Source organism: Methylorubrum sp. Q1, assembly GCF_004683995.1.
Classification (GTDB): Bacteria; Pseudomonadota; Alphaproteobacteria; order Rhizobiales; family Beijerinckiaceae; genus Methylobacterium.
The window spans coordinates 170662-228332 of sequence record NZ_SRHQ01000004.1 but is presented as its reverse complement, the minus strand read 5'-3'; the positions used below and the strand labels follow the sequence as shown (position 1 = coordinate 228332).

The 57671-nt window shown below is 68.9% G+C and carries 50 protein-coding genes and 1 tRNA gene (2 of these 51 only partly in view); 27 read left to right on the top strand and 24 right to left on the bottom strand.

All coding sequences use genetic code 11. The annotated features are described in order from the left end of the window. A protein-coding gene (gene oxlT / locus E4V01_RS06270; protein ID WP_135297747.1) for an oxalate/formate MFS antiporter crosses the window boundary here: on the bottom strand, nt 1–857 show its 5' portion. The gene continues 454 nt to the left of window position 1, outside the view; 857 of the gene's 1311 nt are visible here — the first part of the coding sequence; the start codon lies at nt 855–857; its stop codon lies beyond the left edge, outside the window. A 303-nt stretch (nt 858–1160) separates the two neighbouring features. On the opposite strand from oxlT, the gene E4V01_RS06265 reads away from it, so the two are divergent. Both E4V01_RS06265 and E4V01_RS06260 read left to right on the top strand, forming a co-directional pair. Next, complete coding sequence (locus tag E4V01_RS06265; protein WP_003600046.1) at nt 1161–1364, top strand: CsbD family protein; 204 nt, start codon at nt 1161–1163, stop codon at nt 1362–1364. A 131-nt stretch (nt 1365–1495) separates the two neighbouring features. Next, nucleotides 1496–1912 carry an MYXO-CTERM sorting domain-containing protein gene (locus E4V01_RS06260; protein ID WP_135297746.1) on the top strand — a complete coding sequence of 139 codons (417 nt, stop codon included), beginning with the start codon at nt 1496–1498 and terminating at the stop codon, nt 1910–1912. Here E4V01_RS06260 and E4V01_RS06255 read toward each other — a convergent pair. Continuing rightward, the gene (locus tag E4V01_RS06255) at nt 1896–2837 is read right to left on the bottom strand and encodes a sensor domain-containing diguanylate cyclase (RefSeq protein ID WP_135297745.1); all 942 of its coding nucleotides are present in this window, start codon (nt 2835–2837) and stop codon (nt 1896–1898) included. The genes E4V01_RS06260 and E4V01_RS06255 overlap by 17 nt on opposite strands. 148 nt (nt 2838–2985) lie before the next feature. Between E4V01_RS06255 and E4V01_RS06250 the strand changes: the two genes are divergently transcribed. Beyond that, on the top strand, nt 2986–3762 hold the full coding sequence (locus E4V01_RS06250) for a creatininase family protein (RefSeq protein ID WP_135297744.1): 777 nt from the start codon (nt 2986–2988) through the stop codon (nt 3760–3762). A gap of 5 nt (nt 3763–3767) precedes the next feature. Here E4V01_RS06250 and E4V01_RS06245 read toward each other — a convergent pair whose 3' ends face one another. The 3 genes from E4V01_RS06245 to E4V01_RS06235 form a co-directional block, all read right to left on the bottom strand. Beyond that, the gene (locus E4V01_RS06245; protein WP_135297743.1) at nt 3768–5030 is read right to left on the bottom strand and encodes a nucleotide disphospho-sugar-binding domain-containing protein; all 1263 of its coding nucleotides are present in this window, start codon (nt 5028–5030) and stop codon (nt 3768–3770) included. A 36-nt stretch (nt 5031–5066) separates the two neighbouring features. Continuing rightward, a complete protein-coding gene (locus tag E4V01_RS06240; RefSeq protein WP_135297770.1) occupies nt 5067–6365 on the bottom strand; it encodes an alpha/beta hydrolase in 1299 nt (432 codons plus the stop codon). Nucleotides 6366–6615: 250 nt separating this feature from the next. Then, nucleotides 6616–6691, bottom strand: a tRNA-Thr gene (locus E4V01_RS06235). A 479-nt stretch (nt 6692–7170) separates the two neighbouring features. Between E4V01_RS06235 and E4V01_RS06230 the strand changes: the two genes are divergently transcribed. Next, nucleotides 7171–7506, top strand: coding sequence for a DUF167 family protein (locus E4V01_RS06230; protein ID WP_060769692.1), 336 nt, complete (start codon nt 7171–7173; stop codon nt 7504–7506). Between the two features lie 23 nt (nt 7507–7529). On the opposite strand, the gene cmk is transcribed toward E4V01_RS06230, so the two are convergent. Together cmk and aroA are read right to left on the bottom strand one after the other, a co-directional pair. After that, complete coding sequence (gene cmk, locus E4V01_RS06225) at nt 7530–8198, bottom strand: (d)CMP kinase (protein ID WP_060769691.1); 669 nt, start codon at nt 8196–8198, stop codon at nt 7530–7532. Beyond that, nucleotides 8195–9556 carry a 3-phosphoshikimate 1-carboxyvinyltransferase gene (gene aroA, locus E4V01_RS06220; protein WP_135297742.1) on the bottom strand — a complete coding sequence of 454 codons (1362 nt, stop codon included), beginning with the start codon at nt 9554–9556 and terminating at the stop codon, nt 8195–8197. Before aroA ends, cmk begins: the two co-directional genes overlap by 4 nt. 383 nt (nt 9557–9939) lie before the next feature. On the opposite strand from aroA, the gene E4V01_RS06215 reads away from it, so the two are divergent. Together E4V01_RS06215 and E4V01_RS06210 are read left to right on the top strand one after the other, a co-directional pair. Beyond that, nucleotides 9940–10206, top strand: a complete 267-nt coding sequence (locus E4V01_RS06215) for a hypothetical protein (protein WP_135297769.1) — start codon at nt 9940–9942, stop codon at nt 10204–10206. 179 nt (nt 10207–10385) lie between these two features. After that, nucleotides 10386–10763 carry a TIGR02300 family protein gene (locus E4V01_RS06210; RefSeq protein ID WP_135297741.1) on the top strand — a complete coding sequence of 126 codons (378 nt, stop codon included), beginning with the start codon at nt 10386–10388 and terminating at the stop codon, nt 10761–10763. Nucleotides 10764–10941: 178 nt separating this feature from the next. On the opposite strand, the gene E4V01_RS06205 is transcribed toward E4V01_RS06210, so the two are convergent. The 3 genes from E4V01_RS06205 to E4V01_RS06195 form a co-directional block, all read right to left on the bottom strand. Beyond that, the gene (locus E4V01_RS06205) at nt 10942–11673 is read right to left on the bottom strand and encodes a ferredoxin reductase (protein WP_135297740.1); all 732 of its coding nucleotides are present in this window, start codon (nt 11671–11673) and stop codon (nt 10942–10944) included. 13 nt (nt 11674–11686) lie between these two features. Continuing rightward, nucleotides 11687–12292, bottom strand: a complete 606-nt coding sequence (locus E4V01_RS06200) for a sulfite oxidase-like oxidoreductase (RefSeq protein ID WP_060769688.1) — start codon at nt 12290–12292, stop codon at nt 11687–11689. Nucleotides 12293–12439: 147 nt separating this feature from the next. Further along, a complete protein-coding gene (locus E4V01_RS06195; protein WP_060769687.1) occupies nt 12440–12940 on the bottom strand; it encodes a hypothetical protein in 501 nt (166 codons plus the stop codon). 344 nt (nt 12941–13284) lie between these two features. On the opposite strand from E4V01_RS06195, the gene E4V01_RS06190 reads away from it, so the two are divergent. The 7 genes from E4V01_RS06190 to E4V01_RS06160 all read left to right on the top strand — a co-directional run bounded on the left by E4V01_RS06190 (nt 13285) and on the right by E4V01_RS06160 (nt 21566). Next, nucleotides 13285–15468 carry a TonB-dependent siderophore receptor gene (locus tag E4V01_RS06190; protein WP_135297739.1) on the top strand — a complete coding sequence of 728 codons (2184 nt, stop codon included), beginning with the start codon at nt 13285–13287 and terminating at the stop codon, nt 15466–15468. Between the two features lie 47 nt (nt 15469–15515). Next, nucleotides 15516–16712 carry a PepSY domain-containing protein gene (locus E4V01_RS06185; protein ID WP_135297738.1) on the top strand — a complete coding sequence of 399 codons (1197 nt, stop codon included), beginning with the start codon at nt 15516–15518 and terminating at the stop codon, nt 16710–16712. Between the two features lie 251 nt (nt 16713–16963). After that, nucleotides 16964–17671, top strand: a complete 708-nt coding sequence (locus E4V01_RS06180; RefSeq protein ID WP_060769684.1) for a Crp/Fnr family transcriptional regulator — start codon at nt 16964–16966, stop codon at nt 17669–17671. A 176-nt stretch (nt 17672–17847) separates the two neighbouring features. Next, nucleotides 17848–18729: a polysaccharide deacetylase gene (locus E4V01_RS06175; protein ID WP_135297737.1), complete on the top strand. Its 882-nt coding sequence runs from the start codon at nt 17848–17850 to the stop codon at nt 18727–18729. Nucleotides 18730–18751: 22 nt separating this feature from the next. Next, nucleotides 18752–19078 (top strand): hypothetical protein, encoded by a 327-nt coding sequence (locus E4V01_RS06170; protein WP_135297736.1) that lies wholly within the window; start codon nt 18752–18754, stop codon nt 19076–19078. Continuing rightward, nucleotides 19075–20091 (top strand): GTP-binding protein, encoded by a 1017-nt coding sequence (locus tag E4V01_RS06165; protein ID WP_135297735.1) that lies wholly within the window; start codon nt 19075–19077, stop codon nt 20089–20091. The genes E4V01_RS06170 and E4V01_RS06165 overlap by 4 nt, the downstream gene beginning before the upstream one ends. A gap of 470 nt (nt 20092–20561) precedes the next feature. Next, nucleotides 20562–21566: a PAS domain-containing protein gene (locus E4V01_RS06160; protein ID WP_158509745.1), complete on the top strand. Its 1005-nt coding sequence runs from the start codon at nt 20562–20564 to the stop codon at nt 21564–21566. A 287-nt stretch (nt 21567–21853) separates the two neighbouring features. On the opposite strand, the gene E4V01_RS06155 is transcribed toward E4V01_RS06160, so the two are convergent. Beyond that, on the bottom strand, nt 21854–23674 hold the full coding sequence (locus tag E4V01_RS06155) for a DUF3369 domain-containing protein (protein ID WP_193763149.1): 1821 nt from the start codon (nt 23672–23674) through the stop codon (nt 21854–21856). Nucleotides 23675–24049: 375 nt separating this feature from the next. On the opposite strand from E4V01_RS06155, the gene E4V01_RS06150 reads away from it, so the two are divergent. The 7 genes from E4V01_RS06150 (at nt 24050) to cysE (ending at nt 31770) form a co-directional block, all read left to right on the top strand. After that, nucleotides 24050–24781, top strand: a complete 732-nt coding sequence (locus tag E4V01_RS06150) for a response regulator (protein WP_135297733.1) — start codon at nt 24050–24052, stop codon at nt 24779–24781. A gap of 154 nt (nt 24782–24935) precedes the next feature. Beyond that, nucleotides 24936–25220, top strand: a complete 285-nt coding sequence (locus E4V01_RS06145) for a hypothetical protein (protein ID WP_245517436.1) — start codon at nt 24936–24938, stop codon at nt 25218–25220. A 10-nt stretch (nt 25221–25230) separates the two neighbouring features. Next, nucleotides 25231–25434, top strand: a complete 204-nt coding sequence (locus E4V01_RS06140; RefSeq protein ID WP_060769677.1) for a hypothetical protein — start codon at nt 25231–25233, stop codon at nt 25432–25434. A gap of 121 nt (nt 25435–25555) precedes the next feature. Beyond that, nucleotides 25556–27829 (top strand): sensor histidine kinase, encoded by a 2274-nt coding sequence (locus E4V01_RS06135; protein ID WP_135297732.1) that lies wholly within the window; start codon nt 25556–25558, stop codon nt 27827–27829. Continuing rightward, nucleotides 27826–29433 (top strand): ABC transporter substrate-binding protein, encoded by a 1608-nt coding sequence (locus E4V01_RS06130; RefSeq protein ID WP_135297731.1) that lies wholly within the window; start codon nt 27826–27828, stop codon nt 29431–29433. The genes E4V01_RS06135 and E4V01_RS06130 overlap by 4 nt, the downstream gene beginning before the upstream one ends. Nucleotides 29434–29680: 247 nt before the next feature. Beyond that, the gene (locus E4V01_RS06125) at nt 29681–30628 is read left to right on the top strand and encodes a helix-turn-helix transcriptional regulator (protein WP_256371242.1); all 948 of its coding nucleotides are present in this window, start codon (nt 29681–29683) and stop codon (nt 30626–30628) included. 281 nt (nt 30629–30909) lie between these two features. Then, complete coding sequence (gene cysE, locus E4V01_RS06120; protein ID WP_060769674.1) at nt 30910–31770, top strand: serine O-acetyltransferase; 861 nt, start codon at nt 30910–30912, stop codon at nt 31768–31770. 140 nt (nt 31771–31910) lie between these two features. On the opposite strand, the gene prfH is transcribed toward cysE, so the two are convergent. Together prfH and E4V01_RS06110 are read right to left on the bottom strand one after the other, a co-directional pair. Further along, nucleotides 31911–32513, bottom strand: a complete 603-nt coding sequence (gene prfH, locus E4V01_RS06115; protein ID WP_060769673.1) for a peptide chain release factor H — start codon at nt 32511–32513, stop codon at nt 31911–31913. Then, a complete protein-coding gene (locus E4V01_RS06110; RefSeq protein WP_135297729.1) occupies nt 32510–33667 on the bottom strand; it encodes an RNA ligase RtcB family protein in 1158 nt (385 codons plus the stop codon). Before E4V01_RS06110 ends, prfH begins: the two co-directional genes overlap by 4 nt. Nucleotides 33668–33973: 306 nt before the next feature. Here E4V01_RS06110 and E4V01_RS06105 point away from each other — a divergent pair, with 306 nt between their 5' ends. Continuing rightward, on the top strand, nt 33974–34189 hold the full coding sequence (locus E4V01_RS06105) for a DUF3126 family protein (protein ID WP_003604163.1): 216 nt from the start codon (nt 33974–33976) through the stop codon (nt 34187–34189). 170 nt (nt 34190–34359) lie between these two features. Continuing rightward, entirely contained in the window at nt 34360–34689 is a 330-nt protein-coding gene (locus E4V01_RS06100) for a hypothetical protein (RefSeq protein ID WP_060769672.1), read from the top strand. Between the two features lie 10 nt (nt 34690–34699). Here the strand turns inward: E4V01_RS06100 and E4V01_RS06095 are convergent, their stop codons facing one another. Continuing rightward, nucleotides 34700–35332, bottom strand: coding sequence for a helix-turn-helix transcriptional regulator (locus E4V01_RS06095; RefSeq protein ID WP_003604161.1), 633 nt, complete (start codon nt 35330–35332; stop codon nt 34700–34702). A gap of 349 nt (nt 35333–35681) precedes the next feature. Between E4V01_RS06095 and E4V01_RS06090 the strand changes: the two genes are divergently transcribed. The 4 genes from E4V01_RS06090 to E4V01_RS06075 all read left to right on the top strand — a co-directional run bounded on the left by E4V01_RS06090 (nt 35682) and on the right by E4V01_RS06075 (nt 40203). Then, entirely contained in the window at nt 35682–36032 is a 351-nt protein-coding gene (locus E4V01_RS06090; RefSeq protein WP_060769671.1) for a DUF952 domain-containing protein, read from the top strand. Next, nucleotides 36029–37105: a quinone-dependent dihydroorotate dehydrogenase gene (locus E4V01_RS06085; RefSeq protein WP_135297728.1), complete on the top strand. Its 1077-nt coding sequence runs from the start codon at nt 36029–36031 to the stop codon at nt 37103–37105. The genes E4V01_RS06090 and E4V01_RS06085 overlap by 4 nt, the downstream gene beginning before the upstream one ends. A gap of 459 nt (nt 37106–37564) precedes the next feature. Next, complete coding sequence (locus tag E4V01_RS06080) at nt 37565–39883, top strand: FdhF/YdeP family oxidoreductase (protein WP_135297727.1); 2319 nt, start codon at nt 37565–37567, stop codon at nt 39881–39883. Between the two features lie 17 nt (nt 39884–39900). Then, complete coding sequence (locus E4V01_RS06075; RefSeq protein WP_135297726.1) at nt 39901–40203, top strand: hypothetical protein; 303 nt, start codon at nt 39901–39903, stop codon at nt 40201–40203. Nucleotides 40204–40327: 124 nt separating this feature from the next. Here the strand turns inward: E4V01_RS06075 and E4V01_RS06070 are convergent, their stop codons facing one another. The 7 genes from E4V01_RS06070 to E4V01_RS06040 form a co-directional block, all read right to left on the bottom strand. Then, on the bottom strand, nt 40328–42295 hold the full coding sequence (locus tag E4V01_RS06070) for a PAS domain-containing sensor histidine kinase (RefSeq protein ID WP_135297725.1): 1968 nt from the start codon (nt 42293–42295) through the stop codon (nt 40328–40330). Between the two features lie 382 nt (nt 42296–42677). After that, the gene (locus E4V01_RS06065; protein ID WP_135297724.1) at nt 42678–44792 is read right to left on the bottom strand and encodes a TonB-dependent receptor; all 2115 of its coding nucleotides are present in this window, start codon (nt 44790–44792) and stop codon (nt 42678–42680) included. A 150-nt stretch (nt 44793–44942) separates the two neighbouring features. Then, nucleotides 44943–47555: a DNA translocase FtsK gene (locus E4V01_RS06060; RefSeq protein WP_135297723.1), complete on the bottom strand. Its 2613-nt coding sequence runs from the start codon at nt 47553–47555 to the stop codon at nt 44943–44945. 199 nt (nt 47556–47754) lie between these two features. Then, nucleotides 47755–49011 (bottom strand): outer membrane beta-barrel protein, encoded by a 1257-nt coding sequence (locus E4V01_RS06055; protein ID WP_060772227.1) that lies wholly within the window; start codon nt 49009–49011, stop codon nt 47755–47757. Nucleotides 49012–49351: 340 nt separating this feature from the next. After that, on the bottom strand, nt 49352–50851 hold the full coding sequence (locus E4V01_RS06050; RefSeq protein ID WP_060769664.1) for an ammonium transporter: 1500 nt from the start codon (nt 50849–50851) through the stop codon (nt 49352–49354). 132 nt (nt 50852–50983) lie between these two features. Continuing rightward, nucleotides 50984–51322: a P-II family nitrogen regulator gene (locus E4V01_RS06045; protein ID WP_135297722.1), complete on the bottom strand. Its 339-nt coding sequence runs from the start codon at nt 51320–51322 to the stop codon at nt 50984–50986. 262 nt (nt 51323–51584) lie between these two features. Further along, a complete protein-coding gene (locus tag E4V01_RS06040) occupies nt 51585–52448 on the bottom strand; it encodes an acyl-CoA thioesterase II (protein WP_135297721.1) in 864 nt (287 codons plus the stop codon). A 367-nt stretch (nt 52449–52815) separates the two neighbouring features. Between E4V01_RS06040 and E4V01_RS06035 the strand changes: the two genes are divergently transcribed. Continuing rightward, the gene (locus E4V01_RS06035; protein WP_245517435.1) at nt 52816–53376 is read left to right on the top strand and encodes a hypothetical protein; all 561 of its coding nucleotides are present in this window, start codon (nt 52816–52818) and stop codon (nt 53374–53376) included. Between the two features lie 317 nt (nt 53377–53693). Here E4V01_RS06035 and E4V01_RS06030 read toward each other — a convergent pair whose 3' ends face one another. The 3 genes from E4V01_RS06030 to E4V01_RS06020 form a co-directional block, all read right to left on the bottom strand. Further along, a complete protein-coding gene (locus E4V01_RS06030; protein WP_135297768.1) occupies nt 53694–54608 on the bottom strand; it encodes a transporter in 915 nt (304 codons plus the stop codon). A 659-nt stretch (nt 54609–55267) separates the two neighbouring features. After that, on the bottom strand, nt 55268–57154 hold the full coding sequence (locus tag E4V01_RS06025) for a TRAP transporter large permease subunit (protein WP_135297720.1): 1887 nt from the start codon (nt 57152–57154) through the stop codon (nt 55268–55270). Nucleotides 57155–57165: 11 nt separating this feature from the next. Continuing rightward, nucleotides 57166–57671: the 3' portion of a TRAP transporter substrate-binding protein gene (locus E4V01_RS06020; protein WP_060769660.1), read on the bottom strand. 511 nt of this gene lie beyond the right edge of the window; the window shows 506 of its 1017 coding nt (coding positions 512–1017); the start codon falls outside the window, past its right edge; it ends in the stop codon at nt 57166–57168.

Genomic DNA, 57671 nt, shown 5'->3' with positions numbered 1-57671 from the left:
GTCAGCGCCGGCAGGGTCAGGCCCATGAGCGAGACCGGGATCGAATCGACCTGGAAGTCCCTGGCGATGGGCGCGAGCGAGGCCGTCGCCATCAGGCCGCCGGCGGCCATCATCACGAACATCGCGTACATCAGCCAGAAGACCGGGGTGCGGACCATCTCGGCCGACGAGTACTGGCGGCGGCTCGTCGCGTTGGGGGACACGCGGCCGGCCAGCATCCGCTCCTTGTAGGCGGCGCTCGGCGAGGAGAGCAGCAGAGCGGCGACCATCACGACGATGCCCTGGCCGAGGCCGAAGGCGAGGAAGGTCTGCTCGTAGCCACTGTCGCGGATCATCGCGGCGATCGGGATGACGGTGAGGGCCGAGCCCGCGCCGAAGCCCGCGGCGGTGAGGCCGGCGGCCAGACCGCGGCGGTCGGGAAACCACTTGAGGGCGTTGCCGACGCAGGTGCCGTAGACCGCGCCCGCACCGATGCCGCTGATGGCGGCGGCCAGATACAGGAACAACAGCGAGTCGGCGACCGAGTTCATCGCCCAGCCGATGGCGCAGAGCACGCCGCCGAACAGGGTGACGACCTTCGGGCCGTACTTGTCGACGAACCAGCCCTCGATCGGCACGAGCCAGGTCTCGGTGAGGACGAAGATCGTGAAGGCGACCTGGATCGCCGGCTTGCCCCACTGGTACTTGTCGTTGATCGGATTGACGAACAGCGTCCAGCCGTACTGCAGGTTGGCGATCATCGACATGCACAGCACGCCGAGGATGAGCTGTCCCCAGCGCCCGCCCAGAGGCGAATCGGCGCGCGAGGCGGAATAAGCGCTAGCGCCGGGTAATGGATCGGCGGCTTGAACGGCCATGGAGCGGTCCCTCGAACTCACGTCTTCTTGGCGGACCGGAACGGGTGCCCGGCTTAGCCATATTGGAATTTTGGATACCGCATACGTAACCGCTCGTGACCCAAGCGCTGACAGGAAAATATTTGGCCGCCGCGCAGATATTTTTTGAACGCTGCCACCGCGTTGGCCGCCATGAATGCCACGGCCAGCGTGTGTGCGCCGATGCACGCCGCATCATAGGAGTGGAACCAAGCGATCGAAGCTGCCGTTCAGTGTGCCGAGAGCGTCGCGACGCGGCGTAAGACCCATGAACGGAGAAACGCGATGAGCAGCACGACCGACAAGATCAAGGGCGCTGCCAACGAAGTCGCCGGCAACGTCAAGCAGGGCGTCGGCAATGTGACCGGCAACGACAAGCTGCAGGCCGAAGGCAAGGCGCAGGAGCTCGAGGGCAAGACCCAGCGCACCGTCGGCGAGGCCAAGGAGGGCGTGAAGAACGCCGCCGATGCGGTGAAGAGCAAGCTCTAAGGCACGAGGCCGGCGGGACTTTCCGATCCAAGATCCGACGGCCGGAGCCGCACCCGACCGGGTGCGGCTTCTTCGTTTCGGGCCCCGTCATTGGGTGGGCTCGGCAGTCATTTGATCAAAAGGAATTTATCATGAACAGGGACCAGATCGAGGGCCGCTTCCGCAATCTCAAGGGCCGCGGTCGCACCGTGCTCGGCGCCGTGGCAGGCCAGGCCCGTCCGCAGGTCGAGGGTGCCTACGAACAGGTCGCGGGCGTGGCGCAGGCGGCCTATGGCCGGACCCGCGAGCGGGCCGAGGACATCTACGAGGACGGCTACCGTCTCGCCGACGAAGCGGTCTCCCGCGGCCGGCACCTGCGTGACGAGGCCGCGCAACGGGGTCGCCACCTCCACGACGAGGCCCATGCCCGCGGGCGGCATCTGCGCGACGAGGCGAACCGGCGCGGTCGCGCCCTCGCATCGCAGGTAGAAGAGAACCGCGGCACGACCCTGGCACTGGTCGCCGCGGCGGCCTTCGGCCTCGGCTGGCTCCTCAGCCGCCGTCGCTGACGCCAGCCCGTCTGACCGCTTCCTTGGCCTCGTAGAGGACACGGTCGGCCCGCGCGAGCAGGGCATCGACCGTGTCCTCAGGGCCCTGTGCCGAAGCGAGGCCGAGACTGGCGCCGATCCGCACCGTCTCGGCGTGGATGGCGATGGGCGCGGCGATGACCGCACGAACGGCCTCGGGCGACACGTCCACGCCGTCCGGCACGATCAGAACGAATTCGTCGCCGCCGGGCCGCGCCGCGAACAGGCCCCGCGAAGCCGCCAGTTCGGCGAGGCGGCGGCCGATCTCCGTCAGAACGCGATCGCCCGCGGCGTGGCCGAGGCGATCGTTGACGGGCTTGAAGCCGTCGAGATCGAGGCAGAGCACGCCGGGGCGCTGTCCGGCGGCCAGTTGCTTCGCGAGATGCCCACGCAGATACATCCGGTTCGGCAGGCCCGTGAGGTCGTCGTGTCGGGCGAGGTGGCGGAGCCGCTCGTTCGCCGCCTCCCGCTCGGTCACATCCCGGTCGATGCCGCGGTAACCGCGCAACGCGCCGTCGGGACCGAGCAGCGGCACGCCGCTGGTTTCCAGCACGACGAGGCTGCCATCCTTGCGCAGGTTGCGGTTGAGAAGCTGGGTGAAGGGCCGCCGCTCGGCGGCAATGGCGCCGAAGATCCGGCCCACCCGCTCGGCCTCGTCCGGCGGCATGAAGTCGAAGGGTGTGCGACCCAACACCTCCTCCGGCTCGCGGCCGAGCAGAGCGACGCACTGGCGCGAGGCGTAGGTGTAGCGCCCCTGCGCATCGACCTCCCAGATCCAGTCCGAGTTCTGCTCCAGCATCTCCCGCAGGCGGGCCAATTCCCGGCGCATCGCCTCGGACGAGTCGTCATTCGCCGCACCGGGGTCGGAGGGCATCACGCCAAGCCTGTTATAAGGAAAAGTGTTCATGGCAATTCGGCAATGGCGACGGACGCAATCCGGCGACCGTTAAGCCAGCTTGACTAACGCGTGGTTGATGCGGTCTCCGCTCGATGGAAGCCGGGAGCGCATGAACGAGCCGGCGCGGCGCTCGACCCGCGACAACGGAGATGACAGCATGCCGGCGCGATCCTGGCTCGACCTCACGACGGCGGAGATCCGTGCCCGCGACATGAGCCGAACCATCGCGGTCCTGCCGGTCGCCGCGGTGGAGCAGCACGGGCCGCACCTGCCGCTCGGCACCGACACCCTGATCGCGGAAGGCTATCTCGCGCGGGTCGCACCGCAGGTGCCGGAGGCGCTCGACGTGCTGCTCCTGCCGGTCCAGGCCGTTGGCAAGTCGGATGAGCACGATTCCTTCCCCGGCACGCTGACCCTGACCGCGCCGACCGCGCTTGCGGCCTGGACCGAGATCGGCGCGAGTCTGCACCGGGCGGGCTGCACGAAGCTCGTGATCGTCTCCTCCCACGGCGGCAACAGCGCGCTCATCGACCTCGTCGCGGGCGAGCTGCGCAGCCGACTCGGGATGGTCGCGGTCACAACCTCGTGGAGCCGGCTCGGCCTGCCCGAGGGGCTGTTTCCGCCCGGTGAGATCCGCCACGGCATCCATGCCGGCGGCATCGAGACCGCCTTGATGCTGGCGCTGCGGCCCGACCTCGTGCGGCAGGAACACATCCAGGATTTCGAGCCCCGCACGGTGGCGATGGAGCGCGACTTCGCGCTGCTGCGCGCCGGCCGCCCGGCGGCCTTCGCCTGGAAGACGGAAGACCTCCACCCGTCCGGGGCTCTCGGGGACGCCCGCCTCGGCACGGCGGAAGCGGGGGAGGCCGCCCTCGCTTACGGCGCGCAGGCCTTCGTGCGGCTGCTGGAGGAGGTCGATCGGTTTTCGCTGTAGCGGCATCAGGCAGCGGACGATCGGACCGTTCGAGCGAAGGCTTCGACCGCATCGCAGGCCTCCCCGACGCCATCCTCCTGCGCCATCCGTGCCTTGGCCGCCGCGCAGGCCTGGGCGACGTGCGGATCGGTCAGCAGCCGGCGCAAAGTGGACGTTGCGCGGGCCGGCGTGAAGCGGCGGCGGCTCAAGGAAGTGCCGACACCGAGACGTTGCAGCCAGCGCGCCTCGTCGAAGTGATCGAAGGCGACGGGCACCACCAGTTGGGGGATTCCGGCCGCGAGCGCCTGTGCGACGGTACCGATGCCACCATGGTGGATCAGCGCCGCGCAGCGCGGTAGCACGCGGCTGAACGGAGCGTAGGGGACGTGCAGCACGCCCGCAGGCAGGTCCGTCGGCACCTGCCCGCCCTGCGGCGCCAGGAGGAGGCCGCGCCGTCCGAGCCTTTCGCAGATCCGCAGCGCCGTGCGGAAGAAGCCCTGGCTCCCCGACATCGCCGATCCGTAGGTGAAGGCCAGCGGTGGCCCCTCGTCCAGGAAGCGCGCGACGGCGGGCTCCGGCTCGGCGACATCGCCGAAACGATCCGCGAGCGGGAAGCCGACCTGCAGCGATTGGGGCATCCGGTGCGGCTGCGGCGCGGCGTACCATCGCGGAAAGGCGAACAGGACGCGCTGCGGGCTGCTCCACCAGCGGCGGAGCCGGAGCACCGGCGGCAGATCCAGCCTCGCGCGAAATTCGTTCAGGGCCGGCAGGGCGGCGGGCCCGATCACGAAACGGTCGGCCCCGCGTCCGATCCAATGCCGGAAGCGCGCCGGCAGCCGCTCGGAGAGCGGGAGGCCGGGCAGGATCGGCGGATCGGTGCGGCTCCGGGCGAGCAACGGCATGAGATGCACCGTGACAACGTCCAGCCCGCGCTTTTCCTGCGCCACCCGTGCCCCGAGCGCCAGCGTCGAGGCGAGTACGATGCTCTCGCCGGGCCGTGCCTCCCTGGCGAGCCACTCATAGACCGGCTCGGTCGCCGCCGAGACATGGCGGAACATCGCTCCAACGCCGCGCCAGGGTCGCCAGAGTTCGGTCTCGGTCGCGGCGAGCCGGTAGTCGTCCTCCGTCCCGAGGGCGAAGAACGGCAGATTCGCCCGGGCGGCCATGGCCGCGAACGGAGCGGGCGCCGCCAGCGTGATCGCATGCCCCCGCCGTCGCAGCTCGGCCGCGATCGCAAGGAGTGGCAGGACATCGCCGTGACTGCCGACGGCAACGATGAAAGCCTGCATCGACCTCAGTGCCGGCTGGCGTCCGGACGGACCGGATCAGAGCGGAAGGGCGGGCTCACGTTCGGGGCATGCAGCGGGGGCGAGCACCTGCTCGCGCAGCCGCTGCGGGCCCAAGGTCATCGCGAAGAAATCGTAGGCGCCGGGCCGCTCGTTCGCGAGAAGGAACTGGAAGTGCATCCGGAAGGGACGGAAGCGTACCCGCCGGTAGGTCTCCGGGCAGATCAGCTCGCGAAAGCGCGCCGAGCGCACGAGGGGATTGGCGACCGGTTGCCCGTGCAGGTCGAGGCCGAGGTGGAGCAGCGGATTGAAGCCGGGGAAGTTCATCCAATCCTGGGGCGCGTGGAAGTCGCACCAGACGATGCGCCGCTCCGTGACGAGGCCCGCGATCTCCGCCCGCAGGCGAGTGGCCGCCGGCTGCATCGCCACGAGCGGCAGACCGGATCCGAGCGTCACGAGGGACAGGTTGGCGCCGGAGATGCCGATCGTCCCGTCACGGGCGAGCACGCGGGCCGCAACCTCGACCGCCGTCAGCCCACCGGAGGAATGGCCGACGATCATCACCTCGTCGGTCGCCTCCCCCGCCGCGGCCCGCGCCGCGAGGGCGGACAGGATATGCGCAGCGAAGGCATCGAGGCGGCGCTCGTAATCGGGCCGCCAGCCCTGGCCGTGCTGCCAGTTGAACACCCAGTCGTTCAGGAGTTGCCAGAAGAAGACGCGGTTCAGGAAGGCTTCGATCGCCTTGATCCAGACGATGCCCGCGACCACTGCCAGGGGCAGCGAGACCCAGAGCGGCCATCGGAGGCTGTGACCGAATCCGTCGCCGAGATGGGCATGCACCGCCCCCCCGATGACGAGGGACAGGGCGGTGAGCAGGATCACCATCACGAAGGGGTAGAGGATGACGTTGCCGTATTTCCAGTGCAGCCGGTAGAAGCGGAACAGCAGGCCGATCAGGATCATGTGCAGGGTGCCGGCGACGAGAAGCGCCACGCTGAGAAAGCGGGAACGGGCGAAGTCGGCGGCGACGATGTCGTCCCACAAAAGCACGTCGTAGCGGGTCTCCGCTCCGTCGCCCTGCTCGGGCGCACTGACGGTCCAGCTCTGGACCAGCCCGTCCTCGCTCGACTGCGCGCGGGAGATCTCCCGCCTGCCGCCGAACCGCTTGGTGTAGCGGGCCCATTCCCGCACGAAGAGCAGCCGGTAGCGGGTCTTCGCCTCCGGATCATAGCCGGGAATGTAGAAGACGTAGCGGCGGCGCACCGGCTCCGGCCGGGCCTCCTGCAGATCCGGCGGCGTGAAACTCAGCGATTTCCGCATACGTCCGAACGCCCCCATCCGGATGACGGCCCTCACGCCGTGGCCGAACACGTCAGCCGCCTGCGGAAAGAGCCTCAAACCTTTTCCAAATGCACCATCATCCGTTACAACTCTGAAAGTTGCGGAAAGGGCGCAAATGCTGCGCTCTTGGTCTCGGACTCACGCGAAGGTAAAGATTTTTGTCCTGCGCCGCATCTTGGACAGGCCAGCCGCCGACGGGGACAGTTCTCGCGCGCTGCCCGACATGTCTGCAAGATCGCGGGCGGAATGGTGCCGGTTGCGGGACTCGAACTCGCGACCTACCGCTTACAAGGCGGTTGCTCTACCAACTGAGCTAAACCGGCAGCGTACAACCCGCTATCAGCCCGCCCCGAACGGCGCAAGCGCATCCCCAGCCGCCAACTCCACTTGTTCAATCCCCAATCTGTATATTGTGCACAACTGAACTTGTCTCGGTGACAAGCTCAAGCATTGAGGTCAAGCCGGCGTAGAGCCCATCCGCACGGGATCCGATCGAACGCCCGGTTCAGGCCTGGACACGGGCGAAGCAGCGGTGGGCCCGCGTCGGAGGCGAGGCGGCCTGCGGACGGGTGTTCTCAGGCTGCTTGCGGGTGCCCCTGGACCCCGGCCCCACTGACCTTCGAGGCTGCCGCGCGCCGCGCAGGCCCGAGGATCACCGCGAACTCGCCGCCGGGGCGCGCATGAGCGCAAGCCGAACCGATGGTCCGCTGATTGTCCCGATGACAATCCTCTCGGCAGGACGGATACGCGTCGGCACGGGAGCATATCCGCCCGATCGAGCAGCGGAGCCCGCGAGACCTTCATGACGCAAAGCCCCTTCACCCTCGAGGCGAACGGCCTTGTCCTGGCGGTGCGGTTGACACCGCGAGCCAGCCGAACCGGACTCGACGGCGTCCGCACGGAGGCGAGCGGACGGCCGGTCCTGTCCCTGCGGGTCGCGGCTCCACCGGTCGAGGGCGCCGCCAACGCGGCGCTGACCGCCTTCGTCGCCAAGAGCCTGGGGCTGCGGAAGGCGGAGGTCACGCTGATCTCCGGGGAGGCCTCCCGCACCAAGCGCCTGCATCTCTCAGGCGATCCGCAGATCCTCGCGGCGCGGGTGGAGGCTTGGCTCCACGGAGAAACTTGGCTCGGCGGGTAAACTCGGCGAGACGGGCGGACCTCTCAGGCAGCCTTGAGCCGCTCGACGATGGCGACCGCCTCGGCGAAGGCGGCCTCGGCGTCGAGTTCGGTCGTGTCGAGCACCACCGCATCCTCGGCGGCTTTCAGCGGGGCGGCAGCGCGGCTCGAATCGCGGGCGTCGCGGGCGCGGATGTCGGCGAGGATCGCGGCGAGGGTGGTTTCCTCGCCGCGGCCGAGCAACTCGCGATGGCGGCGGCGCGCCCGCTCCTCCGGAGCGGCGGTGATGAACAGCTTCACCCGCGCATCCGGACAGACGACGGTACCGATGTCGCGTCCGTCGAGCACCGCTCCCTCCGCCGCTTCGGCGAAGCGCCGCTGCCAGGACAGCAGGGCGGCGCGGACCTCCGGCACCGAGGAGACCCGCGAGGCCGCCTCGCCCATCGCCCGCTCTCGCAGGCGCGGGTCGGACAGCCGCTCCGCCGACAGGTCGGAGGCCGCCCGCGCCGCCGCTCCCGTGTCGTCGAGGTCGGCCCCCGCGTCGAGCAGGGTCAGCGCGACCGCGCGGTAGAGCAGGCCGGTATCGAGATGGGGCAGGCCGTAATGGAGGGCGAGCCGCTTGGCGAGCGTGCCCTTGCCGGAGGCGGCCGGGCCGTCGATGGCGATGACAAGGCGCGCGTTGTCCCGGTGCACGGCGATCTCATCCGGGATCATGCCGCGGCCCCGTCCTCGATCCGGGCGCCGAGCGCCAGCATGGTCGGGCGGAAGCTCGGGAAGCTCGTGGCGATCATCGCGCCGTCGTCCACGGTGACGGGGCTCCTGGCGGCGAGCCCCAGGACGAGGAAGGCCATGGCGATGCGGTGATCGAGATGGGTTGCGACCGTGCCGCCGCCCGCGGGCGCCTGCCCTTCGCCGGTCACGATCAGGTCATCGCCCTCGATGGCGTGGGTGACGCCGTTGGCGGCAAGCCCGGCGGCGACCGCCGCGAGCCGATCGGATTCCTTGACCCGCAATTCGTGCAGGCCGTTCATCCGGGTCGTGCCTTCGGCGAACGCGGCGGCGACCGCCAGGATCGGATATTCGTCGATCATCGAGGGCGCCCGCTCGGCCGGCACATCGACGCCTTTCAGGCGGCTCGCGCGCACCCGCAGGTCGGCCACCGTCTCGCCCCCCTCCTCGCGCTCGTCGAGGCGCTCGATCTCGGCGCCCATCTCGATCAGCGTCGTGATGAGGCCGGTGCGCAGCGGGTTCATCATCACGCCGCGCAGAATCACCTCGGAGCCCGGCACGACCAGCGCCGCCACCAGCGGGAAAGCGGCCGAGGACGGATCGGCCGGCACGACCACATCGGTGCCGCGCAGGGTCGGCTGGCCGGTCAGCGTGACGGTGCGGCCATGGCCGCCCTCGCCCGACGGCGTGACGGTCACTTCCGCGCCGAACAGGCGCAGCATCCGCTCGGTATGGTCGCGGGACGCCGCTTTCTCGATGACGGTGGTGGTGCCCGGCGCGTTGAGCCCGGCGAGCAGCACCGCCGACTTGATCTGCGCCGAAGCCACCGGAAGTTCGTAGTGGATCGGAATCGCCTCGCGCGGCCCCCTCAGGGTCAGCGGCACGCGCCCGCCCTCGGCCTCGGACACGATCTCGGCGCCCATCTTCAGGATCGGATCGAGGATGCGCCGCATCGGCCGCTTGCGAAGGCTCGCATCGCCGTCGAAGGTTGCGGTCACGGGCTGGCCGCCGACGACGCCCATCATCAGCCGCGAGCCGGTGCCGGCATTTCCGAAATCGAGCACGCCGTCCGGATCCTGCATCCCACCGATGCCGACGCCGACGATCCGCCAGCGCCCCTCGCCCTCGCGGGTGATCTGCGCCCCGAGCGCCTTGGCAGCGGAGGCCGTGCGCAGCACGTCGTCGCCCTCCAAAAGCCCTTCGACCCGCGTCTCGCCGATGGCGAGCAGCCCGAGGATCATCGCCCGGTGGGAGATCGACTTGTCGCCCGGCGGCTTCAGGGCCCCGTTCAAGGGGCCTCCGGGATACGCGGTGACAGCCTGCGGTTCGGAATCGTGCGACACGGGAATCTGCGTCTTGCTCAAGCGCTGCGCTGAGGCGTGTCGGCACCGCCAGGGCACCGAGAGCCGCCCGCCGGACGGGTCCGGCGTGACGGGCGCCCGTTACCATGCGGACCGGCTCGCGTCATCCGGAAGGCCGGCGACGGCCTCATATGGTGCCGCTGGAACCCGCGCCACGGCTCGCTCGACCGCTTCGCCGTTAGCGTACGATCCTGCCGGAGCACCCCAGCCTCCAGCGATAAACCGCCGTCTGCGGACAATGCTGCCACGGCCGATCAGGCACCGCGCGGCACTCCACTGAATTTCGTTCATACGATTCTGTGCAAAGGAGGGGCGGTGCAGGCTTGGCGCAGCATCGAGCGTTCGACAACGCCTGGCATGTGTTTATGGTGCTGCCGATGACGCCCGTGCGCCAATGCCTCCGCAAGGTTGATCATGCTTCGGCCATCGCCGATTCGGCGGCTGGAACATGCATTCTCGAAGCCTTGAACGAACTCGAGAGCGCCTATCGCCACCCCAGCGAACGCATCGTCGCCCTTGAAGCCGTCCTTCATGAGTTCGTCCGCGACGGACGGGTGGGCGATACGCCGTTCGGCCGGCTCCTGCGGGTCACCGTCGAGCGGCGGCAGAACAAGTGGGCGCGTCGCGCCTGACACCGCCCCATCCTTCGTCGCAACCGTTCTCGCCAGCGCCCGGCTTCGCCCTTCGACAAGCCGCTCGGCGCACAACGCGGCATGACACGCGACACGGCGTTTGACATGGACGGAGGCTGCGACTAACGGGGCCCCTCCCCCGGATCCTTTCCGTTATCCGTCCCCAGAGGTGCGCAGCCGTGGCTAGACCGGAACTCGGCGTCAAACGCCAGTGCATGAATTGCGGTGCCAAGTTCTACGATCTCGACCGTGATCCGGCGACCTGTCCGAAATGCGGCACGATCTACCAAGTCGCGACGTCCCGCGTCGCCCCGCCCGTCGCCAGCCGCGCCACGGATGAGGACGAGGACGAGGACGAGAAGAGCGGCCCGGAGATCGTCTCCCTCGACGAGGCCGAGGCCAGCGAGGACGATGCCGATATCGCCGTGGACGACGAAGAGGGTGGCGACAACGCCGCCGGGGGAACGGACGACGACACCTTCCTCGAGGAAGAGGATGGCGACGACGACGTCTCCGATCTGATCGACAACGATACGGATGGCGACGAGGAAGGCTGAGTGCGCCGCCGGACCGGGAGACCGGTTCGGCGAAACGGGCGCGTTCGCGTGAGTGGACAGAGCCGGTTCCGATCCGGGCCGGCTCCCTCGCAGGCCTGCCTCGGACAGGCAGGCAACCGTGCTTCGGAGGGGCGATCTCTGCGCCCTTCCCTCTCCGGACACCCGAACCGGAACGACGTCAGCCGCCGAACCGCTCCGTGCGGATCAGGCCCGGCTTCACGCCCGCATCCACCAGCAGATCGGCGACCGCGCCGACGAAGCCGTTGCCGCCGCAGACGAAGACGTGGCGCGGCATGCCGAGGCACTCGATCGCTGTGTCGATCATCACGCGGTCGATGCGCCGGCCCGCGGTCGGCCCCTCGCGGGTCAGGAGCAGGGTCAGGTCGAAGCCGGTCTCGTCGCGGGAGAGCGCGGCGAGTTCCGCCCGGGCGATGGCCTCGGCGGCATTGCGCACGGAGTAGATCAGCAGCATCGGCACCTCGGGCGCGTGCCGGGTCCGCTCGCGCACCATCGCCAGCAGCGGCACGATGCCGGAGCCGCCGCCGATCAGCAGCACCGGCCCGCCATCCGCCGGACTCCACGAGAACGCGCCGAGGGGACCGCGCAGCTCGATCGTGTCGCCGACCTCGGCCACGGTGTCGAAGAAGCCCGAAACCTCGCCCGCCTCCAACCCCTCGATCATCAGTTCGATGCCGGCGGGATCATCCGGCGCCGAGGCGATGGAGTAGCTGCGCTGCGCCCGGTAGCCGTCGGGCGCGGTGAGGCGCACATCGACGTGCTGGCCGGCCCGGTGCGGGCGATCCAGAGGGTCGAAGCGGAAGCTTTTCACCCGCGGCGTCACGGGCCTGATCGCCCGGATCGTCACTTCCCGCCAGGGTGACGGCGAGGGCGAGGGCGCGATGCCGTTCACGTCGGGCAATCCTTCAGTCGCCGCTGAAACGCTGCTCACGCCAGGGGTCGCCGTACATGTGGTAGCCGCGCAGTTCCCAGAACCCGGCCTCGTCGCGTTCGGTAAAGCGCAGACCCTTCACCCATTTGGCGCTCTTCCAGAAATAGAGATGCGGTACGAGGAGACGGGCGGGGCCACCGTGGTCGGGCGGGATCGGCTTGCCGTCGTAATGGGTCGCCACCATCGCCTTGCCGCCGGTCAGATCCGCCACCGGCAGGTTGGTGGTGTAGTCGTCGTGGCTTTCGGCCAGAAGGAAGCCCGTCGGCGCCTCGAGACCGGCCGCCGCCAGGATGTCGTCGAAGCTCACGCCCTCCCAGGCGGTATCGAACTTCGACCACTTGGTCACACAGTGGATATCGCCGCTCCAACGGGTGCGGGGCAGTTGCGCGAACTCCTCCCAAGTCCAGCTCGCCAGCGGTCGCGGGCCCTGGCGCAGGGTGAAGCGCCAGCCCTCGGTCGAAACCCGCGGCGTGGGCCCAAGCTGGAGCACGGGGAAATCGTCGGTGAGGTACTGACCCGGCGGGAGCCGTTCGCGGATCGCCGCGGCGGGGGGCCGCCCGGTAAAGCCTCGCGTCGCCATCACGCTCCTCCGCCGTCCCATCTGCCGGGAGCCGTGCCGGCGCACCGCCTCCCTCGATCCGATACGAACCCCAGGAGCGGCAACGGAGCTTCGCCCGAAAGCGTTCCGCGCCGACCCATGTTCCCAAGGCGCCTTGCCGAAACGCCGTCAGGCCGGCCGTGACACGTCGGGGCGCGGAAGCCGCAGGATGCGCGGCCGCCAGATGCCGAGCACGACGTTGACGACCGCGACGGCGAGGATCACCCAAAGGGTGTTGCTCTCGGCCGCCAGCGCGCCCGTGAGGGTGGCGGGATCGATCTCGCCCCGGAGCGCGGCGGCGCTGCGCCGGGCCTCCTCCTGCATCGGCCCCTGGATGCCGACGAAGCCGCCCTCGAACACCAGCACGCCGGTGGCGAGCTTGACCCAGGCCCACCCCGCCTCGCGAAAGCCCGGATGCAGCGCGACCGCCAGCAGCCCGGAGATCAGCGTCAGGCCGAGCGAGGGCAGGAAGATCCATGTCGCGACGGAGCCCATCGCCCCGCGCATCAGGGCGTAGCCGGCGAGCGAGGCGGGAGGCGGGGTGTGGCTCAGGAGGATGACGAGGCAGGCCATCGCCCCCATCAGCCCGACCGCCCCCATCGTGTGCAGGAACTTGAGAAGGCGTCGCATGTCGGTGCGCCCCGGCCGTGGCAATCGCGCGAGGATCGTAGTGGCGATTGTAGACACGAAAGCGCAAGCGAGGCGAGCGGCGCTCCATCGGGGCGACGCCGCCGCCGAACGGCCCGGACATCGGCGGCGCAGAATCCCGTTCGAACGATGACTTCCAAGCCATGCGGCCGGCGCAGATTCGTTTCTACTTTAGACTTGGAATAAATTGTTGTTCCGCCGCAACGACATGATCTCCATCGAAATAATCCTGCAAAATAGACAATCATACGCTTGCGGACTGCAAAGCCACATATGTAAACGCGCCGTGTTGGTTCCGTGGAGCCGGCTCTCGCATCGGAACGACTATGAGCAACGCAGCGCAGGAAAGAGTGCATCCCGTCACTCCGGGGTCGGCTGCGATCGTCACCGGCTCGCGCGCCCTGCTCGGCCTCGCCCTTCTCTGGCCGTTGAGCGTCCATGCGCAAACCGTCCCCCCGGAGGGCGCCGAGGCCGTTTTGTCCGAACTCTCGGTCACGGGCAGCGGCGAGCGGGCGAGCGGTCCCGTCGTCGGATACCGCGCCGCGCGCTCGGCCACCGCGACGCGGACGGACACGGCGTTGCGCGACACGCCGCAATCGATCCAGGTCGTCCCGCGCGAGGTTCTGGTCGATCAGCAGGCCGTGCGCCTGACCGACGCGCTCACCAACGTCAGCAACGTCCAGCCGGGGGGCACGATCCAGGGCCGCTCCGACACCTACATCCTGCGCGGCTTCCGCACCCAGACCTACGCCATCGACGGGCTGGTGCTGAACCCGGCCAACACGTTTCAGCCGACGCAGCGCGATCTGGCCAACGTCGAGCGGATTGAGGTGCTCAAAGGCCCGGCCTCGGTGCTCTACGGCCAGGGCGATCCCGGCGGCCTCATCAACATCGTCACCCGCCAGCCGACCCTCACGCCGTCCGCCGACCTGACGGTCCAGGGCGGCTCGTTCGGCTTCCGCCGGGTGCAGGGCTCGGTCTCGGGCGCGATCCCGAGCGTGGAGGGGCTCGCCGCACGCTTCAGCTTCGGCACGCAGAACGAGGCGACCTTCCGCGATTTCGGCGGCCCGGAAAACTCCCGGCACTTCTTCGCGCCGGCCTTCGTCTGGACGCCCGACGCCTCGACGCGGGTCTACCTCAACGCCGAGTTCACCCGCCAGCACAGCCAGTACGACGAGGGCCTGATCGCGTTGCGCGGCCGGGTGCCGCTCGACAACGTCCGCCGCTTCTACGGCGAGCCGTGGTCGCGCTACTACGGCGAGGCGAACGCGATCACCCTGCTGGCGGAGCACGACGTCAACGAGAACCTGACCCTGCGGCAGGCGATCAACGGCCAGTGGGGCTCGTTCAATCTCCTGGCGACCCGGGCGACGGGCGTGAACGCCGCCGGGACCACGGTGACGCGGCGCCTCACCGAGGGCGAATCGATCTATCACTCCATCGACAGCCGGACCGAGGCCGTCGGGCGCTTCATCGATCCCCTCGGCTTCCGCCACACCGCCCTGGCCGGTTTCGAGATCGTGGACGGCTTCCGCCATCCGTTCACGACGCAGGGGGCCGCGACCTCGGTCTCCTTCCTCAACCCGATCCGGGGCTCGGTGCCGCAAATCGGCACGCTCACCCTGCAGAGCGACCTGCGGCAGAAGCTCAGCCTGTTCGGCCTCTACCTGCAGGACCAGATCGAGTTCTTTCCCGGCCTGCAGCTCGTGCTCGGCGTGCGTTTCGATACGGCCGACCAGCTCTATTTCCAGCGCACCCCGACCACGCGGACGATCCCGCCGGAGCAGAACCTCACCGGGGTCTCACCGCGGGTCGGCCTCGTCTGGCGGCCGGTGGAGCCGCTCACGCTCTATGGCAGCTACACCACCTCCTTCGTGCCGCAGACCGCCAACGTCCTCAACGTCGCGAGCCCGCCCCCGGAGACCGGCGAGCAGGTGGAGGTCGGCGCCCGCTTCGACCTGATCCCCGACCGGCTCACGGTGAGTGCCGCCGCCTTCCGCATCCTGCGGGCGAACGTCGCCGCGTCCGATCCGGTCAATACCGGCTTCTCGATCATCACCGGCGAGCAGCGCTCGCAGGGGTTCGAAGGCGACATCGCCGGCGAGATCCTGCCGGGCTGGAAGATCATCGGCGGCATCGGCTATCTCGATGCGGAGGTCACGAAGGATGCGACCGTCGCCATCGGCAACCGCCTGCCGGCGGCGCCGGTCTTCAGCGCCAGCGTCTGGTCGACCTACCAGTTCCAGGGCGGCCCCCTGCACGGTTGGGGCTTCGGCGGCGGCCTGACCTATGTCGGCGAGCGCTTCGGCGACATCACCAACACCTACAAGGTCGGCGCCTATGCCCGCCTCGACGCGACCGTGTTCTACGAGATCGACCCGACTTGGCGCTTCGCCGTGAACGGCCGCAACCTCACCGACCGGCGCTACATCGAGCAGCCGTTCAACGCGTTCAACAATCAGCCCGGTGCGCCCCTGACGGTGCTTGCCAGCCTGACGGCGCGCTACTGAGGCGCCGGCCTCACCGGATCATCGGACGAGTCCATTCTCGGAGCGTCATGCCGTCAGCCTTCTCTCCCGCCCGCACCGTTCTGTTTCGCCTGCACTGGGCGCTCGGCCTCACCGCCGGGCTCGTGCTCGCGCTGACGGGCCTCACGGGCGCGCTGATGAGCTACGAAGAGGCGATCACCGCCTTCGCCAATCGCGACCGGATGCAGGTTTCGGCGGCGCAGGACCGGCCGCCGCTCACGCCCTCGGCCCTGGCGGCACGGATCGAGGCGCAGCTTCCGGGACGGCGCGTCTCCGCACTGACCCTTTCGGGCGATCCCGTTCAAAGCGCCGTGGCGCGTTTTGCCCGCGACCGGGCGGGCGGGCGGCCCTCGCCCGTCTACGCCGACCCCGCCGACGGGTCCGTGCTCGGCCCCGTGCGGCTCGAGGCGTTCTTCGCCACCGTGCGGGCGTTGCACCGCTGGCTGCTGCTTCCCGGCGAGGGCAAGGGCTGGGGCCGCACGATCACCGGCGCCTGCACCCTCGCTCTGCTCCTCTTCCTCGGCAGCGGGCTGTATCTGCGCTGGCCCGGCCGGCACGGCTGGCGGGTCTGGCTCCGGCCGAACCTCGCCCGGCCCGGCCGGGCCCGTTGGTGGTCCCTGCATGCGGTCGCCGGGACATGGCTCTTGCCGGTCTACGCGGTGAGCGCCCTGTCGGGCCTGTGGTGGTCCTATGAATGGTACCGCGCGGGCGCGACATGGCTTCTGACCGGCCCGGCCCCCCCGGCGCGGGCCGCAGAGCGCGCCCCCGGCGGCAAGCCCCCCGATGGCAACATCGCGGATGGCAAGATGCCGGATGGGACATCGGCCATCGACACCGCCTGGGCGGAGTTTAGGGCCACGCGCACGGCCTCCCTCGCGACCCTGACCCTGCCGGGGCCGGACGCCGCAGCGATCCGCATCCGCTGGTACGCCCCGGATTCGAACCTGCGCAACGAGACCACCTACGACGCCCGCACCGGCGTCCGGCTCTCCGACAAGCGCGCCGCCGACTCGGCCCTCGGCGCGCGTATCGCCGACAACATGCTGGAAGTGCATCGCGGGCGCTTCTTCGGCGCGCCCGTCGCCCTCTTGTTCTGCCTCGCGGCGCTCGCGCTCCCCGGCTTCTTCGCGACCGGGCTGACGCTCTATGTGCTGCGCCGCCGGGCCGGACGGCGAAGGGTTACCGGCCGGGCGTCCCGGCCGGCCGAGGCCTCGGCGCGGGGATGACGGCACGGCTTCGCGGGTCGAAGTCGGCCTGAAGAACGCCGAATCGTCGCCTGGAGAGCCACCGCCCCAACGCGGATTCCGCGAGAGCATCATCCCGAAAGGTGGTTGCCGGCCTTCGGAAAAGGATAATGCAAAAACAAGGGGAGCGAGCATCGTCCGGTCGCGCCGGCCCGTGCGCCGTCCGGGAACATCGAACGCAACGTTCAAGGGCCTGCGTTTCCGCAGGAACGCGAGAGGGGCTGGAACCAGCGATGGGTGTATCATCACCACGAAATCGCCTACTTCAGGCGTTGCCACCCAGCGAGCTGGAACAGCTCCTGCCGCAGTTCGAGCGTGTCCAGGTTCAAAGAGGCGACATCCTCTGGTCCGTCGGGGACCCGCTGGACTTCGTCTACTTTCCGGAAGCCGGATTGTCGTCGAACGTCGCCGTCACCGGTGAGGGGCGGCGGATCGAGGTCGGCTGCTTCGGCTCCGAGGGCATGGTCAGCACGGCTAGCGTGTTGAAGGTAGATCACGCCACGCACGAGCTTCTGGTCCAGGTCGGCGGCCCCTGGCTGCGGATCGGGGCCGAGGCGTTCCGCGACGCCCTCCGGAGCAGCCCCGCCCTGCACGACCTGCTGCTGCGCTACACTCACACGGTGATGATGACGATAAGCCAGACGGCGATGTCGAACGGCGCCTACTCCGTCGAGGAGCGGCTGGCCCGCTGGATCCTGATGGCGCATGACCGGCTGGTGGGCAACGATCTCTCGCTCACCCACGATTTCCTGTCGATCATGCTGGCGACGCAGCGATCGACCGTGACGCTGGCGATCCAGGCGCTCGAAGGCTACGGCGCGATCCAGGCCAAGCGTGCTCTGATCACCGTCCGCGACCGCGGGCTGCTGTGCGACCTCGCGGGAAGCAGCTACGGTCCCGCCGAAGCCGCGTACGAGCGCCTGATCGGTCCGTTCCGGTAAAGTCCGAGTGAGGACGCCGGACGAAACGCCACCGTCATCGCCGTTCGATCCCGACGCCTTGGAGTGAATCACAAAACTCCCGGTCTCTTTGCGTTCTCGCTCGGGCGATGACAGCGCGGCGGGAGTTTTGTGAGAGACATTTATCTCGCCCGGAACGGCATAGGGAAACGCGACCGATGGCAAAGGACATTCTCTGCGGCTTCGGCATCGACGTCGATGCGGTCGCGGGCTGGCTCGGCTCCTACGGCGGCGAGGATTCGCCGGACGACATCTCGCGCGGGCTCTTTGCCGGCGAAGTGGGCGCACCGCGCCTCGTGAAGCTGTTCAAGCGCCTCGACATCCGCACGACGTGGTTCATCCCCGGCCACTCGATCGAGACCTTCCCCGAGCAGATGAAGGCGGTCGCCGATGCCGGGCATGAGATCGGCATCCACGGCTACAGCCACGAGAACCCGATCGCGATGACGCGCGAGCAGGAGACCGAGGTTCTCGATAAGTGCATCGAACTCGTCGAACGGCTCTCCGGCCGGCGTCCGACGGGCTACGTCGCGCCCTGGTGGGAGTTCTCCAACGTCACCAACGAACTCCTGCTCGAACGCGGCATCAAATACGATCACTCGCTGATGCACGACGACTTCACACCCTACTACGTGCGGGTCGGCGACCAGTGGACGAAGATCGATTACGCCGGAAAGCCGGCCGACTGGATGGTACCGCTGAAGCGCGGACACGAGACCGGCCTCATCGAGATCCCGGCCAACTGGTATCTCGACGACCTGCCGCCGATGATGTTCATCAAGAAGGCGCCCAACAGCCACGGCTTCGTCAACCCGCGCGACATCGAGCAGATGTGGCGCGACCAGTTCGACTGGGTCTACCGCGAGATGGACTACGCCGTCTTCCCGATGACGATCCATCCGGACGTCGCCGGCCGGCCCCAGGTGCTGCTGATGCTGGAGCGCCTGTTCGCGTACATGAAGGGCCACGAGGGCGTGCGGTTCGTGACCATGAACGAGATGGCCGACGATTTCGCCCGGCGTTTCCCGCGTCAGGCCTGACCGGAGCCGAAAGGGAAAGCCCATGTGCTCGCTCTGCGGCGTGCTCGGCATCGAGACGCACTGGACGGATGCCGTCTCACGCCCCGGCACCTACTCGCGCAACGATACGGCCCGCGAGCGCCGGCTGGAAAGAACGCGGCGGATCCGCCTCGCGAACCGGATCCTGTCCGCCTACCGGCTGACCCTCTCCGACTTCCAGGGGCGTGCCTACGTGCTCGCCACGGCGACCGGCAAGGTCGAGATGATCGACACCCTCGCCCATCTCTGGCCGACGGCGGAAAAACTCTCCGGGCGAGCCTTCGACCCGCTCGACGAGGGGCTTCTCGCTCACATGCACCGCACGGCATGACGGCGCCCGCCCTCCTGCCGGTGAATCTGCTGACCGGCTTTCTCGGCTCGGGCAAGACCACGCTGCTGCGCCGGCTCCTGTCCGATCCCGCGCTTTCGGGCGCCGCCGTCCTCATCAACGAGTTCGGCGAAGTCGGCCTCGACCACCACCTCGTCGAGCGGATCGACGAGACGATGGTGCTGCTGCAATCGGGCTGCGTCTGCTGCACCATCCGGGGCGAGCTGTCGGAGGCTCTGCGCGATCTCCTGTCGAAGCGAGCGCGCGGCCTCGTGCCGGCCTTCGACCGGCTCGTGATCGAATCGACCGGGCTCGCCGACCCGTTCCCGATTCTCTCGACCCTCCGGGCCGATCCCGTGCTGTCCCATCACCTCGCCCCCGGCAGCATCGTGGCGACGGTCGATGCGGTCAATGCCGACGACCAGATCGCGCGCCGGCCGGAAATGACCAAGCAGATCTCGGCCGCCGACCGGATCGTGGTGACAAAGGGTGACCTTACTGGGCCGGCGGCGCGGGACGCGCTCATCCGCCGCCTCGCCGCGCTGAACCCGGCCGCGGCAGTCGTGGACGTTCACGGCGCGGCGTGGGACGCGGCCTGGCTGATGGCCGATGCGACCGGGCTCGCTCCGACTCAAGAGCCGGAAGGGGACCACAGCCACTCGCATCCTGACGGCCACCACGGGCATCACCGGCACGATCCGAATCGCCACGGCGAGACGATCCGTTCCTTTTCCGTGACGCTCGACCGGCCGATCGACTGGACCGGCTTCGGGATCTGGCTGTCGATGCTGCTCAACCGTCACGGCCACCGCATCCTGCGGGTCAAGGGCATCCTCGACCTCGCCGGCGAGGCGCGCCCTGTGGCCGTCCACGGCGTGCAGCACCTCGTCCATCCGCCGACGCATATGGCGGCGTGGCCGGACGGCCCGCGCACGTCCCGCCTCGTCTTCATCGTGGACGGGATCGAAGAGGCCCGCATCCGCGCCTCGTTCGAGGTCTTTGCAGGGCTTCGCTGAGGCGGGGCACGAACATCCCGGTCGTCCCATGCGGGAAGGGCGCGGCGCCTCCGCTGAGATCGAAGCGCAAACAGCTTGACCGCTCAAAGGCTGCTGAGGGTGGGAAACAGGCTTCCGCACTGCGGCCGGAAGCATTTGCCCGTAGGCGGGATGTTACGTAGTCGGGACCGGATTCGGGCGGACGCCGCCAAGGGCATCGAGCGCTTTTACAACCCGGCGCAGCGGCACTCGACTTAGGGCTATCTCATCTTGATAAAGATCGAGAACCGAATCCATTTTGCCTGGGCTTGTATCCACCAAACCGTCAGCAAACCATAAGTCACAACGTAAGACCACCCCCAATTTCGGCGCAACAGGTAGGACGATCCTCCCGGCGCGTAGCATAATCTTTATTGCCGTCGTAGTACTATCCAGCAAGGCGCGCGTGCGTCGCAGACTGCCTACACCGGGACTTTATGCATCCACTCAATTTGTCCTTCGCTCCGGCAGAATTCCTTCGGCTGATCGAGGATGACGGGCTGACGGGAAGTTGGGCCTGGATCTTCGCCTCCGGGCAGCAGACTTGGTCGCCCGGCCTCTTCCGCCTGCTCGGGCTCGATCCCACGCAGACCCGCGCGAGCTACAGCCTGCTCACTGATCTCGTCCATCCCGCAGACCGGTTCTACTTGGCGAGCACCGCCGATCTCCTGCAGGGCCACGTCCTGCCAAAGCGCGAGATCCGGATCGCGCGACCGGACGGAACGCTGCGCACGATCACGATGCGCACCGAATTGCATCTGACGCCGGAGGGCCGACCGCGGGCCGCCGCCGGCATCGTCCTGGACGTAACCGATGCAGCCGCCCTGTTACGGCTGCGCCAGACCGATCAGCGTCGGCGCAGCGCTTTGCTGGCTGCGTCCCGCATCCTGTTCATCCCCGTCGATCTCGACGGGACCTATCACTTTCCGCCCGAGGCGGCGCAGTTTTCCGGGCGCCCGATGGAAGATATCATCGCCGATCCCTATGCCGACGTGGCGCCGGCCGAGCGCGCGGCGTTTATCGACAGCATCGCACAGCGCCAAGCCGAGCAGATGTTCCAAGCGGCGCCGCTGCATCACCTTCGCAACCGCGAACCTGAGCGCTATCGGGTGCTTTCAGTCCCAGTCTTTGACGAGCGCGGGCGCTTGATCGAGCGCAACGGGATCCTCTATCCCGCTGCGCTCGGCGCTCCGCCGCTGGTGGCGGACCTGATGCGCATAGGCCTGGAACAGCTAGTGGAGGGTCACCACCTGCGCGCCGCTCGAGCCCTGCTCGACTGGTCGATGACGATGCTGGCGCAGGCAAGCGGCTTGTCGCTCTCGACGGTGCGGCGCCTTGAGGAGGATGCCGATAGCCGGGGCTCCCACTCTCGCCGGAAAGCCATTGCGGCCCTGCGTCGTGCCGGCATCCGCTTCATGATCCTGGATGACAACAGGGTCGCCATTGCCCGCAGTTGAGGCCGCCTGAAGGCACCGCTGGCGCCCCCTGTCCGGACGCATGCCAACGCCGGCTTGACCGTCATCACTTCCACCCCACGCGGCCGCCGACGCCAGTCCGTTTGGGTGTGCCCTGGCACACCATAGGCTGCGGTCTGCTCTGGATGATCGGCAAGGACCATCCAAAAAGAACGTTATCAAGCGCCATCCCTGGAGAACCGGTGCGGTGGAATGGCCGGAATTGGATATCGTGACGGCCCAGACCGGATCGGAAGCCGTCCTGCATGGTCAGGCCGTTGGGTCCGCCCCTACGGCACCCCCACCGCCTCCTTCGGGAACCGCATCGAGAACACGGCGCCCTGCCCCGGTCCGTCGGAGAACGCCTCGGCGCGGCCACCGTGGAGTTCGGCGATGCGCTTGACGATGGAGAGGCCCAGCCCCGTCGAGCCCTCGCCGCCGGTGGGCTTGGCCGAGAGGCGCTGGTAGCGGCCGAACAGGCGGCCGGCATCCTCCGGGGACAGGCCGGGGCCCTGGTCGGCCACCGCGCAGACGAGGTCGCCCCCCTCCTCCCGCACGCTCACCGTGATCGCGCCGCCGGGATAGGAATACTTGATCGCGTTCGAGACGAGGTTGTCGAGCGCTTCGCGCAGCCGTTCGGCGTCGCCGCAGAGCGAGAGCGGGGCGGACAGATCCGTGTTCAGGCTCTGGCCCTTCGATTCGGCCAGCGGACGGTTGGCCTCGCAGACCTCGCGGGCGAGGCCGGCGAGATCGACGGGCTCGCGCCGCAGGGTGATGTCGAGAGCGTCGTTCATGGCGTCGGCCATGAGGCTGTCGATCATGTCGATCAGGCGGGTCGCCGAGGTGCGGATGTGCTCGACCTGGGTCAGCATCGCCGCCCGCGCCTTCTCCGCGCCGGACGCCTCCCCCTGATCGAGGCCGATCAGGTCGGTCAGCATCTCGGAGCGGCCCAGGATCACCGAGAGCGGATTCTTCAGGTCATGGGCGATGGTGCCCAGAATCTCGGTCTTGAGGCTATTGGCCCGGCGCAGGTCCGAGCGCTGCATATCGAGGCGGCGGTTGGCGCGGATCAGTTCGGCAGTGCGCTCGACCACCCGCTGCTCCAGGGTGACGTTGGCGCGCTGCAGCCGCTCGTAGAGAATCACGTTGTCGAAGGCGACCGAGAGGCGCCCCGCCAGCAGGGTGATGAGCGCCCGGTCGGTATCGGAGAGCGGGCGGTCGGTGTCGATCAGCGCGACGATCTCGCTGCCGCTCGCGGTCTGGACGTAGAGCGTGGAGAGGCCGTCGCCGAAGCTGTGGCGGCGCGCCGCGAAAGCTTGCTCGACCAGGGGCTGGATGCCGGGATCGAGCGGCCAGCCGGGATCGCGCCCGACATAGCCGCCATAGAGCCCGGAGCCCGCCAGCACGCAGAAGCCGCCCTCCCGCCGGTCGGCGGCATCCTCATCCTCGCGCAGAACCAGGATGCCGGCGCAATCGACGTTGAGGAGCGAGGCGACCTGGGTCAGCACCCCTTCGGCGAGCCGCTGCATCGACTTGTGGTCGAGCAGCATCGGCGCGGCGTCGATGATGATTTCCAGGCCGCGCCGGGTCTCGTCGAGCCGCCGGAGCTGCTGGTAGGCCCGGAGCGCCGCGGTGAGGCTGGTGAAGAGCTTGTCGGCGGTGAGTTCGGTCTTCGCCTTGTAGTCGTTGATGTCGTAATCGACGATGACGCGCCGCTCCGGCGCCTGCCCCGGCTGGCCGGTGCGCAGGATGATGCGGACGGTCTCCTCCTTCAGCTCCCGGCGGATGTAGTCAACGAGCCTCAGTCCGGCGTCGTCGGTCTCCATCACCACGTCGAGCAGCACGATGGCGACGTCGCGCCGCTCGGCGAGCAGCGCCCGCGCCTCCTGCGCCGAATAGGCGGAGAGGATGTCGAGGCCCCGCCCGTCGAGGCTGTAGCCGGCGAGCGCGTAGCGGGTGCCCTCGTGGACGGCCGGATCGTCGTCGACCACCGCGATGGTCCAGGTTCCGGCTCGGGTCGGCGCTTCCGCGGCCTCGTCGGGGATGAGTTCGAGCCAGTCGTCGTCGTTCATCGCGTGAAGGCCTTCCGAGCTCATCGAGGTCGCCCGCATGCATCCGCCGACCGAATCAGCGTAACGCATGCGCACCCGCCGCCCTTTGTGCTGCGGCGCGAGCGGTTGCACCGTTCGAAAGCACACACCGCGATGCTGACCGAAAGCTTGCGACGAAATCTTATCGAAAGGCGAGTGGCCTCAACACATGCCCCGCCGCTCACCCTTGGGCGGCTTCAATCATCGTACACAAGTTCGGCGCGGCCCGTCCGCCAAGATCCGTTGATCGCCCTCCCGGTGGCGTCGCCAAGCGCGGCCGGATCGGGCATGGTGAGGGCGAAAGCTGTCGAGTCCAGCCGAAAGTGCCTTTTCGATTCGAGGGACGATCGAGGTGACCATCCGATTCTCTTCGCCGGACTGGACAGGCGCGGACCTATGACGGCGACCGGCCCCCACATCGCCGTCGTGGACGACGAGGCCGATGCCCGCGCCATGGTCGGCGACTACCTGCGCCTGCACGGCTTCGACGTGGCCCTGTGCGAGGGCGGGCGGGCACTGCGGGCCCATCTCCAGATCCGGACGCCGGACCTGATCGTGCTCGACCTCAACATGCCCGAGGAGGACGGCCTCTCCATCGTGCGGGATCTGAAGGCGCGAAGCCCGATTCCGATCATCATGCTGACGGCGACCGCCAGTCCGATCGACCGGGTGGTGGGGCTCGAACTCGGGGCGGACGATTACCTGCCCAAGCCCTGCGAGTTGCGCGAACTCGTCGCCCGGGTGCGCTCGGTGCTGCGGCGGGCCCAGGTCGCGCCGCCATCGCCGCAGGCGGCGCCCGACGCCGCGGCACCGGCGCGAACCGTTCGGTTCGGCACGAAGTGGCTCGAACTCGATGCCCTGCGCCTGCGCGACGATGCGGGCGTGGAGCAGCCGCTCACCCGCTCGGAATTCGATCTCCTCAAAGCCTTCGCCGACCATCCGAAGCGGGCCTTGTCGCGCGAGCGGCTGCTCGATCTCGCCGACGCCCGCGATCCGGACGCATTCGACCGGGCGATCGACGTGCGAATCAACCGCATCCGCAAGAAGGTGGAGCCGGACCCGGCCAACCCGCGCTACATCCGCACCGTGCGCGGCCTCGGCTACATCTTCCGCCCCGAAGGCGACTGAAGGTGCATTCGCCGCCGAATGTTTCGTCGGCGGCTGCGAGACGCAACAATCGCCCCCTGATCCGGTGATCCTGTGACGGGCGACGCAAAACGCCGGACACGCCCCCTGCCTACAAGCACTCCCATCGACGACGGCAAAGCCGCGGGAGGATGTCATGCAGGGATTGGTCTCAATGATCGCCGCGAGCGCGGTTTTGTCCGCCGGCCTCGTTGCCGGCTTGGCCGCGACGGATGCCGCCGCCGGCCCGAAGCCGGCGCTGTCCGCGGCGCCCATCGAGGCGCCCGCCGCCATGGCTCCCAAGGTCACGGAGTCCGAGGCGCCGGCGCTCAAGGGTGAAACATCGACGACAGCCCCCTGTGCCGCCGCGTGGCCCTACCAACCGGCGGCCTGCGCCGCCGACGGGCGCAAGGTCCGCATCATCGCTCTCACCGCGCGTTGAGGAGGGCGCCATGCCGCATTTCTCAACGGAGGATCTGGAGGCCTCGGCGGAGACGCTGGCCCATCTGCGGGAGATCCTGCACGGGCGCCAGCAGGGCGGGCGCGACGGCCGGCCCGTCCCGACGACGCCGACCAAGGAAGGACGCTTCGGCACCTCCGGCGGCCGGGGGACACCGGTGCGCAAACGGCGCCACACGGTCCCGGCGGGCGCATGAGGGCGGCGCGGTTCGCCGTCCCCATCCAGACCGGCGCGACGCCCTTGTCCGGCGACGCGTTTCCGGCGACGATCCCGCCCCGACGAAGGACGCTCCCGAGGGAGCCCGCCACGGGGCGAGGATGCGGGTCGGCCGGAAGATTGCCCTGGTCGGCGGTGTCCCGATCCTCGTCGCCGCGGCCATCGCGGCGGCGGGCTGGTTCCTTCTCGCCCAAGGCGAGCGAGCCCGGGCCGGCGCCCTGCTCGCCACCCGCGCCTATCACGACCTCACCCTGGCGCGGATGGTCCGCGACGATTCCGTCTCCGCCCGCGCCGACGCACGCGCGGCGATCGAGACGCGGTTCTTCGACCTGACCGCCAGGGCCGGACAGGGTCTGGAGGCGCTTCAGAATCAGGCCCGCATCCGGAGCCAAGCCGAGCGGGCCGCCGCGGCGCGCCAATCCCTCGACCGCTACGTGGCGCGGATGCGGGATTTCTCGGCGGTCGCCCGCGAGAACGACGGCCTCATCGCCGAGATGGGACAGCGCGCGAACCGCCTCACCGACCTTGCCGAGCAGGCGCGCCAGCGCCAGCAAGCCTCCAATGTCGATCTCGCCTGGACGATGACGGGGAAGGTGAACCGGCTGCGCGCGACCCGCGACGTCGTGGCGGGGCTCAACGCCGTGCTGGCCGCCGCGTGGCAAGGCGCCCTCGCCCGGCAACGCGGCGAGGAGACCGCGCAGTCCGGGCGCACCCGCCTCGTCCATGCCGGCCGCGACCTCGCGGCGGCCCTGCGCGCCACCTCCCGCGAGACCGAAGCGATGGAGGCCGAGGGGCTGACCGCCTCCGAGCCGCCGGCCGGCGACCGGCTGACCGAGTGGGGCGAGCGCTGGCTCAAGATCGTGACCTCCGAGCAGCGGACGCTCGACGACGCGGTGGCGCAGCTCCTAACCTATGCAGGCGAGGCCAACGCGACCGAGCAGGCGACGCAGAATATCGGCATCGCCACGCTCAAGCTCGGCCAGCGCACCGCCGAGGCGCTGGCGCGGCGGGACCCGGAGGCCATCTCCACGATGCTCAGCGAGGGCGAGCGGCTCTCGGCAAGCGCCTCCGCCCTGCCGATCTCGCCGCTGATTCAATCCGACATGATCGAGGCCATCGACGGCTGGCGCGCGCGGCTCGCCACCACGATCGACGGGCTCAAGCGCCAGAACGCGATGATCGCCGAGATGGACGGCCTCGCCGCCGGCCTGAGCGAGGCCTCCCGCGACCTCAACGACGACGCGGTCGAGGATGCCGACCGGTTCGGCACCTTCCTCGGCCGGCTCCTCCTCGCCGGGGCGGCCATCGGCCTGCTGCTCGGAGCCCTCGCCGCCCTGGCGGTGGCCCGCTCGATTCTCGTGCCGCTGCGCCAGCTTCAGGGCGACATGATCGCGCTCGCTGCCGACCCGAAGGCGGAGGGACTCTCCGGCACGCAGCGCACGGACGAACTCGGCGACATCGCCCGCGCGACGAACTTCTTCGTGACCGAGATCGGCCGGCGCGAACGGGCGCTGCGGCGGGCCAAGGATCAGGCGGACACCGCCCTGCACGATCTCCGCCATGCCCAGGACGACCTGATCCGCGCGGAAAAACTCGCCTCGCTGGGGCAGCTCGTGGCCGGCGTCGCCCACGAGATCAACACGCCGCTCGGCATCGCGCTGACCACCGCGACGCTGGTGCGCGACGAGACGCAGACCTTCCAGGGCTTGGTCGCGGCGGGCGCGCTCTCGCGCTCGCGCCTGATCCATTTCGTCGATCGGGTCGGCGAGGGAACGCAACTGCTCTGCGCGAACCTGGCCCGCGCCGCCGACCTCGTCCACGGCTTCAAGCAGGTGGCGGTGGACCGGGCGAGCGACGAGCGCCGGAGCTTCGACCTCGATGTCTGGCTCGGCGAACTGCTCGCGAGCCTGCAGCCGATGCTGCGCAAGGGCGGCCACAGAATTCGGCGCGAGGTCCCGCCCGGAATCGTCCTCGATACCTATCCCGGCGTGCTCGCGCAGGTCGTCACCAACCTCGTCGCCAACGCCGTCGTGCACGGATTCGCCGGCGCCGAGCGGCCGGGAACCATCACGGTGCAGGTCTCGGCGCCCGGAGCGCTCGTGCGATTGGAGGTGATCGACGACGGCGGCGGCATCGCGCCGGACCATCTCCGGCGGATCTTCGACCCGTTCTTCACCACCGCCCGCTCCCGCGGCAGCACCGGGCTCGGCATGCACATCGTGCACAACCTCGTCACGGCCAAGCTCCAGGGCCGCATCGCCGTCGAGAGCGAGCCGGGCCGGGGCACCCTCGTGCGCCTGGAATTCCCGCGGGCGCCCGGCGGCACCGAACGGCCGGGCACGGCGCGCCGGCCGACCGGGATGGAGGCGCGATGAGACGCCTCGTCCGCGCCGCGCTGCTGGCCCTCGCCGTCCTGACGGGAGCGGCGCCGGGGCAGGCGCGCACCTTGGTCTACTGCTCCGAGGGCAACCCGGAAGCCCTCGATCCCGGCCTCGTCACCACGACCACGGCGATGAGTGCGACGTGGCAGATGTTCAACAGCCTCGTCGAGTTCGCCCCCGGCACCACAGACCTGCGGCCGGCGCTCGCCGAATCGTGGGAGGTCTCCGACGGGGGGCGGACCTACGACTTCACCCTGCGGGCGGGCGTGCGCTTCCACGCCAATGCCGGGTTCACGCCGAGCCGACCGCTCAACGCCGACGACGTGCTCTTCAGCTTCCTCCGCCAGTGGAAGCCGGACCATCCCTATCACCGCGTCGGCGGCGACTTCGCCTATTTCCGCGACCTCGGCCTCGCCAGCCAGATCGAGGGAATCGAACGGCTCGACGAGCGCCGGGTCCGCTTCCGCCTCAAGGAGCCGGACGCGACCTTCCTGCCCAATCTCGCCCAGGCCTTCGGCGGCATCCTGTCGGCGGAATATGCCGAGCATCTCGCACGAAGGGGCGCGCAAGCCGAGCTGGCCCGAGCGCCGATCGGGACCGGCCCATTCCGCTTCGTCGAATACCGCCCCGACGTGGCCGTGCGCTATCGCCGTTTCCTGGACTACTGGCGCCGATCAGCCGAAGCCGGAGCGCATACAATCGAAGGGCTCGTCTTCTCGATCACCCCGAATCCGGCGGTGCGGCTGACCAAGCTCAAGGCCGGCGAGTGCCACGTGATGGCCTTTCCCGGCACGGCGGATCTCGACGCGGTGCGCGCCGACCCCGACCTGGCTCTCTTTTCCGGCGAAGAACTCAACGTCGCCTACCTCGCCCTCAACACCACGCGCCCGCCGATGACCGATTGGCGGGTCCGCCGTGCCGTCAGTCTCGCCATCGACCGCAAGGCCATCGTCGAGGCCGTCTACGGGCCGGCCGGCACGGTGGCGCGCAACCCGCTGCCGCCGTCAAGCTGGGCCTTCCACCCCGATCTGCCCGAGCCCGCCTTCGACCGTGAGGCCGCCGCGCGCCTGCTGGCCGAGGCCGGTTTTCCCGAGGGGTTCGAAACCGATCTGTGGTTCCTGCCGGTCAGCCGGCCCTACAACCCCGATGGCCGGCGCGTGGCGGATATGATCCGCGCCGACCTCGCCCGCATCGGCATCCGCACCCGACTGACCACCCGCGACTGGACCGCTTACCGGTCAGCGCTCTACGGCGGCGCGCCGACGATGATGCTCTACGGCTGGACCAGCGATAACGGCGACCCGGACAACTTCATGAACGTGCTGCTCGGCTGCCGGGCAGCGGCGCCGGGGGGCGCCAACCTCGCCCGCTGGTGCGACGCACGCTACGATGCGGCGGTCCTCGACGCCCGCCGCACCGACGACCGCGAGACCCGCACCCGGCTCTACCGGGACGCGCAGATCCGATTCCGCGAGGCCGTCCCCTGGGTACCGCTCGCCCACACCATCGTCCACATGGCGGCCCGGCGCCATGTGGACGGCTTCCGGACGGACCCGCTCGGGCGCACCCTGTTCGAGGGGGTAACGTTGGCGGACTAGTGTTTTGCAGGGCCGTATCTCTCGCATTGCGGCATAGCATATGTTATCCACTAGCGAGTTCGCATGGATGCTACGCTCGCGCGACGGGTTGCATCGCAGCTCGCCAATCGCCAGATGTGCGCGTTCCCCGCTCTGTCCGCGTGCTTTGGCCCGCGCGTTGCAGCGGGCGTCTCTCGTTCGGGTCTCCGGACGAGCGGATGGTATTCCGGGCGCGAGGTCGAGGCCTCGCCGGAGCTGTTCGGCATGGATGCGGATCGAGGCGGGCGTCGGAAAGGACGATGAGGTGAGTGTGGCCATGACCGACGCGGCCGATCAAGAAGCGAGCTTCCTCAACGAACTCGGCCGGCGCGTCCGCCACGCGCGGACGGTGCGTGGGCTGTCGCGCAAGCTGCTGTCGCAGGCCTCCGGCCTGTCCGAGCGCTACATCGCCCAGCTCGAGAGCGGCCAGGGCAACGTCTCGATCATCCTGCTGCGGCGCGTCGCCAATGCGATGGGGATGCGGCTCGACGATCTCGTCTCGACCCAGGAAGCCTCGTCCGACTGGCGCGTCATCCGCGACCTGCTCGATCAGGCCAGCCCGGACCAGATCGCCCTGGCCAAGTCGGCGCTTGCGGGCTCGACCGGTGCGGAAGCGCGGACGATCCGGCGGCGCGTGGCGCTGGTGGGCCTGCGCGGTGCCGGCAAATCGACGCTGGGCCGGATGGCGGCGGCCCATCTCGGCTGGCGCTTCGTGGAGCTCAACACGGAGATCGAGCGCGAGAACGGTCTGTCGGTGCGCGAGATCTTCGCGATCTACGGCCAGGAAGGCTACCGCCGGCTGGAGCAGAAGGCCCTGCGCGGTCTCGCCGAGCAGCCGGGGCCGATGGTGCTCGCCACCGGCGGCAGCATCGTCGCCGAGCCGCTGACCTACGACCTGCTGCTCTCCTCCTTCTACACGATCTGGCTGCAGGCCCGGCCCGAGGAGCACCTGCAGCGGGTGCGCGACCAGGGTCATGTCGAAGGCAAGGGCGATCCGGCCTCGGTGCTGGACGATCTGCGCGCGGTGCTGCTCAGCCGCGAGCCGCTCTACGCCCGCGCCTCTGCCGTCGTGGACACCTCCGACGTGCCGGTCGAGGTCATGGCCGCGCGTCTGATCGAAGTGATCGAGTCGCGCTTCAGCGGCAACGACACCGGCGGGCGGCGCCCGGCGGCGTGACCGCAGCCTTGCGGCGCCATCCGCCGCAGGGTGTGACCCGGCCCCTTGATGCGGCGCGGGATCGCCCCAAGCTGTGGGGCTTGACCCGGTGCGGGCGAAGACGCTTCTCTCCCGCGCGGTTTTCGCGATACGCGTCGTCACTCCATGCCCCACCCGGCGGCATAACCCGTCTAGCGGGCCGCCTCGGCAAGGCCGTGCGGGGCGGCGCGAACACGCTGCCGGCTGCGAGCCCGTCGCGGCCACAAGCCGGATGGACAGCCCACGCTGTCGAGGAGGAATGCATGTCCGCCAGTCCGTCGCTCAGCCCGGCCTCCGGGCGCGAAGGCATCGCCGGAATCGTCGATCCGCTCTGGACGCGCGTGCGCACCGAGGCGGAAACGGTGGTGCGCGACGAGCCGCAGCTCGCCTCGTTCTTCGTTGCCACCATCCTCAACCATCCGTGCCTGGAGGCTGCGGTCGCGCACCGCGTCGCCACCCGCCTCGGCCACGCCTCGCTCTCGAGCGAACTCGTCGCCCACGGCTTCCACGAAGCGATCCAGGACGACGTTCGCATCGGCCAGAGCATGCGCGCCGACATCCTCGCGGTGATGGACCGCGACCCGGCGACGACCCGGGCGCTTGAGCCGCTGCTCTACTTCAAGGGCTTCCACGCGATCCAGGCGCACCGCCTCGCCCACTGGTATTGGGGCCAGGGCCGGCGCGACCTCGCGCTCTACCTGCAAAGCCGGTCGTCGGAGGTGTTCCAGACCGACATCCACCCGGCCGCCCGGATCGGGCGCGGGGTGTTCTTCGACCACGCCACCGGGGTCGTGATCGGCTCCACCGCGGTGATCGAGGACGACGTCTCGATTCTGCACGCGGTGACGCTCGGCGGCACGGGCAAGCATGGCGGCGACCGCCACCCCAAGATCCGCCGCGGCGTGATGATCGGCGCGGGCGCCAAGATCCTCGGCAACATCGAGGTCGGGGCCTGTGCCCGGGTCGCGGCGGGCTCGGTCGTGCTCCGGTCGGTGCCGGCCCACACCACCGTCGTCGGCGTGCCGGCGCGTGTCGTCGGTGCGGCCGGCTGCGCCGAGCCCGCCCGCTCGATGGACCAGCTCGTGGCGATGAGCGAGTTCATCGATATCGCGGGCGGAATCTGATCCGCAGCCCGAAGGCCGCGGACAGATCCTCACGGCTCTCTGAACCATCGTCCTGGATACCTGATCCAGGACGATGGTTGAGGCTGTTGTTTTCGCATCATCCTTTTCCGAAAGCCGGCAGCCACCTTTCGGGATGATGCTTAGAGAACCCGGACCGGGTTGCCCCGCTCCAGGGCGTCGTGACGCCGATGCGCCTCGTCCTGAAGCGCGCCTCGTTCCATCGCGGCCCGGATCTCGACGAGTTCGGCGAGCCGCTTCAGGGCAATGTCCCGGTTCCGGTGCTGGGAGCGTTCCTCCCGGGCGACGACCCGCAGGCCGGTCGGCCCATGGGTGGCGCGCACAGCGCTGTCGGTCGTGTTCTGGTGCTGCCCACCGGGACCGCCCGCCCGGAACGCCTCGAACCGGACGTCCTGCTCCCGGATTGCCTGGGCGGAAGGAAGCGGCGGCAGTTCCGAGACCGAGACGAACCAGTTCTTGCGCTTATGGTTCGGCCGCACCGGGCTCTGGGCGATCCATTGAATCGTCCCGGCCCAGGAGGCAGCGAGCCGGGCCGCCTCCGGTCCGTCGAGGACGAGCACGACCGAGGCCGGCCCGTGCCCTTGCGGATGGGGCGGCCCGTCGATCTGGGACAGATCGAGCCCCCACGCCTCCGCCTCCTGGCGGAGGAGCCGCACGACCCGGGACAGCGCGATCCGGCACTCGGCCGGGCCGCGTCCGCTGGTGACGAGGAGGCGCAGGCTCATCGCCCCCTCCCCTGTCCGGCCCCTTGGGAACCACCGCGCCGGCCGATCGTGCTCAGCCCGGTCTTGAAGGTGACGAGCGGCCGGAAGGTCGCCACCACCTCGGCCAGGCCAAAGCTCACGAGGTCGTCGATCACCCGGTCGATCGCCTTGTAGGCGTCGCCCGCCTCCTCGATCAGCAGATTGCGGTCCTCGCAGACCACGACCCCACCGAACGGGTTGCGCTTGAGCCCCTCGCGCACCGAGCGCACCCGCTCGATGCGGCCGTGCATCGAGCCCCGGTCGTACTTGCGGCCGGCGCCATGGGCGAGGCAGGCGAGCGCGTCCGGAGACGCATCGACCCGCGGCCGCACGAGATAGGAGAGGGTCTCCCGCGAGCCGGGGATCGGCACCAGCCCCCGGTCGGCGGGCGCGGCCCCCTTGCGGTGGAGGATGCCGCCCCCCCTCGGTTCCAGGAAGTTGTGCGGCCGGTCGGCCACCGGCTCGACCGCGCCGCGCAGGGCCTCGCCGGCCCGCTCGGCGATGATCGCCCGGTTGAGCCGCGCCCAGGCGACCGCGTGATCGTGGGCGGCGAGGTAACGCCGCCCCTCCTCCGAGTCCGGTGCGAGTGGTCCGGCCTCCGCCCGGACCAGAGCGTCGAGGATGGAGGCGCCCAGCGCCCGCGAGCCGGAATGAACGAGGAGGTGGACCCGCTCGGGGTCGATGCCCGCCTCCCGGCAGGCGGCCTCGTCCCGCATCTCGTGGACGGCCTGCACTTCGCAGAAGTGGTTGCCGGAGCCGATGCTGCCGAGACCGAAATCGTAGGGCGTCGGGGCGAGCCCGGCTGCCTCCATCCGCCCGCGCCGATCGCCGTCCCAGGGCTCGTCGAGCCCCTTGAGGCGTTCGGCGGCCCGGTCGGTCCGCAGCTTCTTCAGCTTGAGGTCGGTCCGGAACAGACCCATGCCGCAGCCGATATCCGACCCGACCAGGGTCGGGTGAAGTCCGGGCGCGAGCAGGCCCATGCCGACCGGGCCGTATTTGCCCGGATGCAGGTCCGGCATCGCGGCGAGCGCGACGATGTTCGGAATGGTTTGGGTGAGAAAATCGAGTTGAGCGAGGGCGTTACCCTCGATCCAGGCGCTTCCGGAAAAGAAGCGGTGAACCGGTGTCTTCGTCAAATCGTCCGTGCTTTCATGTGGGAAGTCTCGGCGTGGCCGAGAGCCCGCGGAGCGGGCACGCGGCGGCTCGGTCGGTCGTCTGCCGGAATGCCTGGGTCATGCTCCGCCTCCTTCGAAAGCGTGGTGCGGGAATGCGTGTCGAAGCACGGTGTGTGCCGCGTCCGCTTAGCCGATTCGCGCGCCGCCGTCTTCGGTCGTTCGGGTTGCCTGCCCCCCGATGATCTGGCAAGCCGCCGCTCATCATCCGATCGGCGCCGCGCCCCGCGCCTCGATGCGCGGCGCTCCCCCAGAAAAAAGGTTGACGGTGTGACCAAGACCGAAGTCGCCAAGCTGCAGGATTACCTGCGCCGCAAGTTCGCCAATGCCAGCATCCGCGTCGTGGCGATGAAGACTGGTGATTCCGCCGAGGTGTTCATCGGCGACGAGTCGATCGGCGTCCTCGCCGACGACAAGGAAGACGGCGACGATTCCTTCACCTTCCGCATGGCGATCCTCGACATCGATCTCGAAGAAGACGCCTGACTCCGCGAGCCGGCCTTCGTTTCGGCCGGCAACATCGCTCCGGGCTCGATGACCGCTTTCGGCGTCGAGCCTGTGGGCCGCGTTAATGTTAACGAAACGTCTTTCTTAACAACACGTAAACGATCGGCCAGACTGCGCGTCACATCCTGAGAAGGAGCGTCGAGCGCGTCATGACCGTGAGCCCGTCTTCCGTCGAATCCATCCAGGCGCTCATCGTCGGTCTCGCTCTGGCGGGGCTGCTCGCGAGCGCCTTCGAATACGCCACGAACCGACGGGCGAGCTTTCGCCTGCTGGAAGCCGGCGGCGTCGCGGCGCTAGCCGCGCTGCCGATGATCGCGGTGGCCGCGCCCTTCATCATCCTGCGCAACACCCTGCGGGGTCGGCGCATCGAGCGCCGGCCGATCCCCTTCGTGATGATCGCGACGATGATCGCCTGCGGCTGGAGCCTGCTCTCGGGCCAGATCGCCCTCGGCATGGCGCATCGGTTGGTCGGGCTGTAGCCGGCGCCTTCTACTGCCGCACCCACATCACGCGGGCCATCCAGGCGACCTCGGCGAGCGGCACCGCCCGATCCTCGTGATCGGGGTTGAGCGAGGCGAGTTCGATGGTGCGGGCGGTGCGGCGGCGCAGTTCCTTGGCCAGCACCTCGCCGTTGTTGAGCCGCGCGACGATCCGGTCGCCCTTACGGATGCTGGCATTCGGGGCGACGATCAGCACGTCGCCGTCGCGGTAGAGCGGCAGCATCGAATCGCCCTGCACCTCCAGCGCGAAGGCGCGGTCCCCCCCGAGATCGGGAAACTCGATCTCGTCCCAGCCGGGACCTCCGGTTGGAATCCCTTCCTCGTTGAACAGGCGACCGGAGCCGGCCTGGGTCAGGCCGATCAGCGGCACCATCGTACGGGTCGGACCCTGCCCGGAATCGACCAAGTGCAGGAAGTCGTCGAGGCTGGCGCCGGTGGCGGCAAGCACCTTCGCGATCGATTCGGTAGAGGGCCAGCGCTTGCGCCCATCGGGCCCGACCCGTTTCGAGCGGTTGAAGCTCGTGGCGTCGAGGCCCGCACGCCGGGCGAGCCCCGACGCGGAGAAGCCGTGGCGCTCGGCCAACCGGTCGATCGCAGTCCAGATCTGCTCGTGCGACAGCATGGTGGCCTCAACCCGGCGCGTGTGCCGTTGAGACATACGGCCTACAGTTAGGAAACTAGAACCCGCTGGCCCCGGACGCAATCGGAGCATCCGGAGAGGCGAGTGTCGCATCTGAACGGCAAGCGGTGAAGGCGTGGCACCCCGTATCCGGTATCATCCAGGGCAATCGTACGACGACGCTCGCCCTGGGTTTTTGCTGGCCTCAGTCGCTGGCGCCCGCCTGCGCGGGGTTCGTGCCGGAAGCCGCTCATGCGGCTTCGCGCGATGGCCCTCCGGCATCATCCGGCGTCGGTTGCCGTGGGCCGGCGCGCGTTCTATCGCTCCGGACGATTCGACCCCCGGAGACCGGATGGCCCTCGTCTACAAGATCTGTCCACGCGGCCTCTGGCGGGAAGCCGAGACGCTCGGCCGCTTCACCGGTGCACCCGTCGATCACGCCGACGGCTTCATCCACTTCTCGACCGCGGAGCAGGTCGCCGAGACCGCCGCCCGCCACTTTTCCGGGCAGGACGACCTGCTGCTCGTGGCGATCGAGGGCGACGACCTCGGGCCGGCTCTGCGCTTCGAGCCGTCGCGGGGCGGCGCGCTGTTCCCGCACCTCTACGGCGACCTTCCCTTGAGCGCCGTACGCTCCGTGACCGACATGCCCCTCGGGCCGGAGGGGCGGCACGTGTTCCCGGCGGAGATCCCGCAGGCATGATCGACGCGCTCTTCCCCCTCGCCCGGCCCCTGCTGCACGGGCTCGACGCCGAGACGGCGCACGACCTGACGATTCGCGGCCTCTCGCTTTTGCCGCCGCGCCGTCCGCCGGCCGACGACGCGTCCCTCGCCGTCGAGGTGTTCGGGCAGCGCTTTCCCAACCCGGTCGGCCTCGCCGCCGGATTCGACAAGGGCGCGCGCGTGGCCGACACGCTGCTCGGCCTCGGCTTCGGCTTCGTCGAGGTCGGCGGAGTCGTGCCGCAGCCTCAGCCCGGCAATCCGCGCCCGCGGGTGTTCCGGCTTCCCCGCGACCGGGCGGTGATCAACCGCTTCGGCCTCAACAGCGACGGGCTCGACGCGGTGGCCGACCGGCTCAAGGCCCGCGCCGGCCGCGAAGGGATCGTCGGCGTCAATATCGGCGCCAACAAGGAAGCGGCCGACCGGCTCGCCGACTATGTCGCCTGCACCGCGCGGCTCGCGCCGCATGTCGCCTTCATCACCGTCAACGTCTCCTCGCCCAACACGCCGGGCCTGCGCGACCTTCAGGGCGAGGCCTTCCTCGACGACCTGCTCGCCCGCGTCGTCGCCGCCCGCGATGCCAGCGGATCGAGCCCCGCCGTGCTCCTCAAGATCGCGCCCGACATCGCACTCGAAGGGCTCGACGCCATGACGGCGACGGCGCTCCGGCGCGGCATCCAAGGCCTCGTCGTCTCGAACACGACGATCGCCCGGCCGGCGTCCCTCGTGGAATCCTCCGTCGCCAAGGAAACCGGCGGCCTGTCCGGACGGCCGCTGTTCGGCCCGTCGACCCGGCTCCTGGCCGAGACCTATCTGCGCGTCGGCGACCGGATCCCGCTGATCGGCGTCGGCGGCATCGATTCGGCGGAGGCCGCCTGGACCAAGATCCGGGCCGGTGCACGCCTCGTCCAGCTCTACTCCGCCCTCGTCTACGAGGGGCCGGGGCTGGTCGGCACGATCAAGCGCGGCCTGAGCCAGCGGCTGCGGGCGGAGGGCCTGACGAGCTTCGCCCCGGTCGTCGGGCGGGACGCCGCCGCCCTCGCGCGGGAGGCCTGACCCGGCACCACGCCGCCGCACGGCCTCTTCAGGAGGCGCGACGCTCCGGGTCACCGCGGCCCCGCCTCGCGATGACGGAGCGGGTCTCGCGTCGCATTCGACCGGCACCCGCAGAAACGGGTCCGCCTTACGGCGGAGCTGGCCGGTTGCATGAACCGCTCCGCCATCCGATTTCCGACCATGTGAAATTTGATGCAATGCATCAAATTTCCATAAGTCACGCGGCGCGCTGACCTGAATTCAGCTTCGAGCCATTCCAAGAACGGGCACCTTCTAGAATCAACTTAAATCGCCCTGCGTGCGACGAATGCCTCCCCCATCATCCGCCATGCATCAACTCGCACCTGCGAGATGTTATTTCACAGTCACGACATCTGAAACCGCTCACCCGCCAGGGGGCGAAGCGGCGGGCGCGGATCGTTGGAAACATCTCCCACATCGCGAAGACCGGGCTCTCGGATGGATCGTTCGCAAGGCCTACCCAAGCGTTCTTCCGCCGCGGGCGGCTGGGGAGCGCTGAAGAGCTGCGGCAAATTCCTGCTGGGGAGCCGGGCGCCGCTCTCCGGCGCACGCGCCCTGCTCAGCGCCAACCAGCCCGACGGCTTCGATTGTCCCGGCTGCGCCTGGGGCGACCCGGCCCACGGCTCCTCGTTCGAGTTCTGCGAGAACGGCGTGAAGGCGGTCTCCTGGGAGGCCACCGACAAGCGCGCGACGCCACGCTTCTTTGCCAAGCATCCGGTCTCGGAGCTGCGCGGCTGGACCGATTACGCGCTGGAGAGCGAGGGCCGCCTCACGCATCCCATGCGCTACGACGCCGAGAGCGACACCTACCGCGCCGTGGAATGGGACGAGGCGTTCGCCGAGATCGGCGCGACCCTGCGCGGCCTCGACCATCCCGATCGCGTCGAGTTCTACACCTCCGGCCGCGCCTCCAACGAGGCGGCCTACCTCTACCAGCTCTTCGCCCGGGCCTACGGCACCAACAACTTCCCCGATTGCTCGAACATGTGCCACGAGGCGAGCGGCATCGCCCTCGTCCAGGCCATCGGCATCGGCAAGGGCACGGTGCTGCTCGAAGATTTCGAGAAGGCGGACGCGATCTTCGTCGTCGGCCAGAACCCCGGCACCAACCATCCGCGCATGCTGGGCGACCTTCGCCGGGCCGCCGAGCGCGGCGCGCGGGTCGTGGTGCTCAACCCCGTGCGCGAGCGCGGGCTGGAGCGCTTCGCCGACCCGCAGAACAGCGTCGAGATGCTGCGCGGCGCGAGCCGCCCGATCGCCAGCCACTACTACCAGCCGAAACCCGGCGGCGACATGGCCGCCTTCCGCGGCATCGCCAAGGTCGTCTTCACCCGCGACGCGGCGGCGATCGAGGCGGGCAAGCCCTCGCTCCTCGACCACGCCTTCATCGCCGCGCATACCAGCGCCTTCGCCGATTACCGCGCGGCGGTCGAGGCGACGGAGTGGGAGGCGATCCTCGACCAGTCCGGCCTGACCCGCGAAGAGATCGAGACCGCCGCCGACGTCTATCTCGGCGCCGACAAGGTGATCGCGACCTGGGCGATGGGCGTGACCCAGCACCGACACTCGGTGGCGACAATCCGCGAGATCGCCAACCTGCTGTTCCTGCGCGGCCATATCGGCCGGCCCGGCGCCGGCCTGTGCCCGGTGCGCGGCCATTCCAACGTGCAGGGCGACCGCACGGTCGGCATCAACGAGAAGCCGCCGCTGGCCCTGCTCGAAGCGCTCGACCGCGAGTTCGGCCTCAACGTACCGCGCAAGCACGGCCACAACGTGCTCGGCGCCATCGGGGCGATGCTCGACGGCTCGGCCAAGGCCTTCGTCGGGCTCGGCGGCAATTTCGTGCGCGCGACGCCGGACACGAAGTTGGTGGAGAAGGCGCTCGCCGGCTGCGAACTCACCGTCCACATCGCGACGAAGCTCAACCACTCGCATCTCGTGCCGGGCCGGGTCGCCTACCTGCTGCCCTGCCTCGGCCGCACCGAGATCGACCGCAACAGCCGGGCCAAGGTCCAGATCGTGACCGTCGAGGATTCGATGAGCATGGTCCACGGCTCGGGCGGCATCAACAAGCCGGCCTCGGTGCATCTGCGCTCGGAGATCGGCATCATTGCCGGCATGGCCGCGGCCACCCTCGGCTCCGAGCGGATCGACTGGGCCGCGCTCGCCGACGATTACGACCTGATCCGCGACCTGATCGAGCGGACGATTCCGGGGTTTGCCGGCTTCAACACCCGGGTGCGGCGTCCCCGCGGCTTCATGCTGCGCAATCTCGCGGCCGAGCGGGTGTTCGAGACGGCGACCGGCCGGGCGGGCTTCTCGTCCGGACCGCTGCCGGTTGCCACCGAGCATCAGCGCGCGAGCCTTCAGGGCGATACCTTCGTGCTGCAGACCTTCCGCAGCCACGACCAGTACAACACCACGATCTACGGCCTCGACGACCGCTACCGCGGCGTCTACGGCGAGCGCCGCGTCGTGTTCGCCAACCCGGACGACCTCGCCGAGCTGAAGGCGCGGGCGGGCGAGCGGGTCGATCTCGTCTGCGTCCACACGCAAGACGGTATCGAGCGGGTGGCGGAGGATTTCCGCCTCGTGCCCTTCGACATGCCGCGTGGCGCGCTCGCCGGCTACTATCCCGAACTCAACGTGCTGGTGCCGCTCTCGGCCTTCGGCGAGTTGTCGGACACGCCGACCTCGAAGTCGGTGCTGGTCCAGGTGCGGGCCCGTGCCGCGAACGCCGTGGGCAAGGCTGCGTGAGTGAGGAAAATGGCCGCGTGAGCGAACCCGCCGCCGACGCCGAGACCTTTCTCGCCGCGACCGACACGATCGCGGCGTTGCGTCCCGAACTCAGTCTCCTGGAGGCCGGCATCCTCGCCGGCCTGCATCTCGCGCTGGCGGCCGACAGCCGGAGCTTTGGCCGCATCTTCGGTGTCGAGCACGCCCTGGTGCTGCGGGCGGTGGAAAGCTTGACCACTGAGACCCTCATCACCGTGACCGCCCGTGACGGCCGCACCCAGCGTACCCGCTATGAGGCGAGCCCGGCCGGCCGCGCGGTGCTGACGGCGCTCGCCGCCTGACCCGAGAGCGTCATCCTGGAACTCGATCCAGACGATGCTTGAGGCTCTTGTTTTCGCATCATCTTTTTTTCCGAGAACCGGCAACCGCCTTTCGGAACGATACTCTCGACCCGCACGGCAACGCTCAGGCCATGCTCACCTGCCCGAATCGTTCGCCCAGCGGCAGTTCGATGGCGCAGCGCAGCCGCGTCTCACCGAGTTCGTAGTGCGTCTTGGCGTTGAGCGCGTAGGGCATCGCCTGCTCGATCAATTCGCGTCCGTAGCCGCGCCGCGTCGGGCCCTGCGTCTCGCGCGGCCGGCTGATACCCTCCTCGATCCACTCGATCAGCAGGTTTCCTCCGCCTTCGTCGTCCCGATCGGCGCGCCACGTCACCGAGAGGCGGCCGTGCTCGGTCGTCAGGGCACCGTACTTGCGGGCATTGGTCGCCAACTCGTGCACGGCGAGCGCCAGGGTCTGCACCGATGCCTTGTGCAGCCGCACCGGCGGTCCGGCGATATGGATCCGATCGGCGAAGTCGTCCCCCCCGAGGGCGTCCAGCTCGGTTCGAATCAGGGTGCGCAGGGTGATCAGTTCCTGCTCCGAGCGCGACAGCAGCCCCTGAACCCGCGACAGGGCGGCGAGCCGGTCGTTGAACTGCTCGCGGAAGCGCTCCGTCGGGCCGGTCTGCGCCATGGTCTGGTGGGCGATGGAGCGCACGACGCCGAGCAGGTTGCGGGTGCGGTGCTGCAACTCGGCGACGAGGATGGTCTGGCGCTCCTGCAGATCGTGCAGATCGTGGATGTCCATGGCGGCACCGATCCACTGCGTGACCTGTCCCTCGGTATCGAGCAGGGGCGCCTGCCGTACGAGGAACCAGCGATACTGCCCGTCATGCCGGCGGATGCGCTGCTGCACCTCGATCAACCGCTGCTGCTCGCGGCCGGTGCGGAAGGCCTCGCGCACCCTGTCACGGTCGTCGGGGTGGATCGCTTCGAGCCAGCCGCCGACCTGCGATTGCTGCAGGGTCTGGCCGGTATAGGCGAGCCAAGCCTCGTTGAGGGAGTTGTACTGCCCGCTCTCATCGGAGCGCCAGAGCAGGACCGGGATGAGGCTCGTCAGGGTGCGGAAGCGATCCTCACTCTCGCGCAGGGCCTCCTGCGCGATCTCGTCGCGAAGCCGGAGCATTTCGTCTTGCGCCGCCTTCCAGGCCGAGATCTCCTTGGTGGTGATGGCCACCCCGTCACCGAGCTTCACCGCGCACTGGAAGAACCAGCCATCGATCTGCTCGTGGGCGTAGTGGCGCTCCGCGGTCGCGGGCTGGCCGGTTTCCGTGACACGCTTGAAGGTGTCGAAGATGCCCTCCTGAATCACGCCCGGATTGCGTTCGAGCAGGCTTTGGCCGCCCACATCGCCGTAGCGGCTCGCTGAGGTGGAGTTGTTCAGGACCCAGCGGAAATCGACGATCTCGCCCGCCGGATCGCGCACGGCCTTGAAGACCTGAATCATGTCCATGGAGCTGTCCATGGTCGCCTTGAGCAGGTCGCGGCTCGCTTGAAGCTCCGCCGTCCGCTCTTGCACCTGACGTTCCATCTCGGCCCGGAAGCGCGCCTCGCGCTCACGCAATGCCCGGTCCGCCAGAACGCGGGCCGTGCTCTCGACCAGGACGACCAGGATACCCGCGATCTGCCCCGCATCGTCCCGCAGCGGGCTGTAGGTCAGCGTGAACCACGCATCTTCGAGGCAGCCCGACCGGGACAGCGGGTAGAGCGCATCTTCGAAGGTGAACGTCTCGCCGTTCCAGACCCGCTCGTAGATCGGCGCATTGATGTGCCAGATCTCGGGCCAGCACTCGCGTGACGGCTGACCCAGCCCGGCCGGGTGCTTCAATCCCATCAGGTCCCGGAAGCCGTCATTGTAGACCTGGATCAGGTCCGGGCCCCACAATGCGCTCATGGGGAAGCCGCAGCCGAGAATCAGACTGATCGTGGTCCTGAGGCTGGGCGGCCAAGCGTCCGCCGAACCGAGCGCCGTCGCGGCCCAGTCATGCGTCCGGATCCGCTCGGCCATCTCGCCGCGATTCGACTGCGGAGGTGGAGTGTCGCTCCCATCCATCCCTCATCTTCGCACAGCTTTCCATAGCGTACTACGCAGAAGCAGCGGGCATCACGAAACGCAGTCGCACCGATTTTGTTACGATATCCCTCGTCATGGCAGCAGACAGAACATGTCGGTGCCGCACTTCGCTTTCGAAGATCCTGGCATGCCCGAATCGGCAAGCTCATTCTACGCTGTACTGAGGAGAGACAGCGCATGACTAATCGCGACCTGATGCGATCTGCCGCAGTTCTCATGCTTCAGAACGCTCAAAACGACCGGCCATCGTGAACGGCGGCCGTACCGCCTCCCCCGTGGGGAGACCGGCGCGATCGGGGGCGCGGGGATGTGAGTCGGGCAACGCGAGGCGATGGTTCGAACCAAGCGGCGCACCGGATCGTCAGAACCGTGCCGTGAGGAAGAGCCGCACGTTCCGGCCCGGCAGCACCACCTCGTCCTTGCGGAAGGAGGCGGCGTTGCGGATCACGTCGTCGAGCAGGTTCGTGCCGCGCAGGCCGAGCGTGACCTCGCTGAGACCATGGACCGCCGGATCGAGCGGGCGGCTGTAGGCGATCTCCGCCTTGAGGTCGTTGTAGCCCGGCGTCGGCGTCTCCAGCGTGCCGGTCTGGGTCTGGGCGAAGGCGTGCAGCAGGCTGAGCTGCGCGAACCAGCCGTCGGCCCGCAGAAACACGCCGCCGCCGACGCGGTGGGGCGGGATGCGCGGCACGAAGCGGCCGTCGTCGAACTGTGCCCGCACGAAGTCGTACTGGGCGCTGAGGCCGGCAAAGCCGTCGCCGACCGGCACGAGGTCGATCTGGCTCGCGATCTCGGCGCCGGCGAAGGTGGCACCGGCCTGCGAATAAGTGACCTGCCGCAGATCCCCACCGCCGATCCCGCAACTGTCGAAGGTGTCGCCGCAGGTGAAGCCGGTCAGGCGCTTGTAGACGAAGCCGGTATAGCGGGTGACGTAGCCGGTCGCGTCGAGGCGGAACGGCCCCTCCGCCCGCCGGATCGCGACCTCGACGGTGCGGGCGCGTTCGACCTTGAGGTTCGGATCGCCGATCTCGAAGGTGGCGGAAGCCTCGTGCGGCCCGCGCGAGAACAGTTCGGGCGAGGTCGGCGCGCGCTCGACATAGGAGCCGGTCAGGCTCCCCACGAACCCATGGGGCAGGTCTTGAAGCGCGCCGAAGCTCGCGCTTTTCGGGGCAAAGCGGCGGATGCGGCGCGATTCCACCGGCTCGTCGCCGGGGCGATCGGGAAGAAAGTCCGAGGGGAACAATGCCTGCATACCGGCAACGCGGTTGCCTTCGATGCGGCCCGCAGCCTGGAATCGCAGGCCGCCGCCGAGTGCCAGTTCCTCGAACAGGTAGGCCGCCTGCACCCGCGTGTCGGTCGGGCGCAACAGGCCCCCTTCCGCCCCCGAGATGCGGAGCTTGCGCCGGTCGGCCTGGACGCCGAGTTGCCCGCTCAAGGTGCCGAAAGCGGTCTCGACCGGCACATGGTCGAATTCGATCCGCCCCTCCGCCGCGCGATTCTTGAACACCGCCTCGATCCCCTCGACGCCGTTGGCACCGGTGCCGAACTCGTTGTGGCGGTAGTTCGAGCCGCCCGCCCAGAATCGGATCGCCGCGAACGGCCCGTCCAGCGGCCGGTACTCGCCACGGGCCTGGAGCTTGTCCTGCACCGGATCGAGCCGGGTGCGCTGCACCGCGGAGCTGATTCCGGGGATGCCGTAGACCGAATCGAAGTGGCTGAAGGACAGCCCGACGAAGCCCTGGTCGAACAGGTACGAGGTGCCGAAGGCGCCCCCCTGCGATTGGTTGAAGGAATTGCGCTGAATGCCGAGCGGCGTGTCGTAGTCGTCCGCCACGCTCCGGAACGCATCGGCGTGGACGGCGACGTTGCCGCTGCCGGCATCGACCGTGGCGGCGGCGTTGCGACCGTTGTCGACGGCCGAGTAGCCGGTCGTCACCCGTCCCGCGACGCCGCCGGGCGGAATGCTCGTCGGGATGCGGTTGTTCTCGACCGAGACCACGCCACCGACGGCCTGGGAACCGTAGCGCAGGCCTGCGGGCCCGCGGATCACCTCGATGCGGTCGTTGATCAGCGGGTTGATCGGGACGGCGTGGTCCTCGCCCAGATCGGACATGTCCTGCACACCGGTGCCGTTCTCGAGGATGCGGACACGGTGATTGTCGAGGCCGCGGATGATCGGCCGCGAGGCCGAGCCCGGCGCGAAGGTGGTCGCGGACAGGCCCGGCTTGTCGAACAGCGCCTCACCGAGCGAGGTCGGCTGCGAGCGGGCGAGATCGGCCCCGGAGACGACGGTGACCGTCGAGAATCGGTCGGTCACCACCGGCAGGACGCCGACCAGATTGGCCGGCTTGTCCGAGACGACGCTGATCTCCTCAAGGACGGCCTCTTCCGCCTGGATCGGCGACACGACGAGGCCGGCGATGCCGATCCCGGCGAAAGGGCCGAACCACGGGCCAAGCCCATAGCGCTTTCTCGACATGAAACTTCAGCCTCGTAATTATAGCTGTTGCTATAAGTTCGAGCGTAGCCGTTGTCGAGTCGGGGAAGGCCCCCAAATGCGAAAGCGCGCCGCCCTCGAACGAGGGCGGCGCGCTGGCAGGGCAATCGATGCAGGCGGCGGGTCGGCCGGTCAGTAAGCCTGCGGTTCGGACTCGACGAGGATCTCGCGTTTGCCGGCGTGGTTGGCCGGTCCGACGAGACCTTCCGTCTCCATCCGCTCCATCAGTGAGGCGGCCCGGTTGTAGCCGATCTGCAGGCGGCGCTGGATGTAGGAGGTGGAAGCCTTCTTGTCCCGCAACACCACGGCCACCGCCTGCTCGTAGAGGTCGCCGCTCTCTCCGCCGCCACCGAACTGGCCGGCATCGAAGACCGGCCCGTCCTCGGACGCAGCGGCCCCGGCCGGAATCTCGCCCTCGTCGGCGGTGACGGCTTCGAGGTAGGACGGCCGGCCCTGGCGCTTGAGGTGGGCAACCACGGTCTCGACTTCCGAGTCCGAGCAGAACGGCCCGTGCACGCGCGTCGTGCGCCCGCCGCCGGCCATGAACAGCATGTCGCCCTGGCCCAGCAACTGCTCGGCGCCCATCTCGCCCAGGATCGTGCGGCTATCGATCTTGCTCGTGACCTGGAAGGACATCCGGGTCGGGAAGTTCGCCTTGATCGTGCCGGTGATGACATCGACCGAGGGACGCTGCGTCGCCATGATGAGGTGGATGCCGGCCGCACGCGCCATCTGCGCGAGGCGCTGGATCGCGCCCTCGATGTCCTTGCCCGCCACCATCATCAGGTCGGCCATCTCGTCGACCACGATCACGATGTAGGGTAGCGGGTTGAGGTCCATGACCTCGTCCTCGTAGACCGCTTCGCCGGTGGAACGGTCGAAACCGGTCTGGACGGTGCGGGTCAGGGTCTCGCCGCGGGCGCGGGCCTCTTCGAGGCGTGCATTGAAGCCGTCGATGTTCCGGACACCGACCTTGGACATCTTCTTGTAGCGCTCTTCCATCTCGCGCACGGCCCATTTGAGGGCGATGACCGCCTTCTTCGGATCGGTGACGACGGGGGAGAGCAGGTGCGGGATGCCGTCATAGACCGACAGTTCCAGCATCTTGGGATCGACCATGATCAGGCGGCACTCCTCCGGCTTCAGCCGGTAGAGTAGCGACAGGATCATGGTGTTGATGGCGACCGACTTGCCCGAGCCGGTGGTGCCGGCCACCAGCAGGTGCGGCATGCGGGCGAGGTCGGCGATGATCGGCTCGCCGCCGATGTTCTTGCCCAGGCACAGCGCGAGCTTGTGCTTGGTCTCGACGAAATCCGCCGACGCGAGGAGTTCGCGCAAGAACACCGTCTCGCGCTTGGCGTTCGGCAATTCGATGCCGATGGCGTTGCGGCCGGGGACGACGGCGACACGGGCGGAGATGGCGGACATCGAGCGGGCGATGTCGTCGGCGAGCGCGATGACGCGGCTCGACTTGGTGCCGGGCGCCGGCTCCAGCTCATAGAGAGTGACGACGGGGCCGGGGCGCACGGCAAGAATGTCGCCGCGCACGCCAAAGTCCTGCAGCGTCGCCTCCAGCATGGTGGCGTTCTGCTCCAGCGCCTCCGCCGAGACCTCGGAGCCGGGCGCCGCCTCGCGGGGACGGGCGAGAAGCTCCAGGGCGGGCAGCCGGTACTCGCCGGCTTCCGGACGCGGCTCGTCCGGGCGCGGACGCGCCGCCGGGGCCTGCGGCAGCGGGCGCGCGACGCGGGTGGACGGCTCGTCGGCGGTCATATCCGCCCCAGCAGCAATCGGCGCGGGGCGCTGGGGGGCGGCACGGACGGGCGCTTCGTCCGAATCCTCCTCCGGATCGAATTGGGGCTCGCGGCGGCCCGAGACGTCGGTCCGCTCGCGGGCCTGCGGCGCCCAGGGTGCCTCGTCCGGGTCGGCGAAGGCGCGGCGCGCGGCGAGCGCGGGCGAGGCGCCGGCATAGGCCAGCCCCTCCCCCTCGTCGGCCGGCGCCTGCCAGGATTCGAGCCGGGTGCGCAGCGAGGCGCGGCCGCGCATGACGGCTTGCGCCAGTGCGCCCAGCGACAGGATGCCGAGGCTCGGCTCGTCGGCATCGTGGCGCTCCTCGTGGGCCGAGGCAGGGCCGGAGCGGGGCGCCGAACGCGCGGCGCCGTAGGGCACCTCCTCGTCCTCCTCGAAGTCCGGCTTGGTCACGCGGCAGGCGGCGGTGAGGCTGAGGATGGCGAAGGCCGCGAACAGGAAGCCGGCGAAATGCGCCAGCGGCCCGACCAGCATCCGCGTGCCGGCGAGCAGCGCGTCGCCTGCGACCCCGCCCATGCCGGTGGGCAGGGGCCAGCGATCCGTCGGCGGCAGGGCACTCGCAACCGCGCTCGCGCAGAGAACGCCGACGAACCACAGAACGATGCGCAAGCCGCCATGCGGCAGGTCGCGCTCGCGCATCAAGCGCACGCCCCACAGGGCGGGAGGCAGTGCGAGCGCGATCGAGCCGAGCCCGAGGAGCTGCATGGCGAGGTCGGCCACGACGGCTCCGGGACGACCGAGCACGTTGTGCGCCCGCTGGTCGGTGGCGTGGTTGAGGCTCGGGTCGTTGATCGACCACGTCGCCAGGGCGACGGTCAACGCGACCGCGCCGGTGAAGAGGATCAGGCCGCCGCACTCCGTCAGCCGCTTGGCCAGGAACGGCCTCAGGCTATCGACGAAGGTGTCGTAGGGCGACGCGGAACGGCGAAGGGAACGCATGCGCAGACCGGTCCGGTGTCAACGATCCGGTAAGGCTAATGCGGGGCGGTTAACGGGGGGCTAAGTCTGCCTCGCAAAGCGGTGGGCCGTCTGCGGCCGAGGCCTGGCCCAAGGTGCCGCCTTGAAATGCAGGAAGCCCCGGATTTCTCCGAGGCTTCCCAAAGCAACGTGGTGTCCCGCCGGCGAGCCGGCCCGGTTCTCAGAAGGTGAAGCCGGTTTCCATGAGGTAGCGCTCCTGCGACCGCTTGGTGCCGTCGCGGCCGAAGCCGAAGCCCGGGGTCACGTCGTAGGCCTGGACGGTCGCGAACTCGCCGCGGAGGAAGTAGCGATCCCAGGTGAAGGTCGGGGTGATCGTGAACGAGAAGGCCGAGCTGCCCGGACCGTAGAGGACGCTGGTGCCGCCGCGGCCGGTGACCACGCCTCGCGTGCCCGACTGCTCGATGTATTCGAGGCGGCCGGCGAGCGCGAAGTTGTCGGTGAAGGTGTAGCCGGCCAGCAGCGTGCCGCCCCAGGTCTCCGCGCCCTCGATCGGGGAGAAGTACCCCTCCTTGCGCGCGACGTTGGTGTACTGGAAGTACGGCGAGATGATCCACGGCCCGTTGGCGTAGGTGTAGTTCACGCTGATGATGCTGCTGTTCTGCAGCGAGTTGATCGTCGCGAACTGGAAGCGCGGGCTGCGGGTCGAGGCGTCGAAGTCGCTGAAATGCGTGCCGCCGTTGATGCCGATCGTGTTCGCGTCGTTGAGCTTGTAGGTGGCAAAGCCGGTCACCCAGTTCAGCTCACCCGAGTAGAAGCCGTCGGTCACCGCGAGCGCGGCCGCGAACGGGCCGTTGGCATAGTTCACCTGAACGCCGTGGTTGATGAAGTTCTCCTGGTTGAAGAGCAGACCGCGGGAGATGTTCAGGTTCTGGTAGGTGAACAGCAGCTCGGAGCCGATGTTGGTGAACATCCGGCCGGCCTGGATCGACCACTCGTCGTTGATCTGCCACTTGCCGAAGGCCACTGGGATCGGGCCGAACAGCGATTCGGTCTGCTCGAACGCGGAGTAGAGCGGCAGGCCGAGCGCCGGGATCGAGTACAGGCCGGCATGGACATAGAACTGCAGCGGGCCGTCGGCCTTCTGGATCCAACCCTGGAGGTTCGAGAAATCGACGCGGCCGAAACGATCCTGCTCGGCGCTGGGGGAGAGGATGCCGAAGGCGTTGGTCTGGGTGTAGGCGAAGCCGGTAACCGCGCCGCCGACATAGATGTCGCCCAGTCCCGTGACGAAGCAGGCCGGGTTCGGGTTCGCCTTGATGAGACCGCCGAAGGTCGGGGTGGAGATCGCAGCCTTACAATGCTCCTCGACGATGACGGGCGCCGCGGCGGGCATGTCTGCGGCGAGAACTGGCAGCGCGTTGATGCTCAGGGTGGAAAGCACCGCACTTGCGGCCAGAAGCTTTGTTTTGATGGTCATCGCGGTCAGCCCCACATTCGATACGGCCAAGGTGCCGAACTCGCCGCCGCGCCGCAAAATGAAGTTTTGCGCAAGTGCCTAATTTTTAGTCATTTTTGACCCAGGGCAACCTGAGGGCGGAAGATGTTGCTCGAAAGCAACATTTTTGAGGCGTCCAAAACGGCCCCATCGCCTCGAAATCGAATGCAATCTTTACGTTTCATTGACCAATTCGGCCGAGGCGGCCGAGTGCAATCCGGTGGAAGCGAGTCGGCATCGATGGCGCGGCGCATGAAAAAGGCCCCGGCGCATCGCGCCGAGGCCCGGGTTCAGGGTGCCTGCCGAGAGGGCAGGCTCTCACTCAGTAGTTGTAGGCGCGCTCGCCGTGATCGGCGATGTCGAGACCCTCGCGCTCTTCTTCCTGCGTCACGCGCAGGCCGATCGTCAGATCGACGAGCTTGTAGAGGATCGCAGAGCCGATGCCCGACCACAGGATGGTGAAGCCCACCGCCTTCGCCTGGATGATGACCTGGGCGACCATGTCGTAGGCGCCGACGGTCAACTCACCGGGCTTGGTGGTGTAGTCGGGGATGCCGGCGCCGCCGAGATCGGGCGAGACCAGGATGCCCGTGGCGATGGCGCCGATGATGCCGCCGATGCAGTGCACGCCGAACACGTCGAGCGAGTCGTCGTAGCCCAGCGCGTTCTTCACGGTGGAGCACATCACGAAGCAGACCGCGCCCGCAGCCAGACCGAGCACGATGGAGCCCATCGGGCCGGCGAAGCCCGCGGCCGGGGTGACGGCGACGAGGCCGGCAATGGCGCCCGAAAGCATGCCCAGCAGCGACGGCTTGCCCTTGGCGGCCCATTCCACGAACAGCCAGGAGACGGCGGCCGCGGCGGTGGCGACGAAGGTGTTGATCATCGCCAGACCCGCAGCGCCGTTGGCTTCGAGGTTCGAGCCGGCGTTGAAGCCGAACCAGCCGACCCAGAGCAGCGAGGCGCCGATCGTGGTCATGGTCAGGGAGTGCGGGGCGAGCAGGTCACGGCCGTAGCCGATGCGCTTGCCGAGCATCAGGCAGCCGACGAGGCCGGCGATGCCCGCGTTGATGTGCACGACGGTGCCGCCGGCGAAGTCGAGGGCGCCCCACTTGAACAGCATGCCGGCATCACCCAGCACCGCGTCGTACTCGGCCTTGGCCGCAGCGTTGGCCTCGCCACCGGCGGCGGCGAGCTTGCGGGCCGCGTCGGCGAAGACGTCCGGGCCGCCCCAGTACCAGACCATGTGAGCCATCGGGAAGTAGATCAGCGTGACCCAGAGGATCGTGAACACGACCAGCGCCGAGAACTTCATCCGCTCGGCGAAGGCGCCGACGATGAGGCCGGGCGTGATCATCGCGAACGTCATCTGGAAGCAGATGTAGACGTATTCGGGGATCACGACGCCGTTGGAGAAGGTGGCCGCCACCGAGTTGGCGTCGACGCCCTTGAGGAAGGCCTTCGAGAAGCCGCCGACGAAGTCGTTGAGACCGCCGCCATTGGTGAAGGCGAGGCTGTAGCCGTAGGTCACCCACAGCAGGCAGACGATCGAGGCGATCGCGAAGACCTGGGTCAGCACCGAGAGCATGTTCTTGGTGCGCACGAGGCCGCCATAGAACAGGGCGAGGCCGGGCACGGTCATCAGCAGGACGAGGATCGCCGAGAGCAGCATCCACGCCGTGTCGCCCTTGTTGGGCACCGGCGCGGCGGCAGCGGCGGCGGCGGGCTCGACCGTCGGCGCCTGCGCGAGCGACGGCTCGACGAAGAGGAGGCCGAGGGCGGCTCCTCCCAATCCGAGCGCGAGAAGATTACGAAGTTTCATGGACAGGAAGCTCCTGATCGCAGTGCGTCGAGCGTTGAGGAGAATGGGTGGGCGGCGCGGCCGGGCGCGTTCCGCCGGAACGGGTGAAGAGCTGTCAGGGCATCGAAGAGGAAAGCGATGCGGGACAGCGTGTCAGAGCGCGTCCGCGTCGGTCTCGCCGGTCCGGATGCGAACCGCCTTTTCGAGCGGCATCACGAAGATCTTGCCGTCGCCGATCTGTCCGGTGCGGGCGGCTCCCGCGATGGCCTCGATCACGCTCGTCACGAGGTCGGCCGCGACGGCCACCTCGATCTTGAGCTTGGGCAGGAAGCTCACGGCATACTCGGCACCGCGATAGATCTCGGTGTGGCCCTTCTGCCGGCCGTAGCCCTTGACCTCGGTCACGGTCAGGCCGTGCACGCCGATGCCGGTCAGTGCGTCGCGGACCTCCTCCAACTTGAACGGCTTGATGATCGCCATCACGATTTTCATGGGCGGCGCCCCCTTTGTCCTGTCGTCTCACCGCCGGCCGCGCACCGGCCGAGACCCAGCGGTTCCGCGAGGATCGGAATGACCCCGCAGCCGGGCGCCGTCATTCAAGGACCGTGCCAAGCGGAACCATTTCCACTTTCGCATTGCTGCCCAGATCGTGAGCGAGCCGTGGCGCTACAGCGCGCAGCTTGGCTGTAAAAAGTGCCTAAATAATAGTCATAAAGTACCTTTGCGCGGCATAATGCACGCCAACTGGTTCGCTTCAGCCGCGCCGGGGGCGGATCAGTCCTTCCTGTGCAACCGAGGCGACGAGCTGGCCTTCCTCGTCGTGGAACGTACCGCGCGCAAAGCCCAGAGCGCCCGAGGCGCTCGGGCTGTCCTGCGAATAGAGCAGCCAGGAATCGGCCCGGCACGGGCGGTGGAACCACAGGGCGTGGTCGAGGCTCGCCGACTGGATCTCGGGGTCGAACACCGTGCGGCCGTGGGGGATCAGCGTGGAATCGAGCAGCGTCATGTCCGATGCATAGGCCAGCACCGCCCGGTGCACCGCCGGATCGTCCGGCAGAGGCTTCGTCGCGCGCATCCAGACATGGTAGCGCGCGGGCCTCGGCGTGCGGTCGCGATAGCGCTCGGTCTCGACCGGCCGCATTTCGATCGGCCAAGCCTGCGTGAAGTAGGCCAGCATCGGCTCGGGCACGATGATGCCGCCGTCCCGGACGAGGGTCCGGGCATCCACCAGGTCGCCCGGTCGCGGCACGTCGGGAAGACCGGCGGCGTGGTCGACGCCCTCCTCCGCCGCGTGGAACGAGACCGACATGGCAAAGATCGCCCGGCCCTTCTGGATCGCCTTGACCCGGCGGGTGGTGAAGCTGCCGCCGTCGCGGATGCGCTCGACCTCGTAGACGATCGGCACCGCCGGATCGCCGCCGAGGAGGAAGTAGGCGTGCAGGGAATGGGGCGGGCGCGCCGCCTCGACCGTGCGGGAGGCCGCGACGAGCGCCTGCGCCACGACCTGCCCCCCGAACACCCGCGGCCAGCCGATCCGCGGGCTGATCCCGCGGAACAGATCGGTCTCCAGGCGCTCCAGATCGAGGATCGCGAGGAGCGCGTCGACGGGGTCGGGCATGGCGGCTTCGCTGCGGCTTTCGAACGAGAAGGGGCGGACGGCCCGGTCGGCCTGACCCGCGCGGCGGCTCCGCGGACGGAGGAAGGCGCCGTCCGCACGGGGTGGAGAGTGATGCGGCGGGCGGCGAGGGTTGTGAAGGCCTGTCCGGCGTCGGCGTGCCGCGGAGCCGTCGGAAGCCGCCGATCGTCCCGAAACACAGGGTGTTGTGGAGCGGCGCTGGAGCGCATTCCGACGAAGTGGCCACCGGTTCGTCGAAAGAATGCGCGTCAAAACAGAGAGCGAGAGACGGCGGCCTGATGCAATGGGGTCGGATACGGCGCTCGCGAGGAGCTGGGGCCGAAACGAGCCGAAACAGTGCCTCCGGACCGTGATCGTCCCTCCCGGGGCGGTCGGGATCGGCGTGCGGATTCGGGCCTGGGCGAACCCCTTTGCTTCGCAGCGCGCGGGCCGCCGGATCCTTGTCGCCAACGAGGGCGAGCAGGCGCGCGCGCCCAGCAACCCGGTCGGCGGCGTCATCGTCTACGACGTGACCGACCCGGCCAACGCGGCCGGCGTCTCCTACGTCCCGCCCCAACCCGGCGCGACCACCGATCTCGGCCCGGAGGTGCTGACCGTCATCGCCGCCGACCGCAACCCGACGGGCACGCCCCTTCCCGTCAGCGCCAACGAAGTCGCCAACGGCGGTGCGGTCGTCTACGCGGCTCTGCCCCAGGGCTTCACCCAGGAGGTCGGCTTTTACCGCGAACTCGCTCGCCGTGAGCCGGGCGGCGGGCGACACGGGCGAGACCGCGTTCACCTTTCACGGTCGAGCGCAGCAACGGCACGCTGGGCGCCGTCACCGTCACCGCCGAGATCACAGGCCGCGGCGCGAACGCGGCCGACGGGGCCGACGGGGCCGACTTCGCCGGTACCCCGGCCCTGCCCCTGACGGACACGATCGCCGCCGGCGCCGCCTCCGCAGAGGTCAGCGCCCGCGTCCAGGCGGATGCCGTGCCGGAGGCGGACGAGACCTTCGCCCCGACCCTGCGCAGCGCCAGTTCGAACCAGTCCGGCATCGCGAATGCGGACGTGAAGGCGGCGGCAGCCTCGGCTGAGGCCGCCCCGTCCCGCCACCGTCCCATCCCAGTCGGACGCGCCCCGGCGCGGTCCGAAGGCCCTATCCGCCAAGCCCGTTCGGACCTTGAGCGGCGGTGCTGCGGTCGCGTGCGGCCTACCGATGGCACGAGGAACACCGCGACGCTAACGCTATTGCCCCTGCTGGCGTGTCACGAGCGTGCGGTTGGGCGCGACCTCACCCTTGTCCTGCCAGATCGGCACGATCAGCCGCGCCCAGCCCCGCGTCTCCTGGCCGCCGTAATGACGCTCCGCGACGTCGCGGGTGATGTAGGCCTGAACGTTGACCGGACCGAAATTGTAGCCGACCAGCCCGCCGACCGCGAACTGGCTCTGGCGCCGGTAGCCCGGCACGTTGCCGACCGGCAGATCGGTCGAAGCATAGGCCACGGGACCGAATTCGAACTTACCGAATCGCTTCGTCGCGGTGAGATCGATGTTGAGATAGTCGGGAAAGGCCCGTGAGCCGTTCAAAGCGCGATCTGTGAGGAAGTGACCGTAGAGCAGGTTCGCGGTCAGATTGTATCCGTTCCCGGTATAGCTCACGGCGAAACGGTGCGTGAGTGAGCCCTCCTGAGAGCCGAAGCGGGTGGCATCCGGAACATAGCCGCCCAGGAGATAGCTGAAGCCGACGTCGTTGCCGAGGTTCCAGGCGAGCTGCGTCGCATACAGGCTCTGGCCCAGGCCGGTGGACGACGGAGCCCCCCGCGCACTCGCCGAGACGGCGGAGCGGTTGAAGACGATGAATTGCAGCCGCGCGCCGAGCACGGACCACGGGGTCGACAAAGCGAAGGTCGCCGTGTTGACGTTGAGATCCGACGAGGCGGGGAACGTGTAGCGGACGCCGTAATTCGGCACGGCGACGAAGTACAGACCGACGGGAATCTGTGCACCCGCGGGAATGCCGATCGATCCGCCGGGCTGCGCGACCGACCCTGCGCCTGCCGGCGTCGCCAGCACCATACCGGCCGCGACGAAGGACAGGCTCAGCCGACCGGCCGCTGTTCTCGATGCAGTAGCCACCCTTAAAACTCCCCGATTTAGTATAATATTCCTACAATGATGCAAGGACACTCCCTGGCATCCATGCGGCCATTTGTTCGGAAGTCTTGGCTGGCCTTCGACTTGGGCTCAGTGCCTCATCGACGCCGATACAGATTGATCTAGATTTTTACTCGGGACCAACAGCACCGATCACCGGAATATATATATCCCTGCGCCAAATAATTATTATAAAAATATCGGTATAGCCGCAATCATCGCCAGCTACATTTTTTTACTTGCAAAGCACAAAAACAAATCATGCCGTGACGTTCCGCGCACCCTGCAAACGGCCGCTGCGGGAGCAGCGCGCGTCCATGAGCCGGGTGCATGACAGCTCAGAACAAGTTTCAATCACCGGGCCGACGCGGCCATGCGATATTGCGTTGCAACATGAGCGGGCCGTGAGGTGGTGTCGTGGCGATCGTGACGGAAATCAGACGCTGGCATCGTGCACCGCGGGTCAGGGGAGTCTCGGATGTTCGCGCGAGGGCCGCGCGGACGCTGGCAACGGCGCTCCGGCGGATGGCCGAGGCCCGCTACGCGCAGCAGGTCGATCGGCTCGCCCGCTCCGGGCATGGCGGCGTGCTCTGAGAGCCTGATCCTGCGCTTCGGGGGGGGCCGGGGACGGGAACCAGCGCCGCAGCCCGAAGCGGTTCCGGCCTTTAGAGGAAGCCGATCGAGAACCAGGGCACCAGGATGATCACGACCAGCCCGACCAGCAGCGCCGCGACGTAGCCGATGATCGGCCGCATGCCGGCATCCGGATGGATGCGGCTGATGGCGCAGGCGGCGTAGTAGCCGACGCCGAAGGGCGGAGCGAACAGGCCGATCCCCATCGCGAGAACCACGACCATGGCGTAGTGCACCTCGTGCACGCCCACGGCACGGGCGATGGGAAACATCAGCGGCCCGAACAGGACGATCGCCGGGATTCCCTCCAGCACCGAACCCAGCACGATGAAGGCGAGGGCGGAGACCACGAGGAAGCCGAGCGCGCCGCCGGGCAGTTCCTTCATCGCGACGGCGAGCGCCTGCGAGAAGCCGGACTGCGTCAGCGCCCAGGCCATGGCGGTGGCCGCGCCGATGATCAGCAGGATCGCACCCGACAGCGTCGCCGTCGTCACCAGCATGGGCATGAGGCGGCGCCAGTCGAACTGCCGGTAGACGAGGAGCCCCGCCAGCACGGCGTAGACGATGCCGATCGTCGAGACCTCGGTGGCGGTGGCCACGCCCTCGATCACGGCGGCCCGGATGACGAAGGGCAGCGCGAGCGCCGGCAGCGCCACGACGAGCGCCTTCAGGATCGCCTTCCGACCGGGGCGGACGACGTGACCCATGTCCTCGCCGCGGTAGCGCCACCAGACCAGCGCGCACAGCGTCGCGCCGAGGACGACGGCCGGCAAGAGGCCGCCGGTGAACAGCGCGGTAATCGAGACGCCGCTCACCGAGCCGATGGTGATGAGCACGATCGAGGGCGGGATCGTTTCGGTCTGGGCGCCGGTCGCGGAGAGCAGCGCGACGAGATCGCCCTCCTTGGCGCCGCGCGCCTTCATCTCGGGAAACAGCACCGGGGCGACGGCGGCCATGTCGGCGGCCTTCGAGCCGGAGATGCCGGAGACGAGGTACATCGCCCCCACCAGCACGTAGTGCAGGCCGCCGCGCACATGGCCCAGCAGGCTCGCCAGGAAACCGACCATGGCGCGGGCCATGCCGGTCATCTCGATCAGGAGGCCGAGGAAGATGAACAGCGGCACCGCGAGCAGGATGAGATGGCTCATGCCCTCGTCCATGCGCCCGACGACGACCATGGCGGGCGCGTAGGTGGTGGTCATGAGGTAGGCGTAGGTCGAGAGCCCGAAGGCGAAGGCGATCGGCACGCCGGCGAACACCAGGGCTCCGACGCCGAGCAGGAAGAACACCAGCAGGTTGAGGTTGCCGATGCCGCTCAGGAGCGGCGATAGGCCGGCGAGCACGGCGGCGAGGCCGGCCCCGAGAGCCAAAGCCGCGCCCGTGAGGCGCCAGTCGCTCTCCTGCACGAGGCGCAGCACGGCGGTGACGAGCATCAGCGCGAACCCGACCGGCAGGGCGGCGGCGCGCCAGGTATTGGGAAGGTCGAGGGCCGGCGTGTAGACCCAGGATTCCTCGATCGCGAACTCGAAGGCCGGCTCCAGCAGAACTCCGACGAAGACGAGGCCGGCCACGATCGCCAAGGTGTCCATGAAGGCCCGCGCCCGCGGCGTGGCCATGCCGACGAAGGCGGTCATGCGCATGTGTTCGCCGCGCCGGAAGGCGATGACCGTCCCCAGCATGGCGAGCCACAGGAACAGGATCGAGGCGAGTTCGTCGGACCAGACCAGGGGCCGGTGCAGGGCGTAGCGGCTGACGACGCCGCTCAGGAGCACGACGATCTCCAGGACGACGAGGATCGCCGCGGGGATCTCGACCATCCGCCCGAAGACGCGATCGAAGGTCTGGAAATGGGAGCTTTGGCCGGCGGCGGGCACGGGGGCGGCCGGCGCGGGCGCGTCGAATTGCACGTCGAGTTGCATGGCGGCCTTCCTCACACGAGCTTTCCGGTGACGCTCTCGAGATGGTCCCAGGCCGTCGGCCCGAGCTTGGCTTTCCAGTCACGGTAGAAGCTGGTCCGGACGAGGGCGTCGCGGAACGCGTCCCGATCGACGTCGACGAAGGTCAGGCCCTTGGCCGCGAGCGTGGTGCGCAGGTTCGCGTTGAGCGCCACGTTGTCGGCGCGCTCGTCGTCGGCGGCGCGGTCGAGCTCGCGTCCGACGATCATCCGCAGATCCTCGGGCAGGCGGGCCCAGGCGCGGCGATTGCCGAGGATCCAGTAGGCGTCCCAGATGTGCCCGGTCAGGCTGCAGCTCTTCTGGACCTCGTAGATCCGCGTCGTCGCGGTGATCGGGAGCGGGTTCTCCTGGCCCTCGACCACCTTGGTCTGCAGGGCCGAGTACAGCTCGTTGAAGTTGATCGGCGTCGCGCCCGCCTCCAGGGCCCGGAAGAGCGACGTCTGCATCGGCGCCTGCGGCACGCGGATCTTGAAGCCCCGGA

Coding starts and splice junctions, on each gene's coding strand:
- E4V01_RS06065 (WP_135297724.1), bottom strand. CDS start 44,792: ATGTCGAGAAAGCGCTATGGGCTTGGCCCGTGGTTCGGCCCTTTCGCC.
- E4V01_RS06050 (WP_060769664.1), bottom strand. CDS start 50,851: ATGAAACTTCGTAATCTTCTCGCGCTCGGATTGGGAGGAGCCGCCCTC.
- E4V01_RS06140 (WP_060769677.1), top strand. CDS start 25,231: ATGCCGCATTTCTCAACGGAGGATCTGGAGGCCTCGGCGGAGACGCTG.
- E4V01_RS06095 (WP_003604161.1), bottom strand. CDS start 35,332: ATGCTGTCGCACGAGCAGATCTGGACTGCGATCGACCGGTTGGCCGAG.
- E4V01_RS06150 (WP_135297733.1), top strand. CDS start 24,050: ATGACGGCGACCGGCCCCCACATCGCCGTCGTGGACGACGAGGCCGAT.
- E4V01_RS06040 (WP_135297721.1), bottom strand. CDS start 52,448: ATGCCCGACCCCGTCGACGCGCTCCTCGCGATCCTCGATCTGGAGCGC.
- E4V01_RS06250 (WP_135297744.1), top strand. CDS start 2,986: ATGCCGGCGCGATCCTGGCTCGACCTCACGACGGCGGAGATCCGTGCC.
- E4V01_RS06190 (WP_135297739.1), top strand. CDS start 13,285: ATGAGCAACGCAGCGCAGGAAAGAGTGCATCCCGTCACTCCGGGGTCG.
- E4V01_RS06240 (WP_135297770.1), bottom strand. CDS start 6,365: ATGGGGGCGTTCGGACGTATGCGGAAATCGCTGAGTTTCACGCCGCCG.
- cysE (WP_060769674.1), top strand. CDS start 30,910: ATGTCCGCCAGTCCGTCGCTCAGCCCGGCCTCCGGGCGCGAAGGCATC.
- E4V01_RS06060 (WP_135297723.1), bottom strand. CDS start 47,555: ATGCGTTCCCTTCGCCGTTCCGCGTCGCCCTACGACACCTTCGTCGAT.
- E4V01_RS06045 (WP_135297722.1), bottom strand. CDS start 51,322: ATGAAAATCGTGATGGCGATCATCAAGCCGTTCAAGTTGGAGGAGGTC.
- E4V01_RS06255 (WP_135297745.1), bottom strand. CDS start 2,837: ATGAACACTTTTCCTTATAACAGGCTTGGCGTGATGCCCTCCGACCCC.
- E4V01_RS06230 (WP_060769692.1), top strand. CDS start 7,171: ATGACGCAAAGCCCCTTCACCCTCGAGGCGAACGGCCTTGTCCTGGCG.
- E4V01_RS06130 (WP_135297731.1), top strand. CDS start 27,826: ATGAGACGCCTCGTCCGCGCCGCGCTGCTGGCCCTCGCCGTCCTGACG.
- E4V01_RS06135 (WP_135297732.1), top strand. CDS start 25,556: ATGCGGGTCGGCCGGAAGATTGCCCTGGTCGGCGGTGTCCCGATCCTC.
- E4V01_RS06085 (WP_135297728.1), top strand. CDS start 36,029: ATGATCGACGCGCTCTTCCCCCTCGCCCGGCCCCTGCTGCACGGGCTC.
- prfH (WP_060769673.1), bottom strand. CDS start 32,513: ATGAGCCTGCGCCTCCTCGTCACCAGCGGACGCGGCCCGGCCGAGTGC.
- E4V01_RS06080 (WP_135297727.1), top strand. CDS start 37,565: ATGGATCGTTCGCAAGGCCTACCCAAGCGTTCTTCCGCCGCGGGCGGC.
- E4V01_RS06025 (WP_135297720.1), bottom strand. CDS start 57,154: ATGCAACTCGACGTGCAATTCGACGCGCCCGCGCCGGCCGCCCCCGTG.
- E4V01_RS06055 (WP_060772227.1), bottom strand. CDS start 49,011: ATGACCATCAAAACAAAGCTTCTGGCCGCAAGTGCGGTGCTTTCCACC.
- E4V01_RS06170 (WP_135297736.1), top strand. CDS start 18,752: ATGTGCTCGCTCTGCGGCGTGCTCGGCATCGAGACGCACTGGACGGAT.
- E4V01_RS06185 (WP_135297738.1), top strand. CDS start 15,516: ATGCCGTCAGCCTTCTCTCCCGCCCGCACCGTTCTGTTTCGCCTGCAC.
- E4V01_RS06100 (WP_060769672.1), top strand. CDS start 34,360: ATGACCGTGAGCCCGTCTTCCGTCGAATCCATCCAGGCGCTCATCGTC.
- E4V01_RS06200 (WP_060769688.1), bottom strand. CDS start 12,292: ATGGCGACGCGAGGCTTTACCGGGCGGCCCCCCGCCGCGGCGATCCGC.
- E4V01_RS06260 (WP_135297746.1), top strand. CDS start 1,496: ATGAACAGGGACCAGATCGAGGGCCGCTTCCGCAATCTCAAGGGCCGC.
- E4V01_RS06195 (WP_060769687.1), bottom strand. CDS start 12,940: ATGCGACGCCTTCTCAAGTTCCTGCACACGATGGGGGCGGTCGGGCTG.
- E4V01_RS06175 (WP_135297737.1), top strand. CDS start 17,848: ATGGCAAAGGACATTCTCTGCGGCTTCGGCATCGACGTCGATGCGGTC.
- E4V01_RS06070 (WP_135297725.1), bottom strand. CDS start 42,295: ATGGATGGGAGCGACACTCCACCTCCGCAGTCGAATCGCGGCGAGATG.
- E4V01_RS06155 (WP_193763149.1), bottom strand. CDS start 23,674: ATGCGGGCGACCTCGATGAGCTCGGAAGGCCTTCACGCGATGAACGAC.
- cmk (WP_060769691.1), bottom strand. CDS start 8,198: ATGATCCCGGATGAGATCGCCGTGCACCGGGACAACGCGCGCCTTGTC.
- E4V01_RS06165 (WP_135297735.1), top strand. CDS start 19,075: ATGACGGCGCCCGCCCTCCTGCCGGTGAATCTGCTGACCGGCTTTCTC.
- E4V01_RS06125 (WP_256371242.1), top strand. CDS start 29,681: ATGCGGATCGAGGCGGGCGTCGGAAAGGACGATGAGGTGAGTGTGGCC.
- E4V01_RS06265 (WP_003600046.1), top strand. CDS start 1,161: ATGAGCAGCACGACCGACAAGATCAAGGGCGCTGCCAACGAAGTCGCC.
- E4V01_RS06145 (WP_245517436.1), top strand. CDS start 24,936: ATGCAGGGATTGGTCTCAATGATCGCCGCGAGCGCGGTTTTGTCCGCC.
- E4V01_RS06090 (WP_060769671.1), top strand. CDS start 35,682: ATGGCCCTCGTCTACAAGATCTGTCCACGCGGCCTCTGGCGGGAAGCC.
- E4V01_RS06180 (WP_060769684.1), top strand. CDS start 16,964: ATGGGTGTATCATCACCACGAAATCGCCTACTTCAGGCGTTGCCACCC.
- E4V01_RS06215 (WP_135297769.1), top strand. CDS start 9,940: ATGGTGCTGCCGATGACGCCCGTGCGCCAATGCCTCCGCAAGGTTGAT.
- E4V01_RS06245 (WP_135297743.1), bottom strand. CDS start 5,030: ATGCAGGCTTTCATCGTTGCCGTCGGCAGTCACGGCGATGTCCTGCCA.